At 69.4% G+C, this 56,702-nt stretch carries 54 protein-coding genes (1 of these 54 running past the window's edge); 32 read left to right on the forward strand and 22 right to left on the reverse strand.

The window, feature by feature from the left end:
* Positions 1–126 precede the first annotated feature (126 nt).
* A complete protein-coding gene (locus tag ABZ930_RS30075; RefSeq protein ID WP_361554518.1) occupies positions 127–870 on the reverse strand; it encodes a sporulation protein in 744 nt (247 codons plus the stop codon).
* 80 nt (positions 871–950) lie between these two features.
* Complete coding sequence (locus tag ABZ930_RS30080; RefSeq protein WP_361554521.1) at positions 951–1,490, reverse strand: hypothetical protein; 540 nt, start codon at positions 1,488–1,490, stop codon at positions 951–953.
* Between ABZ930_RS30080 and ABZ930_RS30085 the strand changes: the two genes are divergently transcribed.
* The 5 genes from ABZ930_RS30085 (at position 1,468) to ABZ930_RS30105 (ending at position 4,359) form a co-directional block, all read left to right on the forward strand.
* Positions 1,468–1,719: a hypothetical protein gene (locus tag ABZ930_RS30085; RefSeq protein WP_361554524.1), complete on the forward strand. Its 252-nt coding sequence runs from the start codon at positions 1,468–1,470 to the stop codon at positions 1,717–1,719. The two genes, ABZ930_RS30080 and ABZ930_RS30085, sit on opposite strands and share 23 nt — an antisense overlap.
* Before the next feature lie 181 nt (positions 1,720–1,900).
* Positions 1,901–2,239: a hypothetical protein gene (locus tag ABZ930_RS30090; RefSeq protein ID WP_361554527.1), complete on the forward strand. Its 339-nt coding sequence runs from the start codon at positions 1,901–1,903 to the stop codon at positions 2,237–2,239.
* Positions 2,240–2,267: 28 nt separating this feature from the next.
* Complete coding sequence (locus ABZ930_RS30095; protein ID WP_361554530.1) at positions 2,268–3,308, forward strand: hypothetical protein; 1,041 nt, start codon at positions 2,268–2,270, stop codon at positions 3,306–3,308.
* A 46-nt stretch (positions 3,309–3,354) separates the two neighbouring features.
* Positions 3,355–3,720 carry a hypothetical protein gene (locus ABZ930_RS30100; protein WP_361554533.1) on the forward strand — a complete coding sequence of 122 codons (366 nt, stop codon included), beginning with the start codon at positions 3,355–3,357 and terminating at the stop codon, positions 3,718–3,720.
* Between the two features lie 18 nt (positions 3,721–3,738).
* A complete protein-coding gene (locus tag ABZ930_RS30105; protein ID WP_361554536.1) occupies positions 3,739–4,359 on the forward strand; it encodes a hypothetical protein in 621 nt (206 codons plus the stop codon).
* 22 nt (positions 4,360–4,381) lie between these two features.
* On the opposite strand, the gene ABZ930_RS30110 is transcribed toward ABZ930_RS30105, so the two are convergent.
* Complete coding sequence (locus tag ABZ930_RS30110) at positions 4,382–5,125, reverse strand: hypothetical protein (protein WP_361554539.1); 744 nt, start codon at positions 5,123–5,125, stop codon at positions 4,382–4,384.
* 212 nt (positions 5,126–5,337) lie between these two features.
* Between ABZ930_RS30110 and ABZ930_RS30115 the strand changes: the two genes are divergently transcribed.
* The 4 genes from ABZ930_RS30115 to ABZ930_RS30130 all read left to right on the forward strand — a co-directional run bounded on the left by ABZ930_RS30115 (position 5,338) and on the right by ABZ930_RS30130 (position 7,790).
* Positions 5,338–5,676, forward strand: a complete 339-nt coding sequence (locus ABZ930_RS30115) for a hypothetical protein (RefSeq protein WP_361554542.1) — start codon at positions 5,338–5,340, stop codon at positions 5,674–5,676.
* A 135-nt stretch (positions 5,677–5,811) separates the two neighbouring features.
* Entirely contained in the window at positions 5,812–6,879 is a 1,068-nt protein-coding gene (locus ABZ930_RS30120; protein WP_361554545.1) for a PE-PGRS family protein, read from the forward strand.
* Between the two features lie 192 nt (positions 6,880–7,071).
* Positions 7,072–7,398, forward strand: coding sequence for a WXG100 family type VII secretion target (locus ABZ930_RS30125; RefSeq protein ID WP_361554548.1), 327 nt, complete (start codon positions 7,072–7,074; stop codon positions 7,396–7,398).
* Between the two features lie 101 nt (positions 7,399–7,499).
* The gene (locus ABZ930_RS30130; RefSeq protein WP_361554551.1) at positions 7,500–7,790 is read left to right on the forward strand and encodes a WXG100 family type VII secretion target; all 291 of its coding nucleotides are present in this window, start codon (positions 7,500–7,502) and stop codon (positions 7,788–7,790) included.
* A gap of 82 nt (positions 7,791–7,872) precedes the next feature.
* On the opposite strand, the gene ABZ930_RS30135 is transcribed toward ABZ930_RS30130, so the two are convergent.
* The 4 genes from ABZ930_RS30135 to ABZ930_RS30150 all read right to left on the reverse strand — a co-directional run bounded on the left by ABZ930_RS30135 (position 7,873) and on the right by ABZ930_RS30150 (position 10,252).
* Positions 7,873–8,163, reverse strand: a complete 291-nt coding sequence (locus ABZ930_RS30135) for a hypothetical protein (RefSeq protein ID WP_361554554.1) — start codon at positions 8,161–8,163, stop codon at positions 7,873–7,875.
* A 3-nt stretch (positions 8,164–8,166) separates the two neighbouring features.
* Positions 8,167–9,300, reverse strand: coding sequence for a hypothetical protein (locus ABZ930_RS30140; protein WP_361554557.1), 1,134 nt, complete (start codon positions 9,298–9,300; stop codon positions 8,167–8,169).
* Between the two features lie 99 nt (positions 9,301–9,399).
* Positions 9,400–9,807 carry a hypothetical protein gene (locus ABZ930_RS30145; RefSeq protein WP_361554560.1) on the reverse strand — a complete coding sequence of 136 codons (408 nt, stop codon included), beginning with the start codon at positions 9,805–9,807 and terminating at the stop codon, positions 9,400–9,402.
* A 118-nt stretch (positions 9,808–9,925) separates the two neighbouring features.
* A complete protein-coding gene (locus tag ABZ930_RS30150) occupies positions 9,926–10,252 on the reverse strand; it encodes a hypothetical protein (RefSeq protein WP_361554563.1) in 327 nt (108 codons plus the stop codon).
* 69 nt (positions 10,253–10,321) lie between these two features.
* Here ABZ930_RS30150 and ABZ930_RS30155 point away from each other — a divergent pair, with 69 nt between their 5' ends.
* A complete protein-coding gene (locus ABZ930_RS30155) occupies positions 10,322–10,963 on the forward strand; it encodes a hypothetical protein (RefSeq protein ID WP_361554566.1) in 642 nt (213 codons plus the stop codon).
* A gap of 233 nt (positions 10,964–11,196) precedes the next feature.
* Here ABZ930_RS30155 and ABZ930_RS30160 read toward each other — a convergent pair whose 3' ends face one another.
* Positions 11,197–12,024, reverse strand: coding sequence for a hypothetical protein (locus ABZ930_RS30160; protein ID WP_361554568.1), 828 nt, complete (start codon positions 12,022–12,024; stop codon positions 11,197–11,199).
* 413 nt (positions 12,025–12,437) lie between these two features.
* On the opposite strand from ABZ930_RS30160, the gene ABZ930_RS30165 reads away from it, so the two are divergent.
* The 7 genes from ABZ930_RS30165 to ABZ930_RS30195 all read left to right on the forward strand — a co-directional run bounded on the left by ABZ930_RS30165 (position 12,438) and on the right by ABZ930_RS30195 (position 20,510).
* The gene (locus ABZ930_RS30165) at positions 12,438–14,093 is read left to right on the forward strand and encodes an alpha/beta hydrolase (RefSeq protein ID WP_361554571.1); all 1,656 of its coding nucleotides are present in this window, start codon (positions 12,438–12,440) and stop codon (positions 14,091–14,093) included.
* 61 nt (positions 14,094–14,154) lie between these two features.
* A complete protein-coding gene (locus tag ABZ930_RS30170) occupies positions 14,155–14,625 on the forward strand; it encodes a hypothetical protein (RefSeq protein ID WP_361554574.1) in 471 nt (156 codons plus the stop codon).
* An 89-nt stretch (positions 14,626–14,714) separates the two neighbouring features.
* A complete protein-coding gene (locus ABZ930_RS30175; RefSeq protein ID WP_361554577.1) occupies positions 14,715–15,233 on the forward strand; it encodes a type VII secretion target in 519 nt (172 codons plus the stop codon).
* A 510-nt stretch (positions 15,234–15,743) separates the two neighbouring features.
* Positions 15,744–16,007: a hypothetical protein gene (locus ABZ930_RS30180; RefSeq protein WP_361554580.1), complete on the forward strand. Its 264-nt coding sequence runs from the start codon at positions 15,744–15,746 to the stop codon at positions 16,005–16,007.
* A 1,123-nt stretch (positions 16,008–17,130) separates the two neighbouring features.
* Positions 17,131–17,502 (forward strand): hypothetical protein, encoded by a 372-nt coding sequence (locus ABZ930_RS30185; protein WP_181512705.1) that lies wholly within the window; start codon positions 17,131–17,133, stop codon positions 17,500–17,502.
* Between the two features lie 43 nt (positions 17,503–17,545).
* Complete coding sequence (locus ABZ930_RS30190; protein WP_361554583.1) at positions 17,546–19,054, forward strand: hypothetical protein; 1,509 nt, start codon at positions 17,546–17,548, stop codon at positions 19,052–19,054.
* Between the two features lie 94 nt (positions 19,055–19,148).
* Positions 19,149–20,510 carry a S8 family serine peptidase gene (locus ABZ930_RS30195; RefSeq protein WP_361554586.1) on the forward strand — a complete coding sequence of 454 codons (1,362 nt, stop codon included), beginning with the start codon at positions 19,149–19,151 and terminating at the stop codon, positions 20,508–20,510.
* 184 nt (positions 20,511–20,694) lie between these two features.
* Here the strand turns inward: ABZ930_RS30195 and ABZ930_RS30200 are convergent, their stop codons facing one another.
* A complete protein-coding gene (locus ABZ930_RS30200; RefSeq protein WP_361554589.1) occupies positions 20,695–21,831 on the reverse strand; it encodes a S8 family serine peptidase in 1,137 nt (378 codons plus the stop codon).
* A 106-nt stretch (positions 21,832–21,937) separates the two neighbouring features.
* Entirely contained in the window at positions 21,938–22,687 is a 750-nt protein-coding gene (locus ABZ930_RS30205; protein ID WP_361554592.1) for a hypothetical protein, read from the reverse strand.
* 549 nt (positions 22,688–23,236) lie between these two features.
* On the opposite strand from ABZ930_RS30205, the gene ABZ930_RS30210 reads away from it, so the two are divergent.
* Positions 23,237–23,791 (forward strand): hypothetical protein, encoded by a 555-nt coding sequence (locus ABZ930_RS30210; RefSeq protein WP_361554595.1) that lies wholly within the window; start codon positions 23,237–23,239, stop codon positions 23,789–23,791.
* 196 nt (positions 23,792–23,987) lie between these two features.
* Complete coding sequence (locus tag ABZ930_RS30215; protein ID WP_361554598.1) at positions 23,988–24,437, forward strand: hypothetical protein; 450 nt, start codon at positions 23,988–23,990, stop codon at positions 24,435–24,437.
* A gap of 215 nt (positions 24,438–24,652) precedes the next feature.
* Here ABZ930_RS30215 and ABZ930_RS30220 read toward each other — a convergent pair whose 3' ends face one another.
* Positions 24,653–24,868, reverse strand: coding sequence for a hypothetical protein (locus tag ABZ930_RS30220; RefSeq protein WP_361554601.1), 216 nt, complete (start codon positions 24,866–24,868; stop codon positions 24,653–24,655).
* A 318-nt stretch (positions 24,869–25,186) separates the two neighbouring features.
* Here ABZ930_RS30220 and ABZ930_RS30225 point away from each other — a divergent pair, with 318 nt between their 5' ends.
* From ABZ930_RS30225 to ABZ930_RS30235, 3 genes are all read left to right on the forward strand, one after another.
* Positions 25,187–25,516, forward strand: a complete 330-nt coding sequence (locus ABZ930_RS30225; RefSeq protein ID WP_361554604.1) for a hypothetical protein — start codon at positions 25,187–25,189, stop codon at positions 25,514–25,516.
* A 104-nt stretch (positions 25,517–25,620) separates the two neighbouring features.
* Positions 25,621–27,858, forward strand: coding sequence for a hypothetical protein (locus ABZ930_RS30230; protein WP_361554607.1), 2,238 nt, complete (start codon positions 25,621–25,623; stop codon positions 27,856–27,858).
* Positions 27,859–28,186: 328 nt separating this feature from the next.
* Entirely contained in the window at positions 28,187–29,017 is an 831-nt protein-coding gene (locus tag ABZ930_RS30235; protein WP_361554609.1) for a hypothetical protein, read from the forward strand.
* Positions 29,018–29,089: 72 nt separating this feature from the next.
* Here the strand turns inward: ABZ930_RS30235 and ABZ930_RS30240 are convergent, their stop codons facing one another.
* Positions 29,090–30,598: a PQQ-binding-like beta-propeller repeat protein gene (locus tag ABZ930_RS30240; RefSeq protein WP_361554612.1), complete on the reverse strand. Its 1,509-nt coding sequence runs from the start codon at positions 30,596–30,598 to the stop codon at positions 29,090–29,092.
* Positions 30,595–32,151 (reverse strand): hypothetical protein, encoded by a 1,557-nt coding sequence (locus ABZ930_RS30245; RefSeq protein ID WP_361554615.1) that lies wholly within the window; start codon positions 32,149–32,151, stop codon positions 30,595–30,597. The genes ABZ930_RS30240 and ABZ930_RS30245 overlap by 4 nt, the downstream gene beginning before the upstream one ends.
* 249 nt (positions 32,152–32,400) lie before the next feature.
* Between ABZ930_RS30245 and ABZ930_RS30250 the strand changes: the two genes are divergently transcribed.
* Both ABZ930_RS30250 and ABZ930_RS30255 read left to right on the forward strand, forming a co-directional pair.
* Positions 32,401–32,697 (forward strand): hypothetical protein, encoded by a 297-nt coding sequence (locus ABZ930_RS30250; RefSeq protein ID WP_361554618.1) that lies wholly within the window; start codon positions 32,401–32,403, stop codon positions 32,695–32,697.
* Positions 32,698–32,738: 41 nt separating this feature from the next.
* Positions 32,739–33,875 (forward strand): hypothetical protein, encoded by a 1,137-nt coding sequence (locus tag ABZ930_RS30255; protein ID WP_361554621.1) that lies wholly within the window; start codon positions 32,739–32,741, stop codon positions 33,873–33,875.
* Between the two features lie 480 nt (positions 33,876–34,355).
* Here the strand turns inward: ABZ930_RS30255 and ABZ930_RS30260 are convergent, their stop codons facing one another.
* The 3 genes from ABZ930_RS30260 to ABZ930_RS30270 form a co-directional block, all read right to left on the reverse strand.
* On the reverse strand, positions 34,356–34,574 hold the full coding sequence (locus ABZ930_RS30260; RefSeq protein ID WP_361554624.1) for a hypothetical protein: 219 nt from the start codon (positions 34,572–34,574) through the stop codon (positions 34,356–34,358).
* Positions 34,575–35,303: 729 nt separating this feature from the next.
* Positions 35,304–35,639 (reverse strand): hypothetical protein, encoded by a 336-nt coding sequence (locus tag ABZ930_RS30265; RefSeq protein ID WP_361554627.1) that lies wholly within the window; start codon positions 35,637–35,639, stop codon positions 35,304–35,306.
* A 69-nt stretch (positions 35,640–35,708) separates the two neighbouring features.
* On the reverse strand, positions 35,709–35,966 hold the full coding sequence (locus ABZ930_RS30270; protein ID WP_361554630.1) for a hypothetical protein: 258 nt from the start codon (positions 35,964–35,966) through the stop codon (positions 35,709–35,711).
* Between ABZ930_RS30270 and ABZ930_RS30275 the strand changes: the two genes are divergently transcribed.
* From ABZ930_RS30275 to ABZ930_RS30290, 4 genes are all read left to right on the forward strand, one after another.
* The gene (locus tag ABZ930_RS30275; RefSeq protein WP_361554633.1) at positions 35,944–38,745 is read left to right on the forward strand and encodes a toxin glutamine deamidase domain-containing protein; all 2,802 of its coding nucleotides are present in this window, start codon (positions 35,944–35,946) and stop codon (positions 38,743–38,745) included. The two genes, ABZ930_RS30270 and ABZ930_RS30275, sit on opposite strands and share 23 nt — an antisense overlap.
* A 114-nt stretch (positions 38,746–38,859) precedes the next feature.
* The gene (locus ABZ930_RS30280) at positions 38,860–41,076 is read left to right on the forward strand and encodes an SUKH-4 family immunity protein (RefSeq protein WP_361554636.1); all 2,217 of its coding nucleotides are present in this window, start codon (positions 38,860–38,862) and stop codon (positions 41,074–41,076) included.
* 19 nt (positions 41,077–41,095) lie between these two features.
* Positions 41,096–42,400 carry an SUKH-4 family immunity protein gene (locus ABZ930_RS30285; protein WP_361554639.1) on the forward strand — a complete coding sequence of 435 codons (1,305 nt, stop codon included), beginning with the start codon at positions 41,096–41,098 and terminating at the stop codon, positions 42,398–42,400.
* 97 nt (positions 42,401–42,497) lie between these two features.
* Entirely contained in the window at positions 42,498–42,869 is a 372-nt protein-coding gene (locus tag ABZ930_RS30290) for a hypothetical protein (protein ID WP_361554642.1), read from the forward strand.
* 24 nt (positions 42,870–42,893) lie between these two features.
* Here ABZ930_RS30290 and ABZ930_RS30295 read toward each other — a convergent pair whose 3' ends face one another.
* The 3 genes from ABZ930_RS30295 to ABZ930_RS30305 are packed head-to-tail and all read right to left on the reverse strand — an operon-like array spanning position 42,894 to position 46,088.
* Positions 42,894–43,370, reverse strand: coding sequence for a hypothetical protein (locus tag ABZ930_RS30295; protein ID WP_361554645.1), 477 nt, complete (start codon positions 43,368–43,370; stop codon positions 42,894–42,896).
* A gap of 49 nt (positions 43,371–43,419) precedes the next feature.
* Positions 43,420–44,472: an SUKH-4 family immunity protein gene (locus tag ABZ930_RS30300; protein ID WP_361554648.1), complete on the reverse strand. Its 1,053-nt coding sequence runs from the start codon at positions 44,470–44,472 to the stop codon at positions 43,420–43,422.
* The gene (locus ABZ930_RS30305; RefSeq protein ID WP_361554651.1) at positions 44,469–46,088 is read right to left on the reverse strand and encodes an ATP-binding protein; all 1,620 of its coding nucleotides are present in this window, start codon (positions 46,086–46,088) and stop codon (positions 44,469–44,471) included. The genes ABZ930_RS30300 and ABZ930_RS30305 overlap by 4 nt, the downstream gene beginning before the upstream one ends.
* Positions 46,089–46,331: 243 nt before the next feature.
* Here ABZ930_RS30305 and ABZ930_RS30310 point away from each other — a divergent pair, with 243 nt between their 5' ends.
* Both ABZ930_RS30310 and ABZ930_RS30315 read left to right on the forward strand, forming a co-directional pair.
* Entirely contained in the window at positions 46,332–46,781 is a 450-nt protein-coding gene (locus tag ABZ930_RS30310) for a hypothetical protein (RefSeq protein WP_361554654.1), read from the forward strand.
* Positions 46,751–47,233 carry an SUKH-4 family immunity protein gene (locus ABZ930_RS30315; RefSeq protein WP_361554657.1) on the forward strand — a complete coding sequence of 161 codons (483 nt, stop codon included), beginning with the start codon at positions 46,751–46,753 and terminating at the stop codon, positions 47,231–47,233. Before ABZ930_RS30310 ends, ABZ930_RS30315 begins: the two co-directional genes overlap by 31 nt.
* Positions 47,234–47,621: 388 nt before the next feature.
* Here ABZ930_RS30315 and ABZ930_RS30320 read toward each other — a convergent pair whose 3' ends face one another.
* From ABZ930_RS30320 to eccCa, 3 genes are all read right to left on the reverse strand, one after another.
* Positions 47,622–50,282 carry an SUKH-4 family immunity protein gene (locus tag ABZ930_RS30320; RefSeq protein ID WP_361554660.1) on the reverse strand — a complete coding sequence of 887 codons (2,661 nt, stop codon included), beginning with the start codon at positions 50,280–50,282 and terminating at the stop codon, positions 47,622–47,624.
* A gap of 93 nt (positions 50,283–50,375) precedes the next feature.
* Positions 50,376–50,648 carry a hypothetical protein gene (locus ABZ930_RS30325; protein WP_361554663.1) on the reverse strand — a complete coding sequence of 91 codons (273 nt, stop codon included), beginning with the start codon at positions 50,646–50,648 and terminating at the stop codon, positions 50,376–50,378.
* A gap of 92 nt (positions 50,649–50,740) precedes the next feature.
* A complete protein-coding gene (gene eccCa, locus ABZ930_RS30330) occupies positions 50,741–54,679 on the reverse strand; it encodes a type VII secretion protein EccCa (protein WP_361554666.1) in 3,939 nt (1,312 codons plus the stop codon).
* 343 nt (positions 54,680–55,022) lie between these two features.
* Between eccCa and eccD the strand changes: the two genes are divergently transcribed.
* Both eccD and rpsO read left to right on the forward strand, forming a co-directional pair.
* Entirely contained in the window at positions 55,023–56,492 is a 1,470-nt protein-coding gene (gene eccD / locus ABZ930_RS30335; protein WP_361554669.1) for a type VII secretion integral membrane protein EccD, read from the forward strand.
* Between the two features lie 193 nt (positions 56,493–56,685).
* Positions 56,686–56,702, forward strand: partial view of a 30S ribosomal protein S15 gene (gene rpsO / locus ABZ930_RS30340; RefSeq protein WP_111667386.1) — the beginning only. Its footprint extends 271 nt past the window's final position; only the first 17 of its 288 coding nucleotides appear in the window; it begins with the start codon at positions 56,686–56,688; the stop codon falls past the right edge of the window.

Genomic DNA, 56,702 nt, shown 5'->3' on the forward strand with positions numbered 1-56,702 from the left:
CCGGCATGCGCCGCCACCTCGCGGGCGGCACCGGCAACGAACTCGTCCCCGCCGGCGGCACCGGCGGCCGCGAACGGACGGGGCCCCACTCTCGTACGTACCCAACTGCCTGTGCCTGCCTGCCTGTTACCGCTGGAAGGACGACCGTAGATGCTGGTCGAGCCAGGCGGTCCATCCGGCCACGTCGATGTTGTCGTAGGGGAAGGTGAACGGTCCGAGCGACCCCGTGACCAGATCGAGCGAATCGTGGCGCGCGAAGAAGACCGACTCCACCTGTCCGCCGGGCCGCCGGTACTCCTGCGGGAACCACATCTCGATCTCCTGCCAGAAGTCGACCTGCGAGTTCTGACCGCCCTTGGGCGTCCCCTTCTTGACCTCGGCCTCGTCGAACCGGAACCCGAGATTCGAGTACGCCTGCAGCAGCGCGTCCTGCGCGGGCAGGGCATGCACCTGGATCTCGTCGAAGTCACCGGGGTCGACGGAGTTCTCGATGGACAGCTCCGTACGCACGGCCACCCGCGCCCCCTTGAGCGGACGCCCGCCGAGCACATGGGTCAGCGGCGTCTCCCACGGCACGTCCATGGTGACCTGCCCGTTGACCGAGTCCCCGGCGCGCAGCGCGACGCGCTCGCCGAGCACCAGCGACTTGAGGACACCGGGGTTGCCCCACAGCACCTCGGTCTCCTCCCGGTCCTCGAACCGGGCGACGAGCTGGATCCGGATCTGCTGCAGCTCGATGTCCACGGAACCGCCCCGCAGCTCCACATTGCAGTGCAACTGGTCACCCGGCCGCACGGCACTGGTGTTGAGCGTGGTCTCGACATCGGGCGCACCGACCCCGAGCGAACTGAGGAACTTGCGGAATGCCATGAAATCTCCCCCGAGCCGCTGGCCCCAGTGCCTGGGCGGTCCAGGCATGTCGCGACCCGCCCGGGCACCCTAACCGGCACTCACACCAGCAGGCTCGCGAAGCCCGCGAACATCAGCAGGACTCGGAAGACGATGGCGAGGACCAGCCCGATGCCGCCGATCACCCACAGCCAACTCTCCGTGCTGGTGGCCCACTTGGGCAGCGTCGCGGTGCCCTCGCTGTACGTCGGGCCGATGCCCTTCTTGGGGAAGTGGCCGGCGCCGACACAGGTGATGCTGTAGCCCAGGAAGATCATCGCGAAGAAGCCGAGGCACAGGCAGTTGGCGATCGACAGCCAGCTCGTGACGTAGAGACCGCCGTCGGAGGAGCGGTTGACGTCGATCTTGTAGCCCGGCTCGTAGCCCCGGTCGTAGTCCTGCTCGCGGATCTTGCCGATGGCGTCGCCGTCACCACCGCCCTGGTTCCCGTCCAGGACGAGCCGCGCGGACTTGTCCACGACCTCGCCGTCGGAGGAGCGGAACGTCCCCTCGCAGGCCAGTTCCCGTACGCGCTTGCTCGAATGCGAGCCGCTGGCGCGACCGCCGGAGCTGAACTGCGTGTCGCACGTGCTGATGGTCAACTCGCCCCGTGTCCCCACGAGGCCCGAGGACATCGCGGCGGTCGAGAACCCGTACCAGATGACCGCGAGCGCGGCGACGGCCACCGCGACGCCGAACCACCGCCCGATCGGCGAAGGCGGCTCGGGTGTGGTGGCGGTTCCCTCGGCGGGCGACGGCGAGGAAGCCGAGGGAGTCGAGGAGGGGGGAGGAACGGGCGAGGTGGGAGAGGTCATGTCGAAGATTCCGTGAGAGGCCCGGTGGTGGGGGGAATGCCAGGTCATCGGCACTTTAATGGGCGCCCGTGGCGGTACCAGGTGCGGGGCGTGAAGAGTGAGTGCCTGCTGCGCCGCCTGGTGATGTGGTCGACTACAGTACGACATTCGGCTCCGCGGAGCCGGTACTGGCAGGAGATCGGCAGGGGGAACAGGCCATGGCGGGCGCTGGGTACGACATCGACGCGGACGTTCTGAAGTCCCAGGGGCGGGTTTTCGCCCGTCTCGGTGAGGATTTCGGTTCCGCGGCGAAGAAGTCGGGCGACGCGATCGAGGAGCTCGAAGGCGGATTCGGTGACGACGACGCCGGAGTCGCCACCACGATCCTCGACTTCTACAAGCCGATCAGCGCCGGTATCCGTGACTCGCTGGAGCACCTCACGGAGGCCCTGAAGGGCGTCGGCGAGAAGCTGGACTCCATGGCCGAGCAGTACGACACGACTGAGCAGGATCATTACCAGGCGCTGATGCAGGCGTCCCAGAACCGCGGGGCCTGACCCCTCCCGATCGCTGAGGAGCAGGCACGTGGCCTGGGACGAGATCACCGTACTGCCGCCGGAACTCGACTGGATCCTGGACCTTCTCGGGTTCGACTGGCCGAATCTCAACGAAGTCAAGATGATCGAGGCCGCCAACGAGTGGCTTCAGCTCGGCCAGGCCGCGGCCGACGCGCAGACGCAGGGCAATGCGGCGGCCCAGCCGATCACCAGCTTCTCCGGCGACGCCGTCGAGAAGTTCACCGAGGAGTGGGGCAAGTTCGCGGACGCCGCCCTGGGCGTCGGCTACCTCGACGTGATCACGGTGGCCTCGGGCGCGCTGGCAGGGGCGCTCACGGCGTGCGCGGCCATCGTGGCCGAGATGAAGCTGGCCATCATCATCCAGCTTATCGATCTAGCCATCGAGTTCGCGGCGGCGCAGGCGAGCGCGGTCTTCACTCTCGGAGCGTCCGAGGCGGCCTTCGCCGCCCGCGTCGTCATGGTCAGGCAGCTCGTGGGTCGCCTGCTCAAGGAAGCCGCGCAGCGGGTCTGGCAGGCCATCCAGGAAGCTCTCAAGGAGCGGGTCGTCAAGGAGGCGAAGACCATCCTCGAGGACCTGGCCAAGGACACCCTGAAGTCCGTCGCCAGCGAGGCCGCGACGCAGAGCATCAAGGTGAGCCTCGGCGCCGGGGGCAGTGTCCAGGAGTCCCTCCTCGGATTCGGCGCCGCCGCCGTCAACCCTGCGATGGGCAAGGTGGCCGGCGAGATCTCGGTGAACGACGACGGCAACGGCTACGACTTCGAGGCCAAGGCCGGCGGAAAGGTCGTACAGGGCCTCGCGGCCGCCGACGCCGGCGACCCGAGCGGGCTGCGGACCGCCGTCCAGGGCGCCGGCGAGCTCTTCAACAACGCCACGGAGAAGCCGTCCGCGGAGTCGGGCACTTCGACACCCACCACGACGCCCACGTCCACGCCGTCCGAGCCGACGACGAGCACCCCGTCGGCACCGGCACCGGCTGCCGCTCCGACGCCGGCCGCAGCTTCGACGGGGGCGTCGGAGTCCGATCAGGTCCGCGCCACGTTCGGCTGACGCACCAACGAACCAGGTACGCATCCACAAGGGGGAGTCCCACACCATGAGCAACGGACCCGGAAACCGCGACCGCCTCGACGCGCTCGGCGAGCGCGACTATCCCATCGAGGACAAGAACCTCACAGAAGAGCAGAACGAGCACCTCACGGCGACGCTGCGCAAGGTCCGCGACATGCCGAACGCCCCGGCGCCGCTCCAGGACCTCGCGCGTCAACTCCTCTCCGGGCGGATGGAGTTGAAGGACGTGCTCGACAGTCCGGCCGGTCACCGCGCGCTCGGCGAGGGCCTCGCGCCGCTGCGTGAGCAGTGGAAGAACATGTCGCCGCAGGAGCGCCAGAAGGTGCGCGAGTACGACCCGGACGAGGACCCGAAGGGCGGCGGCGCCGTCCGCGACAGCCGGATCCGGTAGCGCCGGGAGAACGGGACCGTGACCGATTCCGCCGCCTGGGAGCGGCATCGCACCCGCCGCGACCACGTGAACCGGCGGCTGCGGGGCTGGCTCGTCGGAGGCGCCTTCGTCCTCGTCGGCGGCAGACTGGCGCTCTCCGGAATCGGCTGTCTCGACGGCCATCTCACGGTCTCGGCGCGCACCGGGTACGTCGCCGTGGAGTCCTGCGCGCCCTCCGGCGATCACTACGCCTGCACGGGCACCTTCAAGGACGACAAGAGCGGCGAGAAGACCGAAGGCGCGGTCCTGGAGCGCGATGCCACCGCCGTGCGCGGGGCCTGGCTGCCCGCTTTCCGGACGGACGGCGACGGGTACAAGGTCTCGTCCGACGGCGAACTCACCGTCGGAAAGCTCGCCCGCGCCCTCGCCTGGCTCGGCGGCGCGGCGCTGCTCCTCGCCGTGGGCGGCTTCTTCCTGCTCACCGGGTACATGCCGCGCGGCCGCTGGACCGAGCCCCGGTACCGCTTCGGCCGCGTCACGTTCGGAGAGGCCTGGCAGTTGCTCCGCGAGCGGCGCCCCGCCCTGCCGGTCCTCGGTACGCTCCTCGCGCTGTGCCCGCTGCTGGTCGGCGCGGGCTTCCTGGTGGCGGCGATGGCGTAGCCCGGACGCCGCCCCCCCCGCGCTAGAGCACGTACCCGAGAAGCAGTGACACCAGCGCCCCGAGCGCGCCGACCGCCCCGACCGCGATGACGACCGGCCGCGTCGCGCCACGGGCGGACGCGCGCCAGGCCTCGTTGTACGACACCTTGCACCCCTTGCCGGGGAAGTAGCCCGTGACCGTGCAGAAGATGCCGAGCGCGACGGCGATGAGCAGCGCGAAGGCGCCCGCGAAGTTGTACCCGGCGTGCTTGGCGTCGGAGACGACGTAGTCGAAGTCGCGGTCGGTGGAGACCGCCTCGCCTGCCTGGGTCACCGAGACCTTCTCGTCGGCGGCGTAGCGCATCTTGCCGTCCAGGACCGCGTTGATGTCCTTGGTCTTGCCGTCGTCCGAGGTGAACGTTCCGTAGCAGTCGTAGCTGCGCCGGGTCCGGTAGTGCCCGTGCGAGCGGTGCCGCTCGTACTTCACCGTGCACTTCTCGACCTTCAGCTCCCCGTGGGTGCCGCGCACCCCGGCCGCGTACAGGCCCTCCCAGCCGAAGAAACCGCTGAAGAGCAGTGCGACGACGATGATCCCGGCGCCGATCAGCCGGCCCAGGAACGGAACCTTGGGACCGGCCGGACCGCCCGCCGGGGGCTGCGGCGGGAACTGCTGCTGTGCCGGGGGCCCGAAAGACGGGGCCTGAGGCGGGGAGCCCTGAGGCGGCGGACCCCACGGCGGCGGTTGGGACTGGGGCTGCTGGTAAGGGTTCGGCTGGTGGTTGGCCATGTGGGGGTCTCGGGTTCCTCGCGGACGACGATGCGGACAGGGGCGCGGCCACGGCTGCACGGGTGAATGCGGACGGCAGGCCGCAGCACGTTAGCGCAGGTACATGGCGTGTGTGTGAGCACGTCGTGAGGATTGCGACAGCGGTGAATCACTGGTACGGGACGGCACTAGAGTGGCCCGGTCCGACGCGACACTGTTTTCAGGGGGAGCACATGGCAGGCACCGGTTTCGAGACCGATCCGGCGGTACTCAAGGACCAGGGCGGCGTCTTCACCGACCTCGGCGCCGACTTCAAGTCAGCCACCGAGAAGCTCAAGTCGGCGCTGGAGGCGGCCGAGTCCGACTGGGGCGAGGACGTCATCGGGACCTTCGCCGACATCTACGAGCCGGTGCGGGACGGCATGCTCGACTCGATGGAGCACCTCGCCTCGGAGCTCGACAAGATCGGCACCAATCTCGCGGTCATGGGCGCGCAGTACGAGCTGACCGAGGACGACCAGGCCCAGAGCATCGTCGCCTACGGCGCGCAGCGGCCCGACATCACGTACTGACACCGACCGGCGTACCGACTCGCACACACCCGCACACACACCTGACTCACGGGGCGACGGCCCGCTGCCGTCGCCGTCACCTAACACACGGGCGTACGCGTTCACGGGCGTACGCACACGGGGGAGCGACACACCATGGCCTTGATGCTGCCGTCCGAGATCGAGTGGGTCCTGGACCTGCTCGGCTACAGCTGGCCGGACGCCAACGAGGACAAGATCCACGAAGCGGCTCAGGCGTGGCGGGAGTTCGCCGAGGCGGTCCGCCAGGCACAGGGCACCGGAACCGGCGCGGCGCAGACCGTCTTCGGCGCCAACTCCGGTGAGGCGGTGGAGAGTTTCGGCGAGGCGTGGCAGAAGTTCTCGGGCCCCGGCGGCGGCTATCTGGAGGATGCCGCGCAGGCCGCCGAGATTCTGGCCTTCGCCCTCGACGCCGTGGCGCTGGTCGTCGTCGGCAGCAAGATCGCGGTGATCGCGCAGCTCATCGCCCTCGCCATCGAGATCGCCGCCGCGCAGGCGGCGGCGCCGTTCACCCTCGGTCTGTCGGAGATCGGCGCGGCGGGAGCCACCCAGGCGACCCGGCTCATCGTGCGCCGGCTGCTCGACGAGCTGAAGCAGCTGGTGATCAAGACGATCAAGGACGCCGTCGAGCAGGCCTCGGTGAAGGCGATCAAGGAGATGATCGTCGAGGTTCTGAAGGAGGCCGCCGTCGAGGCGGGCAAGTCGGCGGGCCAGAGCATCGTCGAGCAGGGCGTCAAGACGCACTTCGGCGCCCAGCAGAGCATCGACTTCGGCGCGGCGGCGGGAGCCGGCTACGACGCCTTCAAGGAGACGGCCGTCAGCGGCATCAAGGACGGCCTCCAGGAGAAGGTCGACGGGATCACGGGTCTCGCCGACCCGCAGACGTACATCGACGCGGGAACCGACCGTGCGACGGAAGTGGCGGGGAACCACGCCCAGTCGGGCCTGGACCGGCTGCGCGGAGGGACGGGCGCCGATGCGTCCGCGGAGGGCTCGGCGGCGACGTCGACAGCGTCAGGATCATCGACGGCGTCGGGATCGGCGTCGGCGTCCTCCTCCGGCACTTCGGCCGCCGCTTCCGCGGGTTCCTCGACCCCGGCCGCGGCGCCTGCGGAGCCCGCGCCCTCGGGGTCGGGGTCGAATACGACGGCGGAGGACGAGCGCGCCCGCGCGACGTTCGGCTGAAGCCTGTTGTGTTCGTGACAATGTGAGGGTCGTGTCACAGTGCAACCGATCACCGGGAACGGTCTTGGTGACCGTGTCAACTGTGACTAAAGTACAGTTGCGGCACTCTCGAGAAGTGCCCCCCGCGCCGGGTCTCCTGAGGAGCCCGTGAGCCGCGGGGACCGAAGTCGAATCTCATGGGGGCAAGTGGCCATGGCGGGTCAATTTAATGTCACGCACGAGGAGATGGTCGCGTTCAGCGGCCGCATCTCCCAGGTGAACGAGTCCGTCCAGGGCGAGATCCAGCGCCTGCAGACGGTGGTCGATTCGATCACCTCCGGCTGGAAGGGCACGGCGGCCACCGCGTACAACAACCTGCAGAACCAGGTGAACGAGGACGCGACCGCGCTGAACCGGGTCCTGAACGAGATCAAGGAAGCGATCGACGCGACGGCCAGCAACTACCAGTCGTCCGAGGAGGAGCAGGCCGCGTCCATCGGCCACATCTCCTCGGGTGCCGAGGCCTCCCCGTTCGGCTAGGCCGAACGGCATCGCTCGTCCTTCGGAGAGCTCGGCGTGAGCTCTTCGTGAGCCCGTAGAGCTTTCTCACCGTCCGTCCACAATCCCCCGGGGGAGACATCATGTCCGGTCAGGTTCTGGTCAATTTCCAGACCATTTCCCAGGCGTCCCAGGACGTCAAGTCCACCGCCAGCAACGTGCGCCAGCAGCTCGACGACCTCGAGGCCGGCGTCAAGCGCATCGCCGCGAGCTGGGAAGGTTCGGCCCAGGAGGGCTACCAGGCCAAGCAGAACGAGTGGGACCAGCGCGCCGCGTCCCTCCACTCGACGCTCGAGTCCATCGCCCGCGCCCTGGACACGGCCGCCCAGAACTACCAGCAGACCGAGCAGCGGAACACCAACGTCTGGTCGTGACGCTTCCTGCGTAGGCACGCAGCAAGCAGGGGCGGCAGGTGCACATGCACCTGCCGCCCCTGCGGCATTTCCGGAGCGAGGGTCAGTGGCCCTCGAGCCACGCGAGGCCCAGAGCCAGCGGCACCGTGGCGACGGCGATCGCAGCCGCCGTCGCCGTCATGCCGGGGCGGACCTCCCGATGGCCGACGACGCCCAGATATCCGGCGACCGGCGGGAGAAGGAACCCGATCAGGAGACTGAAGCGCCAGCCCTCTTCCGCGATGATGAAGACGCAGAGCGCCCAGCAGACCGGCACCGCCGCCAGGCACAGCATCCGTCCCTTGGACAGGAACCGGTCCAGGGCCTCACCGTCGCCACCGCCGAGAAAACTCATGCCCTACACCGCCTGGTTGTCGTAGGCGCTGCTGCCCACTTCGGGGAAGCCGTCCGCTGCCGAGAAGCCGTTGACCGCCGTCGAGAGGGTGAGAGCGATCGCGCTCAGGGCCGTCGCGAAGGTGTCGAACGCCTTGGACGCCTCCGCCCACATCCCCATGATCCGTATGGCCTGCGCCGCGGCCAGCGCGAACATCGCGACCGAGGCCGCCTGACCGCCGACGGGAATCGCGTTGACGGCCGCCGCCGCTGCCATGTTGACCATCCAGATCACCAGCAGGTCGCAGAACATCACCAGGAACGACTTCAGGAACTCCGCGAACTGGAAGGCCAATTGGGCCGCCTGCGCATAGCAGCTCTGGAGCGATTCGAAAGTCGCCTTGATCTCGTCGAGCTTCTTCGCGAATTCGTCGAAGTACACCGTGGCGGTGTCCGCCGCGTTGCCGTCCCAGGAGAGACCGACATTGCGGTTGCCCTTGCGGACGTTGGCGGCCAGGGCGTCGCAGCACGAGGCGAGGCTGCCCCAGGCGTCGGAGCAGTCGTTGTAGCCGTTCCAGTCGCCGAAGACCCAGTTGGTCACGATGCCGAAGGGGTCGAAGCCGAACAGCAGCTTGGACGCCTCCACGGCCATGGCGGAAGGGCTGCCGAAGTCGAGGGCGGTACCGAGGGTCTTCTGGACCGGGCTCATCTTGTACTCGTCGGCGTGCCCCGACCCGTACTCGACGAGCGGATTGCCGCTGTCGCCGCCCGGCTTCTTCAGTGCGCCGGCCGCGTCATTCGCGTCGGAGAAGTCCTGCGGGTCGCCGTCCGGGCCGAGGGACGGCGCCTTGGCACCCTGGGCACCGGCGTCGAAGCTCGCCGCCGCCTCCCGGTCCGTCTCCTGGTAGTACCCGGCGGAGCGGGTCAGTTCGCCCGCGGACGACTCCAGAACGCTCTTGACCTTCTCCAGGGCCTTCTTGGCCTCGCTCACATAGCGGTCGTGGTCGCCCGCGACGAGGTCCCAGGCATGGCCGCCCAGGGTTTCGTCGATCGTCGCGTACTTCCCCACGTACGACACCGCTTCCGCGCCGCCCTCCGCGGCACGCCCCACCAGCTTGCCGAAGCCGTCGATGGCGCCGGCGTCCACCCGAAAGCTCATGGGTCCCCCTGTTTGACGTGTCTGAAATGCCTGATGCGAGATGTGGTCGGTGCCGGTCGGTACCGGAGGCGAGGCGGGGTCAGTGCCGTGAGGTGCTCGTCAGTACAGGGACCAGCCGCTGCCGTCGTGGCGCGACCTGCCCGGTGCCGGACGCTCCTCCTGCTGCGTGCGCCGCTCTTCGTCCGCCTGCCGCTGCTCGTCGGCGATGCGGCGCTCACCCTCCGCCGCGAGTTCCTCGCGCTCGGCGTCGGACATCGCGGCCCACTTCTCGGCGACCGGCGCGGACTGCTCGACGGCCTGATCGGCGTAGGCGGACACGTCGGCCGCCTCCCGCAGCCCCATACGGCCGGAGAGGACCTCCTGCGCCATCTCCTTGAGTGCGCCGCCGCCCAGCCCCGAGGCGAGATGCTCGAGCGACTGCCGCAGGATCCTGGCCTGGGCGGGGTCCTGCCCGGTCATCTCCAGGAACTCGGAGTCGTCCACCGGCTTGTCGTGGGGATGCGGCACTGGGTACCTCGGCAGGTCGGTCGACGGACAGGAAAGAACCGCAACTTAGCAATACTTTCGTAAATTCCTCAACAGCCGACGCCGGAGTGGCAGACGGGAGCACCGGCCGGGAATCGGCTCAAACGGAGTCGCCCAGCGAAGCCAGCCCCGCCCCCAGACAAATGGCCGCGAACGCCCACCGTGTGCGCCCCATCCGGGCCAACGGCACGCCGCAGCCACCGACGACACCACCGACGAGGTAGAGCGCGGTCCACGCCCCGGCGCCGTCCTGGCCGAGCCGGACGCCGGTGAGGCCGACGGCGGCGAGTGCGACCACTGCGGCGATCGTGGCGTACACCCGGCGTGCCCGCCGGGCGTCGCGTCGCCGGTCCGCCGCGAGCTCCTGCCGTCCCTCGCTCCGGAACCGCGCGGCCGGCTCTTCGTCGTATTCCGTCCCACGGGTCATGCCGTGGACGGTAACGCCGCGGACCTCTGCCTGGTGGAGGTGACGACAGGTTCCCTACAATCCCTGCCCATGTCGATGAAGCCCGTGCAGGCTCCGGCGCCCACCGCCACAGTTGTCCGTACGGGTCAGCGCAACGCGAGCAGGATGCTGCCACTCGGCATCGTGCTGACGGCGGTGGGGCTGCTCGTCCTGTGCGCCGGGGTGGTGCTCGTCGCCGGCGTCGGCGACGGCGGGCCGCGGCTGCGGGGCATCGGCGGCATCGTGATCGGCCTGTTCATCCTCTTCATCGGCGTCACGAGCCTCATGTCGTCCTGGGCGTCGCGCCGTTCGACGGTGAGCATCGACCCGACGGGCCTGTGGGTGAGCGACGGCAAGGTGCGCAACGTCGTCCCCTGGCAGACCCTCGCCGGAGTCGGCCTCTACTGGAGCAGGTTCGGTCGCGGCGCGAAGGTCTACTCGATCGAGCTCTGCCCGTCGGACCCCATCGACCGCGACGACCCCGTCCTGTGGCCCCTGGTCCGCGACGAGGAGCCCCTGCGGCCGAACCTGCCGCGCCTGCGCTACCGTCTCCCCCTCCCGCCGAGTTCCCGGGACACGGTCGTCACGGCGATCCGGGCGCAGGTGCCCCAACTGTGGCTCGGCGAGGCGGAACGCGCGTCCGGGCACATCGGGATGCCCGACCGGAAGGGGCACCGGGAACGGATGCGGTGACACCCTCCGACCCGGCTCCCACCGGCCCACCTGCCCGGCAACGAAGGAATGACGCAATGCCCTCGGACAGCGCACTGCACCAACTGCTGAGCCGGGCCCGCGGCCCCATGGGCCCGGCCGTCGACCCCGGGCTGAGTCGGGCCGGGCTGAGTCGGGCCGGGCCGTGCTGAGCCGAGCCGGCCCGGATTGAACCGGGCCGGACGGAGCGCCGCGTTCCTTGCGTTCGAGCCGGGTCAGGCCCTCTCCACCGCAACCGCCGGAGCGCTGGCCGTCTCCTTGGCGAGGAGCCGGCCGGCGAGCGGCGCGAGGACCACGACGAGGGCGGTCCAGATCCGCCAGCCGCCGTTCACCGGCACGAGCAACGCGCCCACTGCGGCCACCGCGACCAGCAGCCCGGCCAGAAGCCCCACCGGCACCGTGCGCGGCCACAAAGCGCCGAGTTCCAGCAGCCGGGTCCGGCGACCGGCGTCGAGCGGAACCGGCCCGCGCGGCCCCGCGGCGATCCGGCTCGCGACGGCGCCGGGGACGCGGCCGGGCAGCTGCCAGCCGTCGTCGGCGACGAACTCCACGGCGGTCTTGGCCTTGCCGTCACCTCGCGGATTCCACACCAGCCAACCCGCACTGCCGGTGAGCAGGGGAGCCGCCGCCGTCAGCTTCGCCGAGACCACCAGCGGGACGTCGCCACCCGTCCCCGTACCGTCCTCTGTCGTCAGCATCAGGCACGCGTAACGGCTGGAGCCCTTCCCGCTCGTGCCCCCGTTCCGGGCATCGACGGCACCGCCGGTCTCCTCGACGTGCTCCGCCCGCCCCGTCACGGTCGCCCGCAGCGCCACCCAGTCACCGCCCACACGCCGCTCACGGCGGGGCCGCGACGCCACACCGGTCGCCACGGCCACCGCCAGCAGGACAGCGACGGTCCAAGCGACCGCGACGAAGAGAACGTTCCGGTAGGGCAGGGCACGCCCGTCGAGCTGCGCTTCGACGGCCTCGACGGAGACGTCACCGACCGCGCCGAGACCGGGCTGCTCGGGTGCATGGGCGACGGCGTACACCTCTCCCACCTCCCTGACTCCCTTGGCGTTGTACGCGCGGAACGTCGCGGGAACGTCTTCGCCGCCGTCCGCCGACGGCCCGTCAGAACCCCGGATCCCTTTAACAAGTCGGCAATGCCCTCAACTCCGCCACCAGGGAACGACTTTGCTCGACCCATAACCCCACCGGCCCAGCCATCGCGCTCGGCGCCAGTCCTCGTCCCGGCAGGCGACGTTGGTCAGCGGATGCCTGCCGGGCCACCTGTCCGATCATGGCGGCAGAGCGAAGTCCTTGAAGCGCACACGTTTTCGGTTTACGTGTCCTACACTCGGCGATCGCAGTGCTGACTGTGATCATCCGAAGCGGGGGCTTTGCACTATGTCCAACAGGACACGTATGTCATTGAGTTGCGGCAGCACGGTGATATCGCGCGGAGCCCGTCATGGCCTCTGACTTCGCGAGGTTGCTGAAGCAGGACTTCTCGGACGTAGAGGCATCCGCCACGGCCTGGCGCAAACTCTCCACCACCACAGACTCCTTGACGAGCCGTCACCGTTCCAGGGTCACCGGACCGCTGCACCACTCCTGGAAGGGCGACGACGCCGACAGCGCGCTCTACTTCCTGGAGGACGTCGAGTCGCGGCTCGGCGTGGTCGAGACCGAGGCGATGGCCGTCGCGCGGGTCGTCGACACCACGCGGGTCTGGATGGAGAACGCCCAGACCGCCCTGCGCAACGCCGTACGCCGCGCCGAACAGGACCACTTCGAGGTCGACGACGACGGCTGGGTCACCGACCCGACCACCGCCGACCTCCCGCACCAGGACCCCGACGCCCAGCAGGCCATCGCCGACCGCAACGGACTGCTCGGCGAGTACCGCGCCCGCATCGACGAGGCCCTCGCCGACGCACGCAAGGCCAGCGACGACGGCGCCAAGGCACTCGGCCGGCTGAACGGCGACATCCTCACCGACCCGTTCAACCACGACGCCGCGTCGGAGTCCGCCGACGACACCAGACGCGCCATGAAGGACATCGGGGTCCAGGACCCGCAGATCCCCAAGGACGACCCCAAGGCCGCCGCGGCCTGGTGGAAGGCGCTCAGCCCCGAGGAGCGGCAGGAGTACACCACGCTCTACCCGAAGCAGATCGGTGCGACGGACGGCCTGCCGACCGACGTGCGCGACGACGCGAACCGCACCGCCCTCGCCCAGGAACTCAACGCCCTCCAGGAGGGCAACTACGACGAGAACTTCCCCGGCGAGAGCGACGAGACCGTCAACCAGCGCCTGAAGAACGCCGAGTTGCTCAACGACCGCCTCGACGCGGGCGACAGCGCCCCCAAGGGCAAGGAGCTGTACCTCATCGGATACGACTCCAAGGACGACGGCCGGGCCATCATCGCGATGGGCAACCCGGACACGGCCGATCACACCGGGATTCTGGTGCCGGGGACGAACACCGACATGGAGGGGGTTCCGGGGCAGCTCAGTCGCATCGACAGGCTGCAGAGCGCCGCGGAGAGGGAGGCCGACGGCAAGAGCGTGGCCATGGTCACCTGGCTCGGCTACGACGCGCCCGAGGCCTCCGCGACCGACTTCAACAGCGTAGGCGGTACAGGACGGGCCGAGGAGGCCGCGCCCGACCTGCGTCAGTTCGTCGCAGGCACGCACGCCTCTCACGACGGGTCACCGAGCCACACCACCGTCCTGGGACACAGCTACGGCTCGACCGTGGTCGGTGCCGCCGCGGCCGGGGGCAGTGGTCTGGGCGCTGACGACGTGGTGGTCGTGGGAAGCCCCGGGATGACCGTGCACGAAGCCTCCGATCTCCAGATGGACCCGGAGCACGTCTGGGCCGGCGGAGCCAAGGACGATCCCATCATCAACAACTTCGCCGGACTCTCGCTCGGTGACGACCCCTTGTACTACACGTTCGGCGGGAACAACTTCGAAGTCGACACCAGCGGACACAGCGGCTACTGGGATCAAGGCAGTCACTCGCTCCGCAATCAGGGGGCAATCATCGCGGGCAAACCGCCCACTGAAGCACCGAAGGAAGTCAATGACGACCCGGAGCCGGGATCATTCATCGGTTGAAACCCGCCTAGTCCGCAGGGCGTTCGTCCTGTGCGCCGTACTGCTGATGACCGGAGGATGCATGTCCCAGGACGACGACCGGAACGCCCCGCTGCCGCGCATGGAGCGGGAGTCGGCACTGAAGTGGGCCAAAGGATATACCGCCCACCTGGCAGACGTGGCCGGGGTCGAGACCATCGCATCCACCGCCAAGACACACTTCGAGGATTGCATCGGGGCGAACGACGAGGTGGCCGAGGACGGCCGGTACAGCCTCTTCTACTACATCAACTCACCCGCTCCATCGACAGATCACACCCGCATAGTGCGCACCCTGCGGACCGAACTCACCAAGCATGGATACGAGATCACCTCGTACCGGGAGTTCAAGAGTGCATACGAGTCGTCCGCACTGAGTGCCCGGAACAAGAAGAACGACTATGTGGTGGAGGCGGACACCGTAGGCGACGGAAAGGACAAACCCCAGCGCTTCTCCTTCGCCGTGCGCACCCCGTGCATGCTCCCGCCCGGTGTCAAGCAGCAGCAGTTCTGAGACGTGGAGGCATCGGGGGAGGGGGAGCGCTCCCGCCGGGCGCAAAGCAACAACAACTCTGAGAAACGAGAGGGGACCGAGGAGTCGCGATGTCCAACGAAACGCACGTAGACCCAGCCGAACTCCGCGCTTCCGCCAAGGCCGCCGACGCGATAGCCGACGACCTCAAGGGTCCGGCGGATCAGGCGGTCAAGGAGGCCGACGCGGCGGGAGGCTCTCTCTCCGGCTGGTCCTTCGGCTCCGCCCTCCAGGAAATCTCCTCCAGCTGGAAACCGGCCCTGAACGGCCTGGAGGCCCGCGCCCGGGCCGGTGCCACCAACCTCCGCTCGTCGGCCGACGGCCACGAGTGGAACGACGAACGCACCGGCAAGGACTTCGAGAACCTGGGCGCGGGAGGGACCACCACGCAGGCCACGCCTGGTGAGATGCCTGCCGTACTGCGCAGGCCGGGTGACCAGGACGACAACTCCCCGTCGCACTCCATCGGGTCACCGCCCGAGGGCGGCGCACCGGTCGATCCGCGCACTCCGTACGGCACCAACATGCCCACCTACGACGACGGTTCGGTCGGCACGCGGCCCACCACGGGGGAGAACCCCTTCGGCTGAGCCGGGAACACCGTTCGGGAAGCGCCCGGTTGACGGCTGAATCTGTGGTACCGCTGACCTACGCTGCTTGCTGACGCAGCCGAGGATGACGACTGGCTGGCGAAGAGCCTCAAGGTGATCTTCGGTACAGTCGACAACTTCGAGACGGAGAAACGGAAGTTCGGCACCGTCGAGGCCACCTCCAGGACCGGAAGGTCCGCAACCAGCGCAACAACGTTGCCGCCTACTTCGCCGTGGTGAAGGGGGGCGCCCCAAGTGGTTCTGCGCGCTCAACCACTTCCAGTACCGACTCGTCGAGGAAAAGGAGGGGGACGAGATCACGTACCACGTCGAGGTCAAGAAGCGTCATGACTGGGGCATTCCCAGCGAGCGCCGCGCCACGGAGTCCGGGGGCCGCCCCGGGCCCATGGGCGTGGATCTGGAGCAAGCCGGCATCGCCCGCCTCGACAGCGCCGGCACGGCCATGGACTTCGACGTGTCCGGCTCCTCCGACGAGGTGACGGTCCGCTCATGAAAGGTCGGCGTGCGGAGTTCTCGAAGTGCTCGGACGAAGTGGAGAGCGAGCACGGTAGGGGCGGCGCGGATCGCGAGAGCAGCGAAAGCACCGGAAGCTCCCTGAAAATGATCGCGCTATGGGTCGGTCTCGTTCTCTGCGTCGCCTTCATCGCCTGGGTGGCTTGGGGGCTTCTCGAGTTCAACCACGACGTCGAAAACCCCAAAGAAGGCGGCTTCTCCGGCTGGCAGTGCGACGCGGGGCGCGACTGCGTTTCGTGAGGGCGATGTGTGGCAGATCGTCCCCGGCGTGCCACGCGCCGCGCTCCATGGGCACGGGCCAACGGCGCTTGCGAGGCACGCCGCTGACCGACAGGACGTCACTCCACTCGTTCTGTGTGCCCCCGGCCTCAAACCTGTATTTGGACGGACACCCCGTGCGCGTCAACGCCCCCCCGCTTCTTGCGAACGGCGGGAGACGTCACGGGTGCGTCTGGAGCACACGGCGTATGCGCCTCAGGGACCGGAGCGAAACCACGTAGAGGCCTTTTCGAGGTTGGTGGAAGCGTTGTTGAGGGCGGACTCGGCAGTGCGCAGCCCCGCCGTGGCCGCGTCGGCCTCCTCCTGACTGGAGTAGGTCTGGCCGCCGAGGCCAAGATCCGGATTCTGCTTGGCCCCGCTCGTAGGCCTTCTGCGCTGAATCGGCAGCGGACTTCCTCTCCCCGGCCTCCTCGTTGTACTTCTTCGCCAGATCCCGGTGGGAGGTGAGGGCGGCCTTCCAGGAGCCGAGGGCGGTGGCCGCCTTGCCCAAGGAGCGGGCAGCGTTCTTGACGTACGTGGGAATTTCGCCGTCGAGAGCATCGCGGATCGCGTCTGCGGCGTCGCCTTCCCAGTAGCTGCTCTCACCCAGGAGCCGATCTGCTCACCCCGGACATGGGCGAGCTTAGTGCGCGCCGCGCTCAGCTCGTCGACGCTGGCGTCCAGCGAGGCGACAAAATTTCCCAATGGCGGCATTCGCCCCGTCGTGCTCGGTGCCCGGGACTGGAGGGCCACGATATGCGGGATTGGGGATTCCGTTTTTGGCGGGGCAGGGGGGGTGCGGTGATGTATAGGGCGGCAAGCGAGGTACCCGGATGGGTGAACGGCATTTCCAGCAGAACGATTTGGGCCTTGACGGGGAGCTGGTGGTCGAGAAGGTGTCGGGGTGTGCGGCAGGTAGATGCAATGGGTATGCCACCTTTGTGCGTGTATCTACCACGGCTGTCGCGTAGTTGTGACAGGGAGCACCGGGCGAGGTGCGGGTGCCGTTCGATAGGCTAGAGACAGACTTGTGACAGGGGGCCGGACGTACTGCCCCACACGGGGATGAACAGGACTGACGGGACAAACGGGGAGGGCCAAGGGCATGGCCGGTGACGGGTACAAGGTCGATCTGAGCGCGCTCGACAACGTCATCAAGAAGGTGAACGGGATCATCGCCGACCTCGGGAAGACGAGCGAGGACACCAGGAGCAAGACGTACCTTCCGAAGACTGCGTTGGGCGCCGGCTTCGGCGAGGCTACGAAGCTGACCGCCGCGCACGATGACATGAAGGGCTCGCTCGAGGACGTCGTCCGGCACTTGGAGTCGGTGATGGACGACTTCGGTGCGAAGACGAAGCGAGCGCACGGGGCGTATCAGGACGCGGAAGCGGACACGGCCGGCGCGCTCCACGGGGCGAGCACAGGCTCGTCCTCGTCCACTGTGCCGACGTCCAATCCTGGATCGATGGCATGACGTACTGGGCGAGTAGCGGACGCGAAGGGGAGACGGGGCAGCGATGAGTGGTGACTACACGTACGAGGCGGATGCGTCCCGGGCTCCGCTCTCCCATACCGGGGACTTCAAGGGTGATCAAACCGTTGACTCTGTCAACGACGCTGTGCATGCGGTGACGAGCATGTTCGGTGGGGGGGAAAACCACTCCAGCGACTTCAAGAACCACAGCATGAACGAGATGCAGGACATGCTGCGGAACGCCAACCCGGGCGATGTGCGCAGTGCGGCGCGTGGCTGGGAGAGCGTTCATAACCAACTCGTCGACGCGGCGGCTGCTTACGAGCACGCCGTATCCGAAGTTCTCCAGCACTGGGAGGGCGGATCGGCCGACCAGTTCCAAGCCCGGTCGAAGGTCGTCGCGAAGAAGATCCACGACACGTCCACTTTCGCGACCTATGTCTCGCAGTCGATGGACAATGCCGCCACCAAGCTTGAGGAGATCAAGCCGGTGGTCATGGCGATGGAGAAACCGAGCGACGTCAGCAGCGCCAAGGACAAGGTGGGCGACTTCCTCTCGGGTGGGCGCGACGAGGATGGGCTCGCCAAAGACATCGCCAACACCAATGTGTCTGCGCAGGAGATCGTCGACGGTCGCGGAGGCGATATGTCGGCGGGGCGCGAGGCGCAGATGAAGATGGCTGTGCAGATGGAGGCGCTGGGGGCTGTTTACAACACCCAGACCAAGACGATGGGGTCTTGGAAGAGGATTAACGGCAGCAAGGATGACACCGAGGACTATCCGGGTGACCCTGGTGGCGTCGCTCCCGTGCCGATCGTCGCTGGTGAAGTAAGCAGGCCTTCCGCCAGCCGTGCCTCCGGCAGTATCAGTGGTTCCACTGGTTCGGGCTCGTCGATCAAGGGCGCCAAATCGCCGAACGTGAGCACCTCTGGGATTAGCGGTGGTATCGGCTCGCAGAAGCCCTCGGGCGGTTCACAGATCGGGTCTGGGAATCTCAGCTTTGGCGGCGGCTCGGGTGCTGGAACTGGCCCCGGGGCGGGCGCTGGGATTGGGGCTGGTGGCGGCATCAGTGGCGGAGTCTCTGGAGCCGGTGCAGGCGCGGGTGGCATCGGCGGTGCGGGCGTGGGCGGCGGAGTCGGTGCAGGCCTCGGTGCCGGTGCCGCAAGCCGTGGAGGAGGCGCCGCAGGTCGCGGCGCAGGTGTTGCCGGGCGTGGCGGAATGGGTGCTGGCGGTGCCGGGTCCGGGGCTGGTGGCAAGGCGGGAGCGGGTGCCAAGGGCAACTCGCTGGCCCGTACGAAGGGCGGAGCGATCGGCAAGTCCGTTGTGAAGCCTGGTTCCGGACAACAGGGCGGATCTGCTCTTCGCCAGAAGCCGAAGACTGCGACGGGTGGCACTGGGAAGAACGCCGGACGTAACGGTCTTGGCGGGCACGGTGCTCAGACGAACGGCAAGGACAAGAAGCGGCGCGACAGCGCCCGCCCGGACTACCTGGTCGAAGATGAGGAAACTTGGGCAAACGACCGAAAGGTCAACCCCAAGGTCGTGGAGTAGCCGGGTCTGCTGGTTAAGTGTGCGGTGAAGACGAGACGGGGCCCGCAGCCTTCGGGCTGTGGGCCCCGCCCTGTGAGGGATGAGGTGTTACGGCATGAGCTTCACGCGAGCGCTGCGCGCGGTCGGTGCCGCGGCAGCGGCGGGATCGGTGCTTTTCGCCGCTGCGCCGACCGCGTCAGCGGATCAAGTCCGAAATGACCAGTGGCCCCTAGCGGCGTTCGCGGCCGACAAGGTTTGGAGTGTCGCGACGGGGAAGGGCGTCACGGTTGCCGTTATCGACAACGGCTTCAAAACGGACCATGTCGACCTCGCTGGCCAGTTCCTCGAAGGTAAGGACTTCATCGACGGGGATACCTCGGTCGAACCGGATCCCGAGGGGGATAACCCAGGCCATGGCACGGCGATGGCTGGCATTATTGCTGGGCACGGCCATGGTGCGGGGCGCGCGAGTGGTGTGAAGGGGTTGGCTCCCGAGGCCAAGATCCTCCCTATCCGCGATAACGGATCTTCGGGGAGTGGGTACTACGGTCCTGCAATTCGTTACGCAGTCGATCATGGCGCCGATGTCATCAACATTTCTCAGGGGGCGGGTTCAGGAGACGACGGCGATGTCCTGTTGGAGCAGAGGGCGATCAAGTACGCCGTGGAACATGGTGTACCTGTCGTCACGGCGTCAGGCAACGACGGAAAAGAAGTCGCAGAGTCGGACATCAAATATCCCGCGGTTGAACCGGGTGTAGTCACCGTGGGCGCGGTGGAGTCGACTACGGAGATTTGGAATAAGTCCGACTACGGGCCTGAACTCATGCTTGCTGCGCCCGGCGTGAAAAACGTCGTCGCAGGTCTCGATGCCGACGGCTACAACTTGGGTAACGGTACCTCCGACTCCAGTGCCTACACTTCCGCCACCTTGGCCCTCCTCAAGCAAAAGTTCCCCGACCTCTCCGCAGGCCAACTGGTCAACCGCCTCGTCAAGACCGCCGGTCTGCCCGCCTCCGCGCAGGGCAAGTCGCTCCCCGACGAGCACTACGGCTACGGCTTCATCAAGCCGTACTCCGCCCTCACCAAGGACATCCCGGCCGGTCCCAAGAGCGGCCCGCTGAAGATCGACGAGCTGAACTCCGCCATCGCCAAGGGCCAGAGCAGCACCTCCTCGGCCCCGTCGTCCTCTTCGCCCGGAGACACCTCCAGTTCCTCCGACTCGTCGGACTCCGGCGGCATGAGCACCGGCCTGATCATCGCGATCGCCGCCGGCGTACTCGTCATCCTCGTGATCGTCGTCGTACTGATCGCGCGCAGCAAGAAGAACAACGGAAGCGGCCCGCCCCCGCCCCCCGGCGGCGGTTGGAACGGTGGCGGCAACCAGCCGTACCCGGGCCCGTACCAGCAGCAGGCGCCTCCCGCGCCGGGAGCGTACCCGCAGGCCCCCTCTCAACCGCCGTACGGCCAGCAGTAGTTACGGCCGACAGTCGGCAGTCGACACAGCTTCACCGCACCTGCGCCCTGCGCCCCGCGTCCGCCTCGGATGCGGGGCGCAGGGCATTCGTCCCGGGCTCGCCAGAGCCCAGCCCCGAGCCGAAACGGAGCGGGCGGGGCCCACGGTCTCCCGACCATGGGCCCCGCCCCTCCACCCCTTGTGCTCAGTAAGCAACCATGGACGGCGGCGGAGCGCCGACCCCCTGTTGCTGTTGTCGCTCCCACTCGCGGCGCTTGCGTCGGCCACTGCGGAACAGCAGGAAGCCGCCCACGCACACGAGCAGCCCGAACGCGAAGAAGGCGACGGAAACGACGGTGAGTTCGGAGTCCATGCCGTACGGGGCGCGTGCGGCCGTTCCGTCGTCGCCGGGGCCGAAGTGCTTCCCCGCGCCCGCCGAACCCACCGCCATGGCCTTGGCCGGGCTCATCTTGGCGGCAGCGGCGAGAGCGGCCTGCGCGTCGACCATGCCGTAGCCCGTTTGCGGGTTGTAACCCCGCTGACGCGTGGAAGCGGTGCTCTCCAGTGCCTGCGTGATCTGGTACGGGGCGAGCTTCGGGTGCTTCGAGCGGATCAGGGCGACCACGCCGGCCGTCAGAGCGGTGGCGGGGGACGTGCCGTCGATCAGCTCGGTGCCCTTCGTGCCGATCTTGGCCGCGGTGACATCCGCTCCGGGAGCCGATACGTCGACGTAGTTGTGGACAGTCGAGAACGACACCCGCCGGCCCTTGGAATCGGCCGCGGCGACGGTCACGACACCAGGGTCGCCGGAGGGGAAGGCGACCGTGTTCTCGTCCATGTTCTCGGTGTCACCGTCATTGCCCGCGCCGTTGACAACGGGGATTCCCTTGGCCAGCGCGTACTGGACCGCAGCGTCCAGCTCGCTGTCGAACGACGCCGAAATGCCCTCCATACCAAGGGAGATGGAGATGACATCGGCGCCGTGCTCGGCGGCGTAGCGGATGCCGGTGGTGAGTGTGTCCTCGCTTCCGGCGTTGTCGTCGCTCAGCACCCTGATGCCCAGCACCTTCGCCTGCGGGGCCACACTCAGAACGTTGGATGCCATCGCGGTGCCGTGCTCCCCGTAGGAAGCCGACGTCTTGTCCCCGCTGACGATGTTCGGGCCTTCAGTGGCGCGACCGTGGAGCGCGGGGTGATCCGTCTGGATCCCCGTGTCGAGCACGGCCACGGTGATGCCGGCCCCCTGGCTGACCTTCTGGGCCTGAGGTACTGACATAGCGCCCATTTCCCACCCGGGCGACGCGGCCTGGGCGGGTTCCTGGAGCATCCCGAACGCGATCACGGTGCTCAACGGGACCATCGCGGCTCGCAGGCACGCGTGCAGGCGGGGGCGGCCGGACCGGCCGGTTCGGTTGAATCGGGTGGATCGGCTGGATCGGCTGGATCGGTTACGCATCCTTGGGTTCACCCCACCTGATGACCTCGCCGATGTGTGCGGCGCTGATGGTGGCCACGGCATCGGCCAACCGTCCGTACTGCTGCGTCTCGTGCTTCTGTGTGAATGCCCACGGCTCGGGCAGGTGGCCCCAGTCGCGCTGTGTGTCGACTGATCCCATCGACAGGGCCATGACGTAAGGGGTTGGCGTCGTCCCTGCCACTACGCCTGAGACGGAGCCGACCAGCGCGGAGCGCTTCGACCACTCCGATGCCGGTGTCTTGGCCACTGGGTAGGGCGTGACGTCGGGACTGGCCGGCTCATCGGAGTTCGGGTCGGGGTACTGGTCGCTGAGCTGCTGCGAGGCAGCGGTATTGCGCAGCACGATGAGCGAGACCGTGGCCACCGACTCGCCGCCGTTGTCGACGTACGTAGCGCGCAGCACCGTCTTGCAGCCACCGTCGGTGGCTTGTTGGAGCAGCTTGCCACTCAGTGCCTCGTCGCACTTCGCAGGCTGGGCGATACCCTGGCGCACCCAGCCCGGGTTCTCGTACCGGGAATGCACGTCCGACACCTTGTCGGGGAAGAGCACGTCGCTCTTCAGGTTGTGCCAGGCCACGTCGGCGTAGGGATCGTTGAACTTCGTGATCCGGGCGTCCTTCACGTTGGCCGCGAACAGGCCGGCGCCGATGAGGACCGGCAGGACTCCGACGGCGAGGGTGATGATCCCCCAGACGCGGCGCGCTTTGCCCGGAGGCTTCATGCCGTGACCGGACATCTGACCCGGCATTTGGCCGGGCATCTGGCCCGGCGTCTGAGGGGCGTAGTACGGCGCTCCGGGGCTGGGCGGTGTGCCCGGCGCCGTGGTGTGGCCGACTGGCGGTGCGCCCCACGCGGGCGGCGGCGGAGTGGGCGGAACAGGGGGCACGGGAGGAGCCCCTGACTGATACGGATTGGCGTATCTCGGTTCCTGTGGCGGGGTGTTCATCTGCGTCTCTGATTCGTCGGCATCGTTGATGGCTTCTTGCTCGCTCGGTGAGGAGACTGGTCGGACACTCAGGCCTCGGGCGCACCATGCCTCGCACCATTGGTACGAACATACTCAGTCGGATGGAGGCTGTTGCAGTCGGCGCACATGTACAGCCCGACGTCGATTCTTGCCTCCACAAAAGCAACACCTCGCCTCCGCTCGGTCGCCTCAAGTGGCTCTGCTGCAGATGGCGTGGCGAGTGAGCAGGGGCAGTAGGTACGCTGCCGGGCCAAGGATCTTCTGGACAGCGATCCGAACGGAATCCGCATCAGGCGAGATCAGGTGAGCAGTGGGAGCCCGGGCTCGTCCCGTTTGGCGGCGGTGGTGGCCGCCCTGCGGGCAGCGATGGCGCAGAGCCCGGACCTTCTGACCTTCACGCTCGGTGGGACCGTCGACGAGGAGATCGCGGTCGGCGCGGAGACCGGTGGAGTGCCGAGGGAGTTTCTGGACTTCTGCCGTGTGCTGGACGGCGCGAGCTGCAATCCGTCCCTGGAGCTCTTCGGCCTGGAGGAGGCCATGGGGCTCCAGTTCTACTGCGGGCCGGTGGTCGACTCGCTGCCGGGGCTGTCTCCGGAGAAGCTGTTCTGTATCGGGACGATCAACCAGGCGGCGGTCTTCCTCGATCGGGCGGGCGGCGGTGTCCTCGGCGTTCCTGAGGCAGGGGCCGACTGGATCGATGCGGAGCAATTCGAGCAACTGGGCTCCGGTGTGGAGGCGTTCTTCCTGGAGCGGCTGGCTGTCCCGGAGGAGTATGTGCGGCTGGCATCGATCGACGACGAGTTGGTGGAGTACGACGACTGGTTGAAGCTGCTGCGGAGGGCCGGACTCGGGGGTTGAACGACGGGTGTCGTCCCTCTCAACCGCCTTACGTTCGCGTGGAGTTCCCGGCGCATCGGCGTCCCGGCGCATCGGAGCATCGCGCCATCCGCCCCGTGTCCTCAGGGGTGCGCGGCACCGTTACACGTTCGCCGCCGCGACCGCGCGCGGCACCAACGCGCTGCCGGTGCACGTGTACAGGGGGAACAGCACCATCATGCTCGACGACGGAACGGCGTACGTCGATTCAAACGGCAGGTCGAAGCTGGCCGAGAGCTTCGAGACATACGCGTACGACCCCCAGAGCCGCCTGAGACCCGGTGAGGTGTACGGGGCTCAGCTCGGCGGCGCCGAGCGGGACACGTACGTCGTGGGCGAGCCGGTCGCTCCTGTCGAGCCGGCGCGTCGCGTCGGTCTCTGGCTGCCGGTCGTCTCCTGGCCGCTGCGTCTGCCGTGCGGCGGCGTGCTGCTCGTCCTGCTGTCGTTGGTAGCCACGGCCGGGATGTCGACCGACGTCGCCGGGCGTGGGCGTTGGGGGCTGGCGACTGCGGCAGTGGTGGGACTGCTGGGGGCCCGTGTCGCCTGTCTGCGGAGTGAGAGTGGTCGAGAACGGAGGGCGGGCCGGGAGTGGGGCTCGCGCCGGGGCTGGGGCCGGAGGGTGCGCTGAGGTGTAGGGCCGCGCATCGCCGGTCATGGCCTTCTTCCCCTTTCCCCGCCCCGTCCCATGCCCGCGTCGGTCGTGGCCTGTCGCGCAGGCTGGGCCACCCGGCGGAGCTGGGCCCCGGCGGACTACTGGCGTTGAGCCGGACGCTCGATGCCCGCCCGCTTCGCCGTCTCGATCCGGCCCGGCCCGGCGTCGTCCCGGTCCTCGGGCCCCGCGGCTCAGTCCCTGGGTGTCAGGAGGAGCATGTCGCCGCAGGTCGGCACGATGAGTGCGCCGCCGAACGGCTCGTCGCCGGCGAACCAGGCGCCGTTCGTGATGTCGGGCGGCCATCCGCCACGTAACACGCCCTTGGCGCGCAAGGTGAAGGGACTCGCGCTGCGATCTCCCAGGCACGGATAGAGCGTGCTGCCGCCCTCTCGGCCCATCTTCTCCACCGTGAAGCGTCGGGCAGTTGACCGAACAAAGGTCCCAGTCACAGTAAGATCCGGTACCTTGTACCCCCTGATTGGCATGACCTCGTCGAAATGCCGAACGACGGGATCGGTCGGGCGCGCCGTTCACGTGTACGGGCGACATGACGTTCGTAGTCGAGTGCGTGAACCGACAGGCGTGCATGCCACGGAACAACGGGGATGGGACAAGGGATGGCTACGCCCTTTGACGCGTCACAGCGCACTGGAACCGCCCAGACACGGATCGACTTGCTGTCCGCGGACGGCAGCGGTGGTGGCGGTGGCGGTGGGACCACCAACGTGGACACTCGGCGGCTGGACCAGGCCGCCAACGCTCTCGTCGACCTGCGTGGTGACACCGACAACGTCGACAACACCGCTGACGACGACTGCCTGAGCGCCTCCACGGGCCTCAACAAGCACAGCGCCGGGAGCAGGGCCGAGGGAGGTTCCTGGGCGACGGCCGGCTCGTTGGTGACCATGGACGTCCGCTGGGGATCCCAGGTCATCCATCTCAAGGGCATGCTGCAGGACATCAGCGACAAACTCCACACCACCTCCGGTCACTACACCCGTACCGAGCAGGAGGAGAAGGCCCGCCAGGCCGCGATCGGCACTCCCTTCGGGTAGACCGTGCCAGGACTGTCCACGGGCTGCGTCCCCGGACGGTTCGCGGAACCTGACCGCGCCTCACACCCGCCACCCGCCCGCCGGGCGGACAGGAGCTGCCGCACATGGTGTCCATTCCTTACCTCGATGAGGCCGATCTCGGTCCGCTGGCCGATGCCGCTGCCTCTTGGCGGGCGCTGCCCGCCAAGTACGAGTCTCTGCAGAGTGAGTTCGACAAGCGCGTCATCAACCACCTCAAGGGTCATTGGGAGGGTGACGCGGCCGAAGCCGCTTTTGTCACCATGGCCAAGGTCCGTACGGAGTACGAGAACGCCGCCGTCGAGGCGGGACGCATAGGCAAGTTGCTTCAGGACGCGCACACCGAGTTCGCCGCCTACCAGAAGCAGCTCCGCGCCCTGCTCGACGAGGCGCGCGACGACCACTACAAGGTGCACGACGACGGCAGGGTCGAGGACGTCGACCCGAGGCAGGACAGTCCGACCGCGTCGGGGACGCCGGGTCTCGCCGAGGAGCGTCAGGACAAGCTGGACTCGCTGGTGTCCCGGCTGACGCGGGTGCTTGAGCAGGCCACCGCCGCGGACGAAGCCGCGAGCGCTGCCCTGGAAAGGGACGCGAACGGCGACAGCCAGTCCTTCAACACCCGTGTCTACACCACCTTGGACGATGTCGAGGTCGACCAGGCGTCCGCGCTGATGAACAAGAAGGGACGCCTCACCGCCGCCGAGACCACCAAGCTCAACCTGCTGCTGTCCGCCAACAAGAAAGATCCCGAATTCTCCCGGGACTTCGCGGTCAAGACCGGCGCGGACAACGTACTGAGCAAGTACAACGAGCTCATGAGCCCGCCCGCCGGAACCACGCTCTCCAAGGCCGAACTGGCCCAGCTCAAGGAGCTCAAGGCGAACCTGGGCACCACCATCGGCACGGCGACCACCTCGGACGACCACCGCAAGGGGGGACCCGACCCGGCTGTCACCAAGTTCCAGGACGAGTTGCTGGCTGCCGGCCGACGCGACTTCAATGCCAACCCCACCGAGTCCTCCTACGGTCTCAACGGCTACCAGCTCACCAGCAGCTTGATGAGCGAGGGCAAGTGGGACACCGACTTCCTCCAGGACTACGGCGACGACCTGATCACCGCGGAGCGGAACGGCGCGAACGCCGGTCAGAATCCCGACGCCTACTGGGGTGGTTCACACTCCCTCGGTACGACCAACATCGGAGCGCTCGATCCCATGGCGGGGTACATGGACGCCTTGGGCCACAACCCGGAGGCCTCCACCGAGTTCTTCACCTCTGACACGACGGTGGACGGCGAAAAGGTCGACCATTACGACTACTTGATGAAGGACCGGCACTGGCCCGAGGGCGCGGGGTACACGGGCGATGCCAAGAACCCCAGCGGCTACGACAATCTCGGACACGCACTGGAATCCGCTGTCACCGGCCACTCGTACGACAGCAGCCCGTCCGCGGATACTCCTGCGCACAATGAGAAGCAGGCCGCGCTCATGGAGCGAGTCGTCCAGTCCGTCTCGGAGGACGACGAACTGGCCCACGACGGAATGCAGGACAGTCTGGGGCGGATGGCGGGCGAATACATGCCGGACATCCACCAGGCCCTGACGAATGACCAGTCCGGCAACAAGGACCAGTTCTATCCGGTGTCGGGCGACCAGGCGCAACTGGACGAGCGGGACACCTCTCGGTTCCTCATGACGGTCGGGAAGGACCCGGACGGCTACGCGGCGATCAACCTTGGCGAAAGCGCCTACACGTCCAATCTGATCGATTACCACCTCCAGCATCCGGAGGCCTTCGACGGATCCACGGAAACCGCCATGAGAGAGATCTCGAGGTCTTCCGGCGAAGTCCAGGGAAGCATCGCGATCGGCAGGCGAGAGTCGGACATCGGCACCGGTGTGGAGGCCGACAAGGCCTACAACGGCGCCATGGGCCGTGCGGGCAGCTACGCGTCGGGCATCGTGGGCACCGGCATCGGTGTGGGGACGTCGTTCATCGCGACGCCGGCTGTCGGTGCCGGAGTCGGTGGCCTCGCCACCACGGTCACCGGAGATCTCATCAACCAGATGGTCGAGGGAACCCAACGGGACACTCTGGGAGACAAGGTGTATTCGAGCGGGGCGGACTGGGAGAACGCCAAGCTCTCCACCTCGGCCGTCCTCCAGGACGCTTACCGGGGCTCCGCGGAGGCCCAGGGCAAGGGCGAGGTCGCCGACTACAACAACATCCTGGCCAACGAGGTCGAGCAAGGATTCCATTCGGCCGAGAGCAACCTGGAAGGTTACGGGCAGGACAAACGCGGAACGGGGCAGGGCTGATTCACCCGAGGCGCTTGAGGGCGACCCGTGGGACACGCGCGGTGCACGCAGGCTCGGTCGATCGTTAGGCAGACAGGAATTGCGGCAGATGAAGTGGGACTCCCGGAACCTGTTCCGGAGAACAGGAAGACGTCGGCTGATCGGCTCCATCGTCGCCCTCGCCGTGCTGGCAGTCGGGTACTACGGATTTCGGCTCCAGTACCCGGCTTCCAGGGTCGGGCGTGCGTGCGGTGGGATGCTCCCGGTCGACTCGGTACTGGACCTGGCGGGGAAGTCGAAACTCTCCCTGCTCGGCCTGGGATTCGACGTCTCCAGTCGGCAGTTCGACGTGTCCGACGACGTGACGGAGCCGGTCGGGCTGGCGGCACGGTGCTCCGTCGACGGCGCCGAGATCTCGATCGAGACCTCCGCCGGTGTGCACAATGCGTACGCCGCCTTTCAGCTGAGCCAGGAATCGCCCGTCGTACCCCTGAACGCCGGGTGGCAAGGGTTCATAGCCCCTGGCGGCGGTTCCGGGGCGACCGCGTTGGTCCTCCTCAGTTGTGAGAACTGGTCAGCGAAAGAGGGCAGCGGAATCCTCGTGATGGCCGATCCGCCGGCTGGGGCGAAGGTGACGGAGTCCACGCGGCTCCAACTCGCCCGCGTGGCCACCGGAACCGCGCGGCGCGCGGCGCAGAAGACCGGCTGCGCGACGGAAACGAAGGAAGAGGGGAAAGCGGGCGAACTGACTGCTCCCGCTGCCACCGCGAAGACCGTCCCTGCCGGCAACGCCACGGGGACCTGTAAAGGAATGACGTCGGCGAAGACCGTGCGGGAAACCGCCGCGGGAGTCTCGCCGGTGGAAGAGTGCCTGCTCGTCGGCGGTCTTCAGCTGACCGCCGCATACGGGCCCTTCAGTAACTCTTCCGACGCGGTCGTCGACGGCGAGTACGGCGGCCACGACAGCCCCTCGGGAGTCGAGAGGTCCACGGCCTGGACCTCGGCCGCATGCCAGGGCGCCCTGGGCGTCGGCTACTACCGGGCGTCGCCGGTCGAGGGGAGCGACCGCGAGTTCTCGGCGGACCCGCTCACCAAGGAAGAGCGCCAGGACCTGGAGCACTTCGCCGAGCAGTCAGCGGCCCGTCACGCGTGCAGTACACCGAAGGCGCTCCCTCGGTGAACCGGCCCGGTGCGGGCGGTCTCCCCGAACGCCGGAGTCGCCGCCCGCACCGAGAAGCCTCAACTTCCCCTGTCAACCGCTCATCTTCAGCAACGCCGAGTCATGCGGATCCGGGTCCTTGATGATCCCCTTGTCGCTGTTGGCGACCGAGGCCAGGAACACCGTGCCGTCGTGCAGGTAGGGCATGGCCCAGGTGCTGTGGCCGAGGGCGTCGTCCAGGTGTCCGTACCGCGCGAGTTCCGATTCGGAGCCGGAGGCGGGGTCGAGGCTGACCAGGTAGGCGGGGAGGCCGTCGCCACCGAAGGTCTCCTCCTGCCAGCCGGTGTCGTCGTGCTTCAGGGCCAGGAGTTCGTCGCCAGAGCCCTGGACCAGCGAGTACTGCACGTCGGCCTTGTCTCCCGTGGTCCACAGGCGCTTGCCGCTGTCGAGGTCGTACGCGTCCACGGCTGTCTGCAGGCCCGTGTCCGTCTGGTGCTCGGCGATGTAGAGGGTGTCGCCGAGCACCTTCATGGCGGCCTCCGGGTCGCCTGGCGTCGCCCCCTCGCGTTGAGCGAAATAGCTCTCACCGCTCCTGGTGGCCTTGGCTGGGCCCAGAACCAGGCTGTCGGTCCGGACCTTGCCGTCGTCATGGAGGACGGCGTACCCGTTCTCCTTCACGTCCTGGGGGACCCGGACGATGACGGGAGCGGTCGAGACCACCATGGCGTCCTCTCCATAGTCCCATTCGCCTTCACCCATGGCGTAGGTCCACTTCGCCTTGCCGGTGGCAGGGTCGACGCCGGCCGCCGTCGAGTCCTGTCCGTCGGGGACGCCGGAGGTCCAGCTTGTCGTGCAGACCTGCACGCGCACCAGCTGCTTGCCGCCGACGTAGCCCTGGCCGTCGCACGGCTTGCCGCCGTACACCCCGTTCTTCGAGTCCTGCCAGAGCTGCTTGCCGGTGCGCAGGTCGTACGCGGTCTGGTCATTGACCACGACGGTGCCGCCGCTCACCGCGGTGCTGGGGTCGTCGTGGCGCTTAGGGAGCGTGTGCTGCCAGAGCTTCTTGCCGGTCTTGAGGTCGAGGGCGAAGAGCGTGCCGCAGTCGTGGACGGTTCCGGTGGCGAGGACCGCGGTGTCTTTGCTGGCCACGGAGGAGGCGTGGCAGATCGTGGAGGCGCCCTTGCCGGGGGCCGCCAGGCCCCACTGAAGGTCTCCGCTGCCGATGTCGAGCGCGCTGACGCCGTCGGTCTGGGCGCGGACGACGGTGTCGCCCGTGAACCAGGTGCCCAGGTAGTTTTGCGTGTCCCCTTCGCCTCCGTAGTAGGGGAGGCTCCACTCGACCTCCGCCTTGGTGGGATCCAGGAGGAGCCAGGCCACCGAGCCGAAGGCGCCGGACAGGATGACGCTGAGCACCAGGAGGAAGATCATCAGGCCCTTGCCGCGTTGCTTGACGGGCTGGGCGGAGGCCGGGTGCGTCGGGGTGAAGGGTGGGGGTGCGAACGGCTGTTGCCCGTACTGCGGCTGTGCGTAATGCTGTTGTGGCCGTGGAGGGTACGGCGACGGGGTGGACTGCCAGCCGTCGGGATGGCCGGGCGTGGTCATGAGATCTGCTTCCTCACGTAGTCGGCCCAGGCGGCCTGGAACTCGTTCAGGCCCATACCGGTGGCCTTCGTCAGCTGTGCGTCCATGCCCTTGGCGTCCTGGTACTGCTCGGCCACGAAGGCCAGCGCCTTGTCCTCGCCGTACTTCTCGGCGATGAAACGGATCGCCAGCCAGCCCAGGGTGTAGTGCGCGTTGTTCTCCGCGTCGTCCGTGCTGTGGAAGTCGTCGCCGAGAGGGAGCTTGCCGTCGAACGGTTCGGCGTAGCTCCCCGCGTAGTACTGCTTCAGACCGCGCAGCTCGTTGGCCGCCAGCGCCGCGTCGTCGCGCATCGACATGTACTGGGCGAAGCCCTCCACCACCCAGAGCTCGGACGGGCCGCCGGGGCCCGTCAACGGCTCCACCAGGGTGTGCGCCAGCTCGTGGTGGCTGATGTCGAGGACGCTCGACGCGTGGTCGGGGCGGGTGAACCGGTTGCCCGAGGTGTCCATGACGATGCGGGCGCCGCCGTTCTGGACGTCCACCTTGGCCCGGGTGCCGCCCGCCGTGACCGCCGGCATCTGGATGGAGACACCCGCCTCGGAGATCGACTCGTCGCCTTCGTCCGCGGTGCCCTCCCGGTACATGTGCTTGTAGACCTTGCGGTTCTTCTCCAGCGTGACGACGAAGCCGGGCATCGTGTGGCCGCTCTTCGGCCCCTTGGCCGCCCAGACCGCGAGGTTGTCCTGGGCCGCCTTCTCGATGTACGGGGCGTAGCGACGGGCGTCGGCCGCCTGCGCGGAGTCCGACATGATCACGGTGTGCGCCTTGACGGTGACGGCCATCGAGTCGTACGCGTCCCAGGGCGCCGGGTAGTTGATCGTGTCGCCGTATCCGGGGATCTCCGGGGTGGCCGGGTCGACGGCGGTGACCTTGAGGTCCGCGTCCTCGGTCTTCTTCTCGACCGTCCACCGGTACCACTCGGCGACGGGGCTGGCGTCGGCTCCCTTCACCTGGTGCACGAACGCCACGTCGACCGAGGCGGAGGCGCCCGCTCCGTAGTGGTCCTTCGCCCGGCCCTCGATACTCAGATACTGGTACTCGGAGACCTCGAACGGGACCTTGCGAAGGTTCGAGAAGAGGGACGCCTGCTTGGTCCTCAGCGTCGGCGAACCGCCCTCGAACGGCGCGAGATAGGCGCCCTTGTCGCCGCCCGCGAGCGCCTTGGAGTGCTTCGTCAGAAGGCCCGCCATCTCGTCCTGGGTGATCTCCGTGGCCTGGCCGCCCTTGCCCGCCACCGGCAACGTGTCGTCGCCGACCACCTGCACGATGCCGTACACCATCAGTCCCAGCGCCACGACGGCCAGCGCGCCGAAGGCGGCCGTCACCCACTTCAGGACCGGGTGCGCGCCGCGCGGCGTGCGGTTCCGAGGCGTGGTCGGCGGCACGATGGGCGGCCCGGAGAGCGGCGCGGACAGATGGACGGAAGGCGGTGCGGAAGGTGGTGACGGCGGCCTGGGTGGCTGCGGCTGCGAGGGATACGACTGCCCGTATCCCTGCGGCGGTTGAAACGACATGGATCCCTCTGGGCAGAGGGGGGACACACGTCCGTCCCCCGTGACGACGCTTGTCATGCGCCCGACCAAAAAGGGCGCCGCATATTCCTATCAGATACTTACTGCGACGACTCCGTGACTCGGACGGCGCGGCGCCGGAGGGCCTGCCGTCGCCGTCGCGCGCTGATCTCCGTACACTGCACCGGCGTTGGCGTGACGGGCCGACCGGCCGGTCAGCGATCAGGCGACGAGTGGACGACGGGGGCGGCAGTGCCGAAGGCCGATACCGACTGGATGCGGCGGCGGGCCGATGACATCGACGCGGCTGCGCGGCAGGTGAAGAAGCAGCTCGCGGTCGCCGACGAGGCCGGGACCGCGCTCAGGAACGGGGCCGGAGGCTGGTCCTTCCTCGACGGACTCGGGCGGCTGGAGGAACGCTGGGAGGACCTCAACAAGGTGCTGCGCGACGAACTCGAACAGGCCGCGGAGAACATCCGGTTCAACGCGAGCGAGTACGACGGGAACGAGAACGTCCTCACCGAGTTGTGGCACGACCTCACTCACTGACCTTTTACCGACTGGCCGTACATGGCGGGGGAACGCAGGCAATGAAGTTCGGCGCGATTCTCGGACTCGAACTGCACACGTTGCAGGCGGCCGCCGACGACTGGGCGGGTGTCGGCAGAGGTCTGGACGCGGCGGCGGGGGATTTCGCCGCCGATGTCGCGGGCCCGATCGGCGGCAAGGAGCACTGGGCGGGCGACGACGCCGACAAGGCCGGTGCCGTCTGCGACGGGATCCGGCTCGACATCGAGGCGGTCGGCACGGAGGCGAAGGCGCTCGGACGGTACCTGTCGGATGTCGTCTCCGGCAGCGGCGACGACCGCGGCAACGGCAACCTCACCGAGCTCCAGCGCGACGCCCGCGACCTCCTGACCGAGATCTCCGGCGAGGGGATGACCCTCGACGAGGAGAACGGCACCGTGCGCTGGGCCGCGGTCACCGGGCCCGACCCGTCGCCCGAGGCCCGCGGGCGGCTGGAGGAGACGGAGCGGAAGGCGGACGCGTTCGGTAAGCGCGTGCGGGCTCTGTGCGCCAGGGCCGACTCCCTCGACGCGGCACTGGCCGCGGTGCTGCCGGTGATCTTCGGAACCAAGGACACCTTCCGCACCGAGAACCGCCAAGTGACTGATGGGCGGGCGGGGTTGGAGGACCACTGGACCGAGGCGCAGATGGCCGTGGTGTCAAAGATGCTGCGCCACAAATTCGGCTACGACGACGCCGCCGACCTCCTCGACCACTTCCTGGAGGGCGGCGGCGAACCGTACGAGATCGACGCCGACGATCTGCTCGCCGACTGCCCGCCCTTCCAGAAGGATGTCCAGACATCGCTCGCGCAGGTCGCGTCGGGCGACCGGCCTGAGGGGGCCTTCAGTACCGAGTGGACCGCGAGCGAGTCCGGCTACGAGTCCGAGGCGCAGCGCAACTGGTACTACGGGCTCTACCACTTCCAGTACCGGCTCGTCGGCACGAAGGACGGCGGCGAGATCGCGTACCACGTGGAGGTCCGCAAGCGTTACGACTGGGGCACGCCGAGCGAGCACCGCGGCGACCTGGAGAAGAGCCTCGCCGGGTACGAGGTCGTGGACATCGAGCAGGCGGACGTCGCGGAGCTCAACCGGGTCGGGCTGGCGCGTGACTTCGACGTGAAGGGGACGACGGGCGAGCGGACCGGCCGGTACTGAACGAGTTGTGTGGGGTTCCGGGTGATGGACCGCCGACGGTTGACCCCTTGTTCGGGTGACTGGGTAAACTCGTGGCAAACCCGCGTCAGTTGAGTTGTACGGGGGCGCGGAGACACGGGGCTACGGGGATACGGGGGACGCCGTCGTGGCGATGATGCTGCCTGACGAGTTGGCCTGGCTGTTGGAGATGCTGGGTTTCGACTGGCCGACCGCCAATGAGGATCACCTCACGCAGTGTGCGGCGACGTGGCGGGAGTTCGGGTCGCAGGTCGGGGACATCCAGGCGTCGGCGGTGCAGTCGGCGGGGAATGTCACGTCGGACAACTACGGCGATTCGATCGATGCGTTCGTGGAGAAGTGGCAGGACTTCTCGGGTGGTAGTGGGTATCTGGATGATGCCCGGCAGGCCGCGGAGATGATTGCTTTCGTCTTCGATACGGCGGCTGTGCTGGTGATCGCGATGAAGATCGCGGTGATCATTCAGTTGACGGTGCTGGCGATCCAGATCGCGATCGCGGCGGCGACGGCTGTGGTGACGTTCGGGTTGTCGGGGGCGGCGTCGGCGGCGTTGTCGCAGGTGACGCGGGTTGCTGTGCGCAAGATTTTGAAAGAGACGGCGCAGGCGATCCTGGAGGCGGTTCTTGAGGCGGTGAAGGAGCCGTTCATCTCCGCGTTGGAGGAGATGGGCAAGGACCTCATCGCGCAGACGGTGAACCAGAACTTCGGTGCGCAGGACGGGTACAACCTGGGTCGGACCGCTAATGCGGGTACGACGGCGGTCAAGGACGGGTTCGACAATTTCGGTGCGACGTTGGGGGAGTCGCTGCGGGACGGTGCCGCTGGTCGGGCGGGGCATCATGCGCGGGGCGGGCTGGACCACGCGGCGGGTAATAGCAGTAGTCATGGCGGGTCCGATTCCGGGACGAGCGGTGACGGTGGGTCGGGTTCCGGTTCTGGTTCCGGGTCGGGGTCGAGCTCGGGTTCGGAGTCCGGGGCGAGCGGTGACGGTGGCTCGGGCTCGGGTTCGGGCTCAGGGTCCGGGGCTGGTTCTGGTTCGGATTCCGGTTCTGGTTCTGGTTCCGGTTCCGGTTCTGGGGCGGGCAGTGGTTCGGGTGCCGGGTCGGGTTCCGGTGGCGGCAGTGGCTCCGGTGGTACGTCGGCCGGTTCGGGTTCTGGTTCCGGTTCTCATGCGGGCTCGGGGTCCGGGGACAGCGGTACCTCGTCGGCGTCCTCGGACGCCGGATCCGGATCCGGGTCCAACGCCGGGAGCGATGGTGGCCAGGTGCGGACCACCGCGGCCGCCTCCGCCGACACGGGCAGCGGCTCTTCGGGGACGCCGTCCGGCAGCGCGAGTACGGGTGCGGGCGCGGATGCCGGAGGCGGAAACTCGTCGGACAGCGGCAGGCCGTTGACGCCGTTCGACGCGGGCTACCGTGAGCAGCAGCCCGCCGCGGACACCTCCGTGCAGACCGGGACCAGCGGCGCGGACGGATCATCGGGGCACCCCGGGCCGTCGTCCGGCTCACCCGCGTCCTCCGGAACGGCGGACGGCGGCTCGTCCCCGCAGCGCGACGGCGGTGACGCCGGCACCAGGTCGCCGGAGCCGCACTCCGGTCCGGAGACGCGCGCCGCGGCCGACACGTCGACGGCCTCGCCGACACCCTCGCCGTCGGGCGAGAGCGCGCAGCACATCAACACGTCCTCGGAGAGCGCCCCGACGGCGCAGGACACGAACGGGACGCAGTCCCCGGGCTCCGCGCACACGCCCGGCCAGACGCCTTCGCAGGGCAGCCCGCACGACCCGTCGGCCGGGCAGGATCCGCGTACGCAGGTTCAGCAGCCCGCCGCGGCGCAGACGGGCACGCCCACCTCCACCGACCCGTCGTCCACGTCCACTTCCCCGTCCAACACGTCTGCGTCCAACACGACGCCGGGCACCACACCGGGGTCCACACCGGGCTCTACGCCGAACTCGACCTCGACGCCGAACGGGGGCCCGAGTCCGAGTACGGGTTCCAGCCCGGGTACGCCGTCGCGTTCGTCGGCGCCGACGTTCCACGCGCAGAGCGTGACGACGACGGAGGCGCCCACGTCGGCGTCCTCGTCCCGCCCGGGGCCCACCCCGGGGCCGGCCACGAGCAATGATCCGGGCCCGGCGACGACCGTCCCGAACCAGACGCCGCAGACGGGACCGGCTCCGGCCACGAACGCACAGCCGACCACTCCGGCCCAGCAGCCGGCGCGCCCGGCGCCCTCGACCACCCAGCCGCGTACCGATGCGCCGCAGCGCACCAACCCGGCGCAGACGCCTGCCCAGACTCCGGCCCAGCCCACCCGGCAGACGCCGACCCAGACTCCGACGCGGCCGTCCACCCAGACTCCTACGCCGAACAACCCGAACCCGGCCCAGAACCCGAACCCGAACCCGGCCCAGAACCCGAACCCGGCCCAGAACCCGACGCCGAATCCGAACCCGACGCCGAATCCGACGCCGAATCCGACCCCCGCGCAGCCCCCGGCCGGAGTTCCGAACCAGGCCACACCGGCGAATCCCGCCAACACGGTCCCACCCGGCGTCTACGCCGACCCCACCCCGCACCCGAACGGCAAGCCCAACAATCAGCAGCCCGGTCCCACCCCCGACAACGGGGCGCCGGACACTCCGGCGCCGGACCCGACGCCGCCGACGCCCCCGCCGCTGTCGCAGGGCCAGAGCCTTCAGCAGATCCGCGACAGCCTGAACCACGCCCCGTACGGCCTGCTGCCCCCGGACCCGGCGCACCAGCAGGCGCTGGCGGACGCGGTCCCGCGCAACGCGGACGGCACCCCGCAGCGACACCCCGACCCGCACGGGAACTGGGCCCAGCTCCAGAACGACGGCGGCCTCCAGCAGCCCGGCCGTTCCAACAACTGCCTGGACAACGCGCGCGCGGGCCTGTCGACCTGGTTCGGCGACCCACAGGTGTCGGCTCCGCGTACCCCGGACACGAACGCGGACGGCAGCCTGGACCGGATGTCGCCCGAGCGCGACTCCTACAACAACCTGGACGCCTGGGCCGGCCGCCCTCAGATCTGGGCCGGCGAGGACCACCCCAACCCGTACGCCCGCATAGCCGATCACCTCCAGCAGGCCGGTCCTGGCTCGGCGGCGGTGGTCGGTGTGCAGTGGCCCGGCGGTGGCGGACACGCGTTCAACGTCTACAACCACAACGGGCAGATCGTCTGGGTCGACCACCAGACCGGCGAGGTCTCCGACAGCCCCATCCACACCGGCGCGGCGGGCGTGCGCTACGTCCCCTTCGACTCCAACGGGCAGACGATGGACGCCCCTTGGGAGAAGAACAACGATCAGGACCAGCAACAGTCCGGGGAACAGACCCAGCAACAACAGCAATCCCAGCAGCAGACCCAGCAACAGCAGTCGCCCCAGGCCCAGAACCCCCAGCAGCCCGAGACCGCCGGCTACGGCGCGGCGCCGGACAACCAGGGAAACCCCGAGGGAGACCAGCAGTCGGACGACGAGACAAGTCGCCGGGATCTCGATCCCACCCGCTCCGAGCGGAACGGCGGTCTCGTCCGCGAGGAGAGGGGCGACCTCCAGCAGGGGGTGCCCCCGGACACGGTCCAGGGTGATCTGCGGGACTCGCACGACGTGTACCGCATCGACATGGACAACGTTCATCAGAACCTGCGCAACTGGGCCGACCCGGAGACGCGCCCCGACGCTCCGCTGGCCCGCCTCCTGCAGGAGGCGTCCAACCGGCGGCAGGCGTACGAGCAGGCCATGCAGCCGCTCGAGTCGCCCCGGCGGGACCTGCAGGACGCGATGGCCGAGGAACGGAAGATCGAGAACAAGATCGAGGAGCTCGGCAAGAAGGGGGACACTGCTCAGGCCGAAGCACTGAAGTCCGGCGGTCTCGCCGAGGCCGCGGCGCGACGGGAAGCGGCACAGGCCGCCTACGACGCGGCGGTCGATCAGCACCGCGGCGTGCAGGTCCCGCCGACGGCCTTCACCGATGCCGAGCTGCGGACCGTTCTGGGCGACGACTTCGCGAACATGAACGACGGCGAGAAGTACGCCGTGATCGCCTCGATCGCACGTATGAGCAACGCCTTCCACGGCGACAACGCGGTCGGCAACAGCCCCGAGCGCGACCCGGACGGCGACAGCCCCTACACGGGCACCACCAAGGGCAGTGGAAAGAACGAGGTCGTCAACCCCGCCGTGAACGACTACGAGTCGACGGCGGTCAGGCGGCGCAACGAAGCGGCGGCGGATCTCCCCGCGAAGATGCGCGCCGACACGGACGCCAAAAAGGCGTTCGCCGATCTCCGCGGTGTTTTCGACGATTCCGTCGCGGACGACCTGGCCCCCGTAAAGCGCCACAAGATCAAGGAACTCATGGAATCGGCCCTGGCGGCCGGCACGGGGCCGGACATGACCGGCAAGAACTATGCGGTGGTCGAACTCGTCGACGCGGACGGCAACAGGACCTACGTCGTCGACTCCTCCGTCCCCGCGGGCACCGACGCGGTACGTCCCCTGCACTCCGAGGCGCACCTGCTGAACTGGGTCGACCACATCAACAACGCCACATCCGACGGAACCGGAACTCCGCCCAAGTACGAGATAGCAGGCCTGTACACCGAGCGGGAGCCCTGTGGATCGAGGGACCTCAATCCCGGATACGCCGAGTGTTCCAGGACCATCGCGCAGCACGAGTCCATGAACGGCGTACCGGTGTATTACGGTACGACCTACCGGCACTCGGTACCCAAGCAGGTGATGGACGCGGAGCTGAGCGCTCACCTGACCGTGGTCGCGGACACCTGGATCCGGGTGAGAGCGCAGATGTACGGACTTGTCTGAGGGCGGTGAGGGCAGCCCGCACGTCTCTGATCACGATTCGGCGCGGTCGACGGCGCCTGCGGGTACCTGCCCTGTGCGTTCGTCGTTCCCGGACGGGAAGCGAAAGGGAGCAGATTGAGCAGCGAGAACCAGGAACCCACCTCCGCCGACGCGATCGGCCACCAGGAGGCGGCCGACCGGCTTGTCGACGACTGGGCCGCGCTCAAGGGCTGGGGCGTGAACCAGGTCGTGGATCCGTCCGGTGCCCGGGGGACGGAGGTGCTGCGTGCCGTGCACGAGCGGGTGCCCGACAGTGTTCTCGTCGATGCCGTGGGGCGTACCGCGGACGGGACGCTCACCGAGGTGGTGAACTCCCTGGGTGCACCGTTCAGGACTCCGGGAGGATGGTCACGGCGTCTGCCGAAGAAGCCGACGCGGCTGATCCTGGTCGCACGGGCCGACCTCGTGGGACGGACGCGGACGAGCGGGGAGCCGCAGCGTCTGCTGCGCGCCCTGAGCTACCTGGGCAGTCTTGGCCACACCGTGTTCGTGACCGTACGTGACGCGGGATCCGGCCACGAAACGTCCCACACGCTGCGCATCGCCGCCGAACCGCCGGTCCTGGACGACGTTCCCGTCGAGGTCCGGGCGCTGGCGCTGGCCGAAGCACGCCATGTGCCGTACGCCATCTGGCAGGAGTTGGTCGCCGGCCTGACCGGACAGCGCCCCGAGGCCGACCACTTGGCCCGGGTGGCCGAGCAGCAGAGCGGGCTCGTCGTGGACGCCGCCGGGGAGGCCGCTGTGTCCGTCTCGTTCCGGGACGAGACGGAGGCGCGGCTCCTCCGGGAACTGATCCCGGCGGAGGACCGCGCACGTACCCACCACCATCTCGCCGATCAACTCGTGGGCTCCCCGGGCGCCTACGCCACCACGGCGCTCGCCGCCCACTGCGCGGCAGCGGACCTGGCCGCCGGGGACACGACGTACCCGCGGTTCACCGGACTGCTGCGCCGGATCCATACTGTGGCCCACATCGCGCCCGAGACGCTGATCGAAGCGGCCGAGGGGGCCGGCCTGGAAGAAGCTCCCGGCGGCTCGGTGCTCGCCGACGCGGTGCACGCACGCCACTACGCCCTCCTCCCGTGCGACCAGCCGACCTGGGTGTCCTGGCTGCACTTCCAGGCGACGGTCCGCGGCGACACGGAGCTGGCCGGAGAACTGGCCGATTGCGGTATTCCACTTCCGTGGAGGGTGAGTTGGTCGCGCTGGTGCCCACCTGCCGCCCTGCACCTCTCGTATCTCGGCGGCTGCCCCGGGGTCAGCGATCTGGTGGAGCTGCGCCTGCACGACCGGCCGGTCGTCGCCGCGTTCGGCTACCGGGGCCGGCAGCGCCGGGGCACGCTGCACGAACCACGGAGCGGTGAGGTCCTGGACACGGTGGACTGGGAGCTCGAGCAGCAACCCGAGGAGGTACTGCCGGGCCTGCGCTGGCCGACTGCGGGAGGAGAGGACGACCGCCCCTACCCGGACCCGCTCAACACCGCCCTCCTGGACGCGGGCCCCGTGACCGTCGACGACACCGTGGTGATCGGCGGCCAGAACGGCCTGTTCGGCATCAAGCCCGCACCGGGGACACCCTTCGCCGGCATCACCCACTGGCCGGGCGGCCGCGTCGAGGCCGCCTGCCCGACCGTCCTGAGGGCCCCCGGCACCGTCCCGCGCCACGGCCCCGCCCCTCAACCCGCCGACCTGGACGGCATCTTCGAGGAAGAGGGCGGCACCCTGATCAGTGTGCCCTCGCCGCTGCTTCCCGACGGTCTCACCCACTCCGCCACCCGCGACTTCCTCGTCGATCAGGGCATCCCGTCGTTCCGTGACCTGAGCGGCCTCGGCTTCTACGGCCGCGAACGCGACTCCGACTGGTGGGGAGTGCATCACGGCACGCACACCGGCCCGTTGCCGCCGCTGCCGGAGCGGCTGCTGCGCGAGATCGAGTGGTCCGGCTCCGTCACCGGCGGCCACCCCGGCGATCCCGCCACCCCCAGTGGTCCGTACTTCAGGATCGGCCAGTGGATGGGCGACGATGTCGTCATCGACGGCCCGACCGGGCAGATCCTCCACCTGCCCGATCCGGAATCCGACCGCCCCGGGCGGGCGGAGATCGTGGGGCGGAGCCTGCACGACTTCCTCGCGATGGTCTCCGTGTGGCTGCTCGGCGTCTCCGTGTTCACGGCGTCGGGCGACCGTATCGAGACCCGCGAGATCGCCTCCCGGGTGAAGAGCCTTCAGTCCACCATCGACCCGGTCGGGGCCGCGGCCGGGATCTGGGGTGTGGCGCTGATGGACCATTGAGAAAGTGAAACGAGCGGGCATGGAGACGTACGACCACGAGGAATGGATGTCCTGGCTCGCCCTGGCGGCGCGGGGCCAGGGCGGCGAGGCGGCGGCGTCCGCGGCGGCCGGGGTGGCATCGGAGAGTGCGTGGACGGTGCGCTGGGCGCGCTGGCGTCCGTCGGGTGTCATCGACCCCCGGAATGTGTTCCCCGGCCCGGTCGACGGGCTTGCCCTCGCCCCCGACGGATGGGACCCGCACGGTCGGACGGCGGTCGTCGCCCAGGACGACACCCCAGCCCGTCCCCGATTCTGGGTGTTCGACGCGGCTACAGGGGAGGTGCTCGCCGGACCGTGGACGGGAGCCGTCCCCGAGTTCGGCCGGCGCGAGCCGTTGTGGCAGGACGGGGGCGGTCGGCTGCGGGTCTGGGCCGCGTTCGATCCGTTTCCGGCCGGGCCGCGGCTGGTGCAGGACCAGTTGCGGGTCGGTGACCTCGTGGTGGTGGCGTCGGCGGGCGGGATCTTCGCCGTTGAGGCCACCGAGCCCGGACGGTTTCCCGACGAATTCCCGGGATCGCGGACGCCCGACGACGGGAACCACGGGGACGACGAGGACGACGAGGACGACGAGGACGACTGGGACGACGACGATCTCGACGATCTCGATCTCGACGACCTCGACGACGAGCTTCTCGGCTGGGCCATGCCGTCTCCGCTCAAGGCCCGGACGATGGAGGTCGTGCCCTGCCACGTCGCGCCCGGGCAGGCCGACTTCGCCGCGTCACCGGAGACGGTGTTCGGCACGGAATCCATCGTCCGCCTGCCCGCGTCACTGCTGCCGGCGGAGCTGAGCGACCCCGCGGCCCGCCACACCTTGACCGTGACCGGGCTGCCGTCCCTGTCGGCCGCCGAGATCACCCTGGCCGTCGACCCGGAGACACCCCTGCCCCGGATCGGGGACCTGCCGTTGTACGGACTCGGCGACTGGAACGGCGGCCCGATCGCCGTGCACGGCCCCACCGGCAGGGTCTACCGATTGCCCGGGGACGGCGACTGGGCCGAGGCCGATCTGCCCGACGCCACACCGCCCGAGCCGGACCGCTACGGCGACTGGACCGCGGGGGAGTGGAACGTCGACCACGACGCCCCCCATCTGATGGCCGAGACCCTGGACGCCTTCGTCCGTCTCGTCACCACCTGGGCCGTCGTCAGGGCACATTTCCCGATGGCGTACACACAGAGCGAACTTCTCGGCCTGCGCGACGCACTCGAGGACCGGCTGGAGGCCATCAGCCCCCATGCCGTGTGCAGCTGGTGGACCGAGGGCCTGCAAGAGATCCTGTGACACCTGGAGCCATCCCCTGCACCTGCCGCACCTGCTGCGTCCGCCCGGACCGCGACCGCGTTCGGCCCGGGGGCGCGGGTCCGTTAGGGTCGCGGGCATGACACGTACGGGTGGAGACGGCACCGGCCTCCAGTGGGAGGGCGACTTCTCGCGGCAGTGGGAGGCCGAGCTGCCGCCCGAGGAGCGCGCGCTCGCCGAGGAGCGGGCGCGGGTCGCCGAGGTGCTGCGGCGCGAGCGGCTGCGCGGCATCGTGTGCGCGGCCGTCTTTCTCGCGGCGGCGCTCGCGGCACTGGTCGGACAGGCCGTCGGAGACGCGGGCGCGGTTGCCCTGGGCGCCAACGTTCTGGGTGCGCTGGGCGGCTGCGGCGCGCTGTGGCTCGCGCTGCGCGGTGGGGCCGGAGCCGGTCGGACCGGGCTGTGGCTGATGGTCGGATCGGCTCTGGTCATCGCGGTGGGACAGGCGGTCTGACCCACCCCGACGGGTGCTCCGTGGCTACGTCATCTTGGTCATGTGGGACACGGTCCCGCCGTTGCCCGCGGCGAAGTCGATGTCGTTCTGCTGCTGACGGATGAGCTCCTCGTTGAAGGACTCGTTCTCGTCGTGGTTCTTGGACATCGCGGTGAGCGCGCCGCCGATGTTCGTCAGCTCCTGGGCCAGGTGGTTCATCGACTCGAACATGCCGGTCTGCAGGCCCTCGTAGGCGATGCCGAACTTCTCGCCGATCTCGTCGTCGCCCCACGGCGGCATGTCCGCCTTGTCGGCGAAGGTCGTCAGGCCCTGCACGAATCCATCGACCTGGCCCTTTTCCGGCGCGGCGGGTCCGCCGCTGGTGGGCGCGCAGGCGTTGACGGACGCCAGACCGTTCTGCAGGGCCGCGGCCGCGGCGGCGAAACGGCTGCCCAGGTCCTGGAAGTTGGTGCCTTCCCGAGACAGGGACTGCGTATCGGTACGTATTCCTTCGCGCGGCATGGTGTTCCTCTCGGGTGGGAGGGCTGGTCGGGACGGGATCAGGACCGGGTCAGAACAGGCCGTGCCACATCTGCTCCACGATCACCGACCACCAGTTGCCCGGATCGTCGAAGCACGTGGCGTCGAGGGCGAACAGACGGTCCTGGAGATCTGCGACCGCCGCGCCCGCCTCGTACGGATTCATACCCAGCATCAGGTCGCGAGTCGCGGAGAGTGCGGCGAGGGAGTGCGCGAACGCGGCGGCCGAGGCGTTCACATAACGGCCGCTGCCCGTCGCCGGGTTGGCGGCCCATACGGAGCCCGCCTCCTGCTGCACCGTGATCACGTACCGCCCGTCCGTGCCGATCCGGGTGTGCGCGGAGAGAACCTCGACAGCGGCGGGAGTCAGCTCGGCCCCCAGCTCACGCAGGTGCGTGGCCGCGTCGGTGAACAGGCCGCCCGCAGGCGGGCTGTCCGGCCGGTCGGCGGTGAAGAAGAAGCGGATGTCCGCAGGGAGCCCGGTGCCGGTCAGTGTGGCGCGAGCCGCGTCGGGGAGCGGGACTCCGGCCACGAGCGCGCTGTCGTAGCGCAGAACCGGGATCCTGTCGGGCAGATTCCCGGAAAGGCCGTCCGAGAGGGAGGCCGGAGGAGTCGACGCCGCGTCGGGCAGCGGTGGCCGGTGCGGACGGGGCGGCGGCGCCTGCCCCGTCAGCTGAGCCATCGACTCCACCTGAGCGGTGAGCGCGGCGACCCCCGCCGTCCGCTCGGCCGGATCCGTGCCGTACGGGTGGCTGGACGAGAGAGAGGCCGTGGGGAAAGCGGCGCTGAGCGCGTCGAGGGTGTAACCGCCGGGGAGGGAGGAGGGGCTGAGGTCCGTGTGGACCGCCAGCACGTTCCCCGCGGGGACGCCCAGGCCGTTCAGGTCCGACCATCCCTGGTACTCGACGTGGGGCAGGCCGGGGCCGGAGACCCGGGTCAGATAGGTCTCCTCCCCGGTGCGGGGATCGACGTACGTGAACACGGCCGTGTTCCCCGGGCCGGTCGCGGGACGTGCTTCCGGGGCCGGGGTCTGCGTCGGGGCCTGGCTGTCGTGCCGGGTCTCGTCATGGTCGGAGGTGGTCACGCCTGGGTCTCCATCGGCTGAGGGTGCGGCACGGTCGGGGGAGGTGTCGAGGCTAGCCGACCGTCCGGGACGGCGAACTCCGGGCGGCTCCGCAGAGCCTGCGCGTACTCGGGCAGACCGTCGTCGTCGAACGCGGTCGCGAGGACCCGCGCACGGAGGGGAGGGCCGGCCAGCGTACGGGTGAGCAGCGGCGCCACCGTCAGATACGTGTGGGCCGCGGCCGGGAGCTGTCCGGCCACCGCGTCGTCCGCGGCGACCTCCTCGACGGCCGCGCGCAGCACGACCGGGTCGGCGTAGGCCATCAGCGACGGGTCGGTGAGCAGCCGCGGCAATTGGCCGGCTCCCAGCGCATGGCCCACGATGGCGTCCCGCACATAGGGCTCGGCCCGCGACCAGTCCTGGTCGGGCACCCGGCCGAGCAGCTCCGTGGCGAGGCTCAGGTGCGCGGCCGCCAGGTCGGGCAGCTCGGCGCGGATCGCCTCGGCGAGGGCGGGATGGGCCAGAGCGATCAGAGTCCCGGATTCCGCGCTGGCATCGGCCTCCGAGGTGCTCTCTGTCCCGACGGGCCGTATGAAGGGCCCGGCGAGCAGCATCCCGTCGGAGATCTCGGCCGTCATGTCGCGTCCGGCGAGAGCGGAAGCGAGCGGGACCCACAGGTGCAGGGGCAGCCCGTCGCCCTCGGCGAGCGCCAGGGGGGCCAGCACCGCCCGGAGCACGGCCGGGTCGACGCCGAGCCGTCGCGCGTGCAGATCGAGGACGCCGATGAGGGTGGAGGGTACGTGGTGCTGCGGAGAAGGTGTCGGCTCGGGCGCCAACAGCCATCCCTGTGCGGCCAGTTGAACGATCAGGCGGCTTCCGCCCGCGCCGCCGGCGGTGGCCCGTGCCGCAAGGGCGCCGGCAAGGGCGTCCCGTACCTCGACATGGGTCGTGAACGGCAGCTCGGGCGCCCCGAACGCCGGGTCGAGAGCCGCCTGGGTCTGGAGCAGGAGTCCGTCCGGATCGGCGTACTCGGGTGTGTCCAGATCGATGACCCGGACCGTTCCGGCCGGCAGCGCCGAGCCGATCAGCGCGGCGGTCTCCCGGGAGACGTCGGCCAGCAGCCGTACGGAACCGAGCGCACCGAGCGGCACCAGGAGCTCCCGCGCCATACGCTCCGGCCCGTGTCCTGCCCGGACCGGACCGGCCTGGTCGACATCGGCGACGACGACGGCGCGCTCGGTGTCGCCCGCTCCCAGCTCCTCGTACACCTGGGTGTCCCGCACCGCGTCGATGCCGTAGTGATCGGCGAGCAGCCACAGCACCTGCGCGGGCGTGCGGCCCGTGGCGCTGGGCACGGCGGGCGCGGTGAGCGGGGGAGGGACGGTCGCCGGGTCGAGACGCGTGAGATCGATGCGGTCCCGGTAATCGGGGGCACAGAGCATCAGGAAGCCGGTCAGCAGCCGCGAACGGCCGGACCCCGGTGAGCCGGTGACCAGCGTCACACGGGGCGCACCCGGAGCGCCGGCCCGCCATGCGGCCAGATCACGCAGCGCGGCGGCGCGGCCACCGATGAACGGATGCGGGTCATGGTGCCCGCTCTCCGTACCGGCGCCCTGTGGGCTGCTCGGCTGACTCATGTTCCCCGTCTCCCCCGGTTGTTGCCGCGCCGCAAGCGCACCGCATCACTGTGCGGGCCTACCCGCTCATTGTGCGTCGATCACTCCCTGTCGAGTCTAGTGCCGGATGCTGACAGCGTGTGGTGAGCGTTCGATGATTGACCTGGTGTTCGAGAGACTGGGCCGGCCCGGCTGTCGGAGATGCTGGGCCGATCTGCCGTTCCCGCCGAGCGCCGGCTCGTCCGTCCTTCTTGGGAGATCCCCGTGCGTATCGACTGTTCGGGCCTGACCGCCGATGACGTTCTGTCCGTCGTCGCGGAACGCGTGGACGCCAAGGACGACGGGACGACGACGGTCGACCTGGAGAACGTGCCGTACGCCGGCCCGCTGATCACCTCGGCCGAGCCCCGCCGCATCGCCGAGTCCGTGCCGCTCGCCGTGGAGCGGGAGTTCGGCCTGAAGACGCGGATCGTCACCGCACCCGCAGCGCCTGCTCCGGCCCTGCCGGACGTGCCGGGCCTCGCGCACAAGACCGTGGCCCAACTGGCTTCCGCCGCAGGGGCCTTGGAGCGCCCTGCCGTCCCCCTGGCGGTGTGGAGGTGTCTCGCGCGGGCCGTGCTGAGGACGTCACGCGTGAACGCCTCGAGCGCGCCGACGCCTTCCGTGACGGGGCCTGCCGCAGTATGGAACCGGCCACCCTGCCCGCCGGGTTGACGCATGCTCCGTCCCGCCGCTTCCTCGGCGAGGTCGGCTGGCCCTGCTCCCGTGTCATCGGCGGCCTGTACACCCCCGACCTCAGGGACACCCCGCTGCGTCCGGCCGCCGACCACCCCGGCATGCTCGAAGGGCTCGGCCGGATGGCCTCATGGACGCTGTACCTGGACGGGGAGCGCGGCACGGTCTTCGTCGACGGCGGCGGCGAACTCCTTCCCGTGGCGCGGAGCATGCCCCGGCTCCTGGCGCTCGCCCTTCTGTCCCACCTCGTCCTCAGCATGACCAGCTCGGAGCTGGAGATGGAGGCACTGTCCGAGGCAGCCCCGTCGTGGTTCGCCGCGCTGGACCCGGTCGCCGCGGAGTCACCGCTCTGGGAGGGCGTCTTCGACGATCTCGCGTATGCGTCCGAAGACTACGAGGTGCTCCTCGACGAACTCGGCACAGGTGGCTGACATGCCGCCGCGACCATCAACTGGGGTCACCAGCTGGCATCCGAGGGGTTCGACTATCTGTGACGGGCAGGGCCGGCGGGGCTCCTCCCTGTTCTACCTCGTTGCACCTCATGGACGAGGACGAGCCTGTCTGCCTCGACCCCGAGCTGCATGCGGAACTGAAGCCCTGTGCCTCGACACCCGCACGGGAGAGAGATCGCTGTGCTGACGGCGGCGCGGCGGACCCCGGTGAACGACTCCCTGGAGCACCTGCTGCTCTTCCTGGCGATCACCGACTGGGCGGCGGCCTTCACCCCATAGCAGGGCGCGACGCTCTGGCAGCAGGTGTTCCACGACGACACGGCGTTCCCGCTCGAATGAACCGCGGCGATGCCCGTCCCGCCGAGCATCAGAACAACCCGTGCCACATCTGCTCGATCACCAGCGACCACCAATGTCCGGACTCGGCCAGGCAGTTCGGATCGATCGCCAGCAGCCGCTGCTGGAGGTCGGCCACGATGCGGCCCGCCGTGTACGGGTCCAGGTCGACCATGTGGCCGCGCGTCGCGTACAGCGTGGCGAGCGCGTACGCGAAGGCGGCGACCGAGGAGTTCACGTACTGCAGGCGGCCGTCCAGCGGCATCGCCGCCCAGACCTGGCCGCTGTCCCGCTGCACGGTGATCACGTACACGCCGTCGGTGCCGATCCGGGTGTGTGTGGCAAGGACGTCGGCGGCCTCCGGGGCCAACTGGGCGCCGGTTCCCAGCAGATGGGTACGGGCGTCGGCGAACATGCCGCCCATGACGGGCGGGGCGTCGGGGCTGTCCGTGTCCGCGAGGAAGAACAGCGGGACGTCGGCGGGGATCCCCGCGATGGACAGGGTCGTGCGCGCGGAATCGGGGAGGGCCGCGCCGGCCAGGGCCTGCGGAGTGAAACGGCGTACCTTCTCGCCGAACACCTGCGTGAGCAGCGGGCCGAGCTCCGCGTCCGGCAGGACATGCGTGGGCGGTACGGGGTGGGGGAGCGGGGCGCGACACGGCCGTGGCGGAACCGGCTGACCGGCGAGCCGCGCCATCTCCTCGGCGTGCGAGGTCAGCGCGGCGATCCCCTCGGTGCGCGAGGCGGGGTCCCAGCCGTACGGGTGCGCGTACGACTGGGAGACCCTGGGGAAGGCGGAGTTCAGGACGTTCGCCGTATAGCCGCCGGGGAAGTAGCCGGGGGCCAGATCGGTGTGGATCGCGACGACGTTGCCCGTCGGCACCCCCAGCTGTTCGAGCTGCGTCATCCCCTGGTACTCGACCGGCGGCCGCCCGGGCGCCGAGGTGGCCGTGACGTACGCCTCCTGGCCGGTGCGCGGGTCGACGTACGTGAACACGGCGGTGTTGCCCGGTCCGGTGGCGGGGCGGGGCTGCTGCGGGCCGTCCACGAGGGTGGGCGTCGGAGTCGCCGGACGCGGGGCCGTGGACCCGGACCCGGGCGGCCGGGGCGGCGAAGCGGGCGGGACCGGCGCCGATGAGGGCGCCGACGGGACACCCGCCGCTGCCCGCAACGTCCGCGCACACTCCTCGAGCCCGTCCTCCTCGAACGCCGCGGCGAGCATCGCGGCGCGCTCCGCAGGGCCGGCCTGCGAGCGGGTGAGGAGCGGCGCGACCCGCTGATACGCCCGCGCGGGCGGCGGCAGCTGCCCCGCCGATTCCGCCGTCGCGAACTCCTCCACCGCGGCCCGCAGCACCACCGGGTCGGCATGCGCCATCAGGGATGCGTCGTTGAGCAGCCGCGGCAGTTGACCCGCGCCCAGGACATGGCCGACGACGCCGTCGCGCACGTACGGTCCGGCCTGCGACCAGCCCTGTTCGGGGATCAGTTCCAGCAGCTCCATCGCGAGGACGAGCTGCGCGGCCCGCACATCGGGGAGTTGGGCGAGGATCGCCTCGCCGAGCGCCGGGTGGGCGAGCGCGATGGACTGGGCGTCCCCCTCGCCGTCCACCGCGGTGACGAACGGCCCTACGAGCGCCTTCCCCTGAGCGATGTCCGCCGCCAGATCACGGCCGGCGAGCGCCGAGGCGAGCGGCGCCCACAGCGGCAGCGGCAGTCCGTCGCCCTCGGCGAGGGCGAGCGGCGTGAGAATCGCGCGTAGGGTGGCGGGTTCGCCGCCCAGACGGAAGGCGTGCAGATCGAGAGCCGCGTCGAGCCCGGTGGGAACGTACCGCGTGTCCAGCGGCGGATGCGGGGCCAACAGCAGTCCGGAAACGCTGAGTTGGAGCGTCAGGCGACTGCTGGCCACGGCCCCTGCGGCGCCCGCCGCGAGCGCCTGGGCGAGGGCCCGGCGGCTCGCCGGATCCGCGGCGTACGGCAGTTGGGGTGCGCCGCCGGCAGGATCGAGGGCGGCCTCGGCCTGCAGCACGAGCCCCGCCGGATCCGCGTACTCGGGCGCGTCCAGATCGACGATCGCGGCCGTACCCAGTGGCAGCGCGGCGGTGATCTCGGCCGCCACCTCGCGCGGCACCTCGGCGAGCAGCCGGACCGACGGGACCGAGGCCAGCGGCACCAGCAGCTCGCGCGCCGTCGACAGCGGTCCGCGTCCGGCCCGCACCGGGCCGGCCCGGTCCACATCGGATACGACGATGACGCGCTCGGCGGTGCCCAGAGCCTCGTACACCTCGGCAGTGCGCGCGACGTCGAGGCCGAAGTGATCGGCGAACACCCACAGCAGCTGGGCGGGGGTGAGCCCGGCGGCGCTCGCCACCGCGGGCTCGGGCAGCTCCGGCGGCACGGTCCACGGGTCGAGGGCGTTGAGATCGATGCGCGCGCGATAGTCGGGCGCGCACAGCATCAGGAACCCGGTGAGCAGCCGTGAACTCCCGCACCCCGGCGAGCCGGTGAGCAGCGTGACGCGCGGTGCGCCGGGCGCGACGGCCCGCCAGGCGGCAAGCGTCCGCAGAGCCGCGCCGCGACCGCCGATGAACGGATGCGGCGCGTACCCCGTCTGAGCCGCCTGCGGGGCGAACCCCGGCTGCGGAGCGAACCCGGCGTGGGGCGCCCCGGCCGCCGGACCGCCGGGCTGAATCATGGCTCCCCCTGGATACCTGGCCCGCCGTGGACCCCGTGATCACGTACGGCCGCAGCCTAGTCGGCGTACCGCCTCACGGGCGTACTCGCGTGCTCAGGCCTGCCCGACCTGCCGCCGGTACAGATCGATCGCCGAGTCCGGCGGGAAATTCGGCACGTACATCGTCGATCCGTCCGCCTTCGAGATGACCAGGTGGCTGCCGCCGTAGCTCGGCGGCTCGGTCGGCGGGAACGTCGCGTAGATCAGGAACCCCAGGTCGAACTCCTGGACGTTGAGGGTGGCCGGGGTGCCGTCCGCGCACAGGGGCTGGAACGTCGTCCGGGCGATCGCGAGTGCTTCGTCGGTGGTGCGGGGTGCGGTGGTCAACTTCCGTCTCCTTCAGGCTGGTTGTGCGGACGGCGCCGGAGGCGAGTGCCTCCGGCGCCGTACCGTACCCATGGACAAGAGCCGCGCGTGCGTCAGTTGTGCATCGGCAGCCAGGCCGTCTGCACCAGCTGCGCACCGCCCTTGCGGGTGATGAACATGCCACGGCCCTGCGGCAGCCGCTGCGGCTTGAGCGGGCCGAAGATCTGGCCCTCCGCCGGGTCGCCGGACAGCACGAGACCGGTCGCGCCGAGCTCCTTCATGCGCTGCATGACCGGCTCGAAGGACTGCCGCGCCGCACCCGAGGACGACCGCGCCACGATGATGCGCAGGCCGAGGTCACGGGCGAACGGCAGGTACTCGAGGAGCGACTGGAGCGGGTTGCCCGAGCTGGTGGCCACCAGGTCGTAGTCGTCGACGATGATGAACGCGTCGGGCAGGTCGTACCACGACCGGTTGCGCAACTGCTCCGGCGTGACGTCCGGACCCGGCATACGGCGGCCCATGGAGCCCGCCAGGCTGGTGACGACCTCCTGGAGCTGCGGGCCCGACGCGCAGTACTTGTACAGGTGCGAGTCGGGCATCTCGCCCAGGTGCGCGCGCCGGTAGTCACCGACGACGAGCAGCGCCTTGTCGGTCGCGTACCGCTCCGAGATCTGCTTGGCGATCATGCGCAGGAACGCCGACTTGCCGGACTCGGACTCGCCGTAGACCACCATCAGCGGGTCGTTCTCGAAGTCGATGAACGCCGGCGACAGCGTCGTCTCGTCGACACCGATCGCGACACCCCGCTCGGGGAAGTCGCTGCCCTTCGGGATCTCGCTGATGTGCAGCTTCGTCGGCAGCATCCGTACCGGCGGGGCCGCCGGGCCCTGCCAGTGCTCGGAGATCGCGGCCACCATCTGCTCGATCCCCTGGCCGAGCGTCGTCGCGTCGGACGAGGCGTCGATACGGGGGAGACCGGCGAGCGAGCTGAGCTTGTCGGGGGTCAGACCGCGGCCGGGCATGCCCAGCGGCACGGCCTCCATCTTCTTGCGGTCGAACTCCGACTCCATCGGGTCACCCAGCTTCAGCTCCACACGGTTCAGGAGCTGGTCTCGCAGAGCGGGCCGCACCTCGCTGTAGCGGGCGGCGCCGATGAACAGGTGGATGCCGAAACCGAGACCGCGGGCGGCCAGATCCAGGATGACCGGGTCGAGCTGCTCGTAGTCGGTCTTGAAGGCGGCCCAGCCGTCGATGACCAGGAAGACGTCGCCCCACCGCTGGTCCGGGTACTGTCCGGCGGCGCGCCGCGCCCGGTACGTGCCGATGGAGTCGATGTTGTTGGCGCGGAAGAACTCCTCGCGCTCGTTGAGGATCCCGCGCACCTCGGCGACCGTACGGCGGATCTTCTCCGCGTCGAGCCGGGAGGCGGCGCCGCCGACGTGCGGCAGACCCTCCATCGAGAGCATGCCGCCACCGCCGAAGTCGAGGCAGTAGAACTGCACCTCGGCCGCGGTGTGGGTGAGCGCGAACGCCGACATCACGGTACGGATCAGCGTCGACTTGCCGGACTGCGGACCACCGACCACGAGGGCGTGACCGGCCGAGCCGGAGAAGTCCAGGTACTGGATGTCGCGCCGCTGCTCGAACGGCTTGTCGACCAGCGCCATCGGCACGATCAGCTTGCTCTGCGCCGAGTACTCGGCGGCGTGCAGACCGCGCTCGGCCGTCGCCGACAGCGGCGGCAGCAGGGCGTCCACCGAGGGCGACTCCTCCAGCGGCGGCAGCCACACCTGGTGCGGCGGCGGGCCCTGTCCGACGAGACGCGCCACGATGACGTCGAGGACGGTGTCCGCGAGCGCGTCGTCCACCTGGTCCGGCACCTCTTCGGGCTCCGGCTCCTGGATGATCTGCTGCTCGACCGGCGCCGCGGTGAACAGCACCGGCTGCCGGTGGGTGCGCGACCCGCCGGGCCCCGTACCGCCGGGCCGGTAGACGCCACCGACGTACGCGGCCTTGAACTGGATCATCGTCTCGGTGTCGTACTTGAGGATGCCCGAACCCGGGACGTTCGGCAGGTGGTACGCGTCCGGGACGCCGATCGCCGTACGGGACTCGGCGGCCGAGAAGGTGCGCAGACCGATCCGGTACGACAGGAACGTGTCCAGACCGCGCAGCTTGCCCTCCTCCAGACGCTGCGAGGCGAGCAGCATGTGCACACCCATGGAACGGCCGATACGGCCGATCTGGATGAACATCTCGATGAAGTCCGGCCGCGCGGTGAGCAGCTCGGAGAACTCGTCGAGCACCATGACGAGCGACGGCAGCGGGTCCAGCGGGGCGCCGGCCGCGCGGGCCTTCTCGTAGTCGGTGATGTTGGCGTAGTTGCCCGCCGAGCGGAGCAGTTCCTGGCGGCGCTGCAGCTCACCGGTGATCGAGTCGCGCATGCGGTCGATGAGGGTGAGGTCGTCCGCCAGGTTGGTGATCACGGCGGCGACGTGCGGCAGCTCGGACATGCCGGCGAAGGTCGCGCCGCCCTTGAAGTCGGCGAGGATGAAGTTCAGCGTCTCCGAGGAATGCGTCACCGTCAGCGCGAGCACCAGGGTGCGCAGCACCTCGGACTTGCCGGAACCGGTCGCGCCGACACACAGGCCGTGCGGGCCCATGCCCTCCTGCGAGGCCTCCTTGATGTCGAGCATCACGGGCTGGCCGTCGCGGTCCACACCCAGCGGCACGCGCAGCCGCTCGTGCAGGGTGCGCGGGCGCCAGGTGCGCGAGACGTCCACGGAACCGGCGTCGCCGATGCCCATCAGCTCGGTGAAGTCCAGGTTGGCGAGGAGCGGCTCGTCGCCGTCCGCCGAACCGGCGCGCAGCGGCGCGAGCTGGCGCGCGAGCGCCTCGGCCTCGGTGGCCGACAGGGTGTCGCAGGTGCCGCTGTACTGGGTGCCGCCCTGCGACTCCAGCAGCAGGCTGCCCGGGTGGACCTGCACGGACAGCGAGCCGCGCAGCTCGTCCACGTCGCCCGGGACGACCTCGATGATGGTCACGCCCTGCAGCCCCTCGGCGCCCGCGATGAGCGACTCGTCGGGGATGGTGCCGCCGTCCATGACGACGACGAGGTGCGGGGCGTCGGCGACCGGCGGCCCGTTCGGGTTGAAGCGGCCGCGTCCCTCGAGATCGTCGGCGAGCATGTCCTCGACGTCGCCGAGGTCGTCCACGATCATGCGGCGCGAGCCCGCGCCGTCCACGGTGGCGTCCTGGACGTGCGGCAGCCACTTCGTCCACTCCCACTCGGCCATGGCGCCGGGCGACGCCACCACCGCGACCCGCAGGTCCTCGGGGGAGTGCAGGGTGCACAGCTGGGCGATCAGGGCCCGGGCCGCACCGTAGGTGGTGTCCGGGTCACCGGAGATGCTGACGTGGTAGAAGGACCGCAGCGACACGGCCAGCGGCAGCGCGTCCAGGGTGCCGTGGGTGTCGAGGAACGACTTCATCGCGTGCGCGGTGAGCGGCTCCAGCTCGTCGAGCGGCGCGGTCTCCGGCGCCATCAGCGGCGTCGACAGCTGCTGCGGGCCGAGCCCGAGCCGTACCTGGGTGAAGTCCCCGTCGCTCGCGCGCCGCTCCCACACCCGCCGGCCCTCGGCGACCAGGGCCCACAGCTGCTCCGGGTTCGGGTGCAGGAAGAACTGCCCGTCGCGCTGCTTGCGCGCCGTCGTCCGCACCTCGCGCCGGACCTGGGCCAGGTACTTCAGGTAGTCCTGACGCTCCTGGGCCATCTCGGCGCCGCCGCCCTGGCGCGCCTTGATCAGCTGGGCCAGTGCCATGGCGAGGGTGGAGACGATCATGACGCCACCCATGATCTTCATGATCGACTGTCCCGACGTGAAGAAGAACGCCGACGACGTACCCATGCCCAGCATGGGCAGCAGGCTCATCATCAGATTCTGGTCTTCGGGCCGGGCCAGCTCGGGCGGCGGCTCCAGCTGTACTTCGTTCGTCGGTACATCGGGCGGCAATACCCGAGGCGGGCGCTTGACGATGACCACGCTCACCGAGGCACCAGTCCTTATTTCGTAGGCATTCGTCGGCAATTACGGTTCCGTGCACACAGATGTCGTGCGCATCGGTATATGTCGGACCGCCCCCGTTACCGGCGGTACCCCCAGACCGGAGAGCGAGTGCTCCGGCGTGCCGGATGATCCTACTGACTCCGGTCAACTGACGGGGCCCATGGGGTGAGATGAGACCTGGACGGTACGCTGTCGCCCCGCGCGTGACGTCATCCGAACGCCGCACGGGCGCCGAGCGAACGTCGTCTGCACCAAATCACCGCGGCGCCACACGAATTCTTTACAGCGACGCCACACCAATTTCTTTACAAGGGGGAACCGCGAGGTGAGCACCACCGCTCTTGCCGGGGGCGGGACCGGCTTCTGCCGCGTCACCGTCGCCGCACCGGACGCACGTATCGACGTCGCCCTGCCCGAGGACACGGCCCTGGCCGACATCTATCCCGAGATCCTCCAGCTCTCCGGACAGACCCAGGCCGAGGGCGACCCCACCGGCTACCACCTGGTCCGCCGGGACGGCACCGTCCTGGACGCCGGCCGCTCGCTCGCCGACCAGCGGGTGCTCGACGGCGACGTGCTGCTGCTGCGCCCGTTCGGCGAATCGCTGCCCGCCGCCGTGTTCGACGACGTCTCCGACGCCGTCGCCTCCGCGGTCCGCCGGGACCGTCGCCGCTGGAGCGACGAGCTGATGAGCGTCGTCGGCCTCGCCGCGGGCGTGCTGCTCCTGACGATGATGGCGTTCGCCCTGTGGTTCTCGAACCCGATGGACCGCGACATGAACGGTCTGCCCGGGATCATCTCCGGCGTCGTCGGCGTCCTCCTCGTCGCCCTGTCCGTGGTCCGCGCCCGGGTCTACGACGACCGCGCCGCGTCCACCGCACTGGGCCTCGCCGCCCTGCCGCACCTGCTCCTCGCCGGATCCGGCATCTTCCCGGCCGAGGGCGCCGAGGGGCCGGGCCGGCTGCAGCTGCTCTCCGGCTGCGTCGTGGTGCTCATCGCCTCCGCACTGCTCGTGGTGCTGCTCCCGCACGGCGACGCCGTGTTCGTCGCCGCGGCCCTGTGCTCGGCCATCGGCGCCCTCGCCACCTTCGGCGCCCTGGTCACCGAGGCCCAGCCGCGCGAGGTGGCCGCCGTCACCGCGGTCGTCGCGATCATCGCCGTCGCCTGGCTGCCCGGCCTGTCGGCCCGCTCCGCCCGCCTCCCCATCGGCTACCGCTCGCCCGACCAGATCGCCCAGGGCCGCGACTACGGCCGCGACGAGGAGGAGCACGTCGACTTCGGCCGCATCGGCGCCCAGGTCCGCCGCGGCCACGAACTGCTGCTCGGCCTCGTCATCGGCTGCGCCACCGTCGCCGTCGCCACGGCCGGCGTCGTGCTCGGCTTCTCCGACCAGGTCTGGTCCCAGCTGCTCGCCCTCGCCTGCGGCATCGCCGTGATGCTGCGCGCTCGCCTGTTCGACTACACCGCGCAGGTCGCCTCCCTGGTCGTCGGCGGCCTGCTGATCCTCGGCCTGCTGATCCTCGGCATGTCCCTGCACGTCCCGCAGTCCCTGCTGATCAGCCTGGTGCAGGGCGACAGCGGCCCGCTCAACATCCACACCCTCTGGTTCACCGCCGCGATCGGCGGCGGCGCGGCGCTGCTCGTGGCGGTCGGCCTGACCGTGCCGCGCAAGGGCGTCTCCCCGTTCTGGGGCCGGCTGCTCGACATCTTCGACGGCTTCGTCCTGCTGACCCTCGTCCCGCTGTGCCTCGCGGTGCTCGGGCTGTACAACCAGGTGCGCAGCATGGTCAGCTGACCCCGGACCCCGGCGGCCGTGGTCAGGGCAGTGGTCGAGTGACTGCTATCCTGACTCACGGCCGTTTGTGTACGCGCCCCCGGCAGCAGCTGGGGACAGCGCCCAGCGAGCCCCGCCTCCCGAGTTACGGAAGCTCCCCTGAGATTCAGACCAGGGGCACTCGAAGGCGCTCAAGAATCTACGAGGAGTAAGCGTGGCTCTCGACAACGC

The organism is Streptomyces sp. NPDC046716, from assembly GCF_040645755.1.
Taxonomy (GTDB): Bacteria; Actinomycetota; Actinomycetes; order Streptomycetales; family Streptomycetaceae; genus Streptomyces.

What these genes read in the sequence shown, in the direction of transcription:
- ABZ930_RS30075 (WP_361554518.1), bottom strand. Translation starts at nt 870, where the DNA reads ATGGCATTCCGCAAGTTCCTCAGTTCGCTCGGGGTCGGTGCGCCCGAT.
- ABZ930_RS30090 (WP_361554527.1), top strand. Translation starts at nt 1,901, where the DNA reads ATGGCGGGCGCTGGGTACGACATCGACGCGGACGTTCTGAAGTCCCAG.
- ABZ930_RS30100 (WP_361554533.1), top strand. Translation starts at nt 3,355, where the DNA reads ATGAGCAACGGACCCGGAAACCGCGACCGCCTCGACGCGCTCGGCGAG.
- ABZ930_RS30110 (WP_361554539.1), bottom strand. Translation starts at nt 5,125, where the DNA reads ATGGCCAACCACCAGCCGAACCCTTACCAGCAGCCCCAGTCCCAACCG.
- ABZ930_RS30115 (WP_361554542.1), top strand. Translation starts at nt 5,338, where the DNA reads ATGGCAGGCACCGGTTTCGAGACCGATCCGGCGGTACTCAAGGACCAG.
- ABZ930_RS30120 (WP_361554545.1), top strand. Translation starts at nt 5,812, where the DNA reads ATGGCCTTGATGCTGCCGTCCGAGATCGAGTGGGTCCTGGACCTGCTC.
- ABZ930_RS30125 (WP_361554548.1), top strand. Translation starts at nt 7,072, where the DNA reads ATGGCGGGTCAATTTAATGTCACGCACGAGGAGATGGTCGCGTTCAGC.
- ABZ930_RS30130 (WP_361554551.1), top strand. Translation starts at nt 7,500, where the DNA reads ATGTCCGGTCAGGTTCTGGTCAATTTCCAGACCATTTCCCAGGCGTCC.
- ABZ930_RS30135 (WP_361554554.1), bottom strand. Translation starts at nt 8,163, where the DNA reads ATGAGTTTTCTCGGCGGTGGCGACGGTGAGGCCCTGGACCGGTTCCTG.
- ABZ930_RS30140 (WP_361554557.1), bottom strand. Translation starts at nt 9,300, where the DNA reads ATGAGCTTTCGGGTGGACGCCGGCGCCATCGACGGCTTCGGCAAGCTG.
- ABZ930_RS30150 (WP_361554563.1), bottom strand. Translation starts at nt 10,252, where the DNA reads ATGACCCGTGGGACGGAATACGACGAAGAGCCGGCCGCGCGGTTCCGG.
- ABZ930_RS30155 (WP_361554566.1), top strand. Translation starts at nt 10,322, where the DNA reads ATGTCGATGAAGCCCGTGCAGGCTCCGGCGCCCACCGCCACAGTTGTC.
- ABZ930_RS30165 (WP_361554571.1), top strand. Translation starts at nt 12,438, where the DNA reads ATGGCCTCTGACTTCGCGAGGTTGCTGAAGCAGGACTTCTCGGACGTA.
- ABZ930_RS30170 (WP_361554574.1), top strand. Translation starts at nt 14,155, where the DNA reads ATGTCCCAGGACGACGACCGGAACGCCCCGCTGCCGCGCATGGAGCGG.
- ABZ930_RS30175 (WP_361554577.1), top strand. Translation starts at nt 14,715, where the DNA reads ATGTCCAACGAAACGCACGTAGACCCAGCCGAACTCCGCGCTTCCGCC.
- ABZ930_RS30180 (WP_361554580.1), top strand. Translation starts at nt 15,744, where the DNA reads ATGAAAGGTCGGCGTGCGGAGTTCTCGAAGTGCTCGGACGAAGTGGAG.
- ABZ930_RS30185 (WP_181512705.1), top strand. Translation starts at nt 17,131, where the DNA reads ATGGCCGGTGACGGGTACAAGGTCGATCTGAGCGCGCTCGACAACGTC.
- ABZ930_RS30190 (WP_361554583.1), top strand. Translation starts at nt 17,546, where the DNA reads ATGAGTGGTGACTACACGTACGAGGCGGATGCGTCCCGGGCTCCGCTC.
- ABZ930_RS30195 (WP_361554586.1), top strand. Translation starts at nt 19,149, where the DNA reads ATGAGCTTCACGCGAGCGCTGCGCGCGGTCGGTGCCGCGGCAGCGGCG.
- ABZ930_RS30205 (WP_361554592.1), bottom strand. Translation starts at nt 22,687, where the DNA reads ATGAAGCCTCCGGGCAAAGCGCGCCGCGTCTGGGGGATCATCACCCTC.
- ABZ930_RS30215 (WP_361554598.1), top strand. Translation starts at nt 23,988, where the DNA reads ATGCTCGACGACGGAACGGCGTACGTCGATTCAAACGGCAGGTCGAAG.
- ABZ930_RS30230 (WP_361554607.1), top strand. Translation starts at nt 25,621, where the DNA reads ATGGTGTCCATTCCTTACCTCGATGAGGCCGATCTCGGTCCGCTGGCC.
- ABZ930_RS30240 (WP_361554612.1), bottom strand. Translation starts at nt 30,598, where the DNA reads ATGACCACGCCCGGCCATCCCGACGGCTGGCAGTCCACCCCGTCGCCG.
- ABZ930_RS30245 (WP_361554615.1), bottom strand. Translation starts at nt 32,151, where the DNA reads ATGTCGTTTCAACCGCCGCAGGGATACGGGCAGTCGTATCCCTCGCAG.
- ABZ930_RS30255 (WP_361554621.1), top strand. Translation starts at nt 32,739, where the DNA reads ATGAAGTTCGGCGCGATTCTCGGACTCGAACTGCACACGTTGCAGGCG.
- ABZ930_RS30260 (WP_361554624.1), bottom strand. Translation starts at nt 34,574, where the DNA reads ATGAGGTCCTTGCCCATCTCCTCCAACGCGGAGATGAACGGCTCCTTC.
- ABZ930_RS30285 (WP_361554639.1), top strand. Translation starts at nt 41,096, where the DNA reads ATGGAGACGTACGACCACGAGGAATGGATGTCCTGGCTCGCCCTGGCG.
- ABZ930_RS30290 (WP_361554642.1), top strand. Translation starts at nt 42,498, where the DNA reads ATGACACGTACGGGTGGAGACGGCACCGGCCTCCAGTGGGAGGGCGAC.
- ABZ930_RS30295 (WP_361554645.1), bottom strand. Translation starts at nt 43,370, where the DNA reads ATGCCGCGCGAAGGAATACGTACCGATACGCAGTCCCTGTCTCGGGAA.
- ABZ930_RS30305 (WP_361554651.1), bottom strand. Translation starts at nt 46,088, where the DNA reads ATGAGTCAGCCGAGCAGCCCACAGGGCGCCGGTACGGAGAGCGGGCAC.
- ABZ930_RS30315 (WP_361554657.1), top strand. Translation starts at nt 46,751, where the DNA reads ATGGAACCGGCCACCCTGCCCGCCGGGTTGACGCATGCTCCGTCCCGC.
- ABZ930_RS30320 (WP_361554660.1), bottom strand. Translation starts at nt 50,282, where the DNA reads ATGATTCAGCCCGGCGGTCCGGCGGCCGGGGCGCCCCACGCCGGGTTC.